The sequence below is a fragment of the Pseudomonas syringae genome (assembly GCF_021605415.1).
In the GTDB taxonomy this organism is placed as follows: domain Bacteria; phylum Pseudomonadota; class Gammaproteobacteria; order Pseudomonadales; family Pseudomonadaceae; genus Aquipseudomonas; species Aquipseudomonas syringae_S.
This window is the reverse complement of record NZ_WKEQ01000002.1, coordinates 1-57,671: the sequence shown is the minus strand read 5'-3', so window position 1 is coordinate 57,671 and position 57,671 is coordinate 1. Positions and strand designations below refer to the sequence as shown.

The following is a 57,671-nucleotide window of genomic DNA, read 5'->3' as shown; positions in this document are numbered from 1 at the left end:
CTTCGCTGTACGGCGCGCCGGTCAGTTCGAGGGCCAGAGCACCGCGCAGAGACCAGGAAGAAAGCAGTTTGTCGCCAATGATCAGGTGCAAGGACATGGTGTGTGGCGCCTTTTCGTCAGTGGTAACCCAAGGGATGTCAGTGTCTGAGCCGACATCTTCGCCAGCAGGCTGGCTGGCTCCTACAAGGTTTTCTGTCATGCACGATATCGTGTTCGCTGAAAATCCACTGTAGGAGCCGGCCTGCTGGCGATGGCGGCGACTCGGTCCCGGACTTAAATCAAGTACGGTACTCGGCGTTGATTTTTACGTACTCATGCGACAGATCCGTGGTCCAGATGGTTTCGCTGCAATCGCCGCGACCCAGCTCGATACGGATGGTGATCTCTTCCTGCTGCATGACCGCCGAGCCCTGGGCTTCGGTGTAGGTCGCGGCGCGGGCGCCACGGCTGGCGATGCAGACTTCGCCAAGGAACACGTCGATCTTGCTCACGTCCAGATCCGGCACGCCGGCACGGCCAACGGCTGCAAGGATGCGGCCCCAGTTCGGGTCGGACGCAAACAGCGCGGTCTTGATCAGCGGCGAGTGCGCCACGGTGTAACCGACGTCCAGGCATTCCTGGTGATTGACGCCACCATTGACTTCAACGGTGACGAATTTGGTCGCGCCTTCGCCGTCACGCACGATGGCCTGGGCCACGTCCATGCACACTTCAAACACCGCTTGTTTGAGCTTGGCGAACAGTTCGCCCTCAGCCTGGGTGATTTCCGGCAAGGCAGCCTTGCCGGTGGCGATCAGCATGCAGCAGTCGTTGGTCGAAGTGTCGCCATCGATGGTGATGCGGTTGAACGACTTGTTGGCGCCGTCCAGTATCAAATTGTGCAGCACGTCGCGGGAGACTTTGGCGTCTGTGGCGATGTAGCCAAGCATGGTTGCCATGTTCGGACGGATCATGCCCGCGCCTTTGCTGATGCCGGTGACGGTGATGGTCACGCCGTCATGCTGGAACTGGCGGCTGGCGCCCTTTGGCAAGGTGTCGGTGGTCATGATGCCGGTGGCGGCGGCTTCCCAGTTGTTTTCCGAGAGGTCGTCCAGCGCCGCTTGCAGCGCGCCTTCGATTTTCTCGACCGGCAGCGGTTCGCCGATCACGCCAGTGGAATACGGCAGCACGAGGCTGGCGTCGACGCCGGTCAGTTCGGCCAGTTTGGCGCAGGTGCGCTCGGCAGCCGCGAGGCCTGGCTCGCCGGTGCCGGCGTTGGCATTGCCGGTGTTGGTCAGCAGATAACGCACCGGGCCTTGCACGCGTTTCCTGGCCAGGATAACCGGCGCCGCGCAAAACGCGTTCAACGTGAACACGCCAGCGACGGTCGAACCTTCGGCGCAACGCATCACAACGACATCTTTACGCCCCGGGCGCTTGATGCCGGCCGAGGCGATACCGAGTTCAAAACCGGCAACCGGGTGCAACGTTGGCAAAGGACCAAGACCAACAGCCATGAATGCGCTCCTTATTTAATGAGGTCAGCACCGTCCACGCGGGCACGGTGGTTTAAATGGCAAAACGCCGCGACGGCATGAGCCGGTCGCGGCGCGGGTATTTCAGCAATTGAAGCGGGTTTTACTGGATCTGCCCGTGGCAATGCTTGAATTTCTTGCCCGAACCGCAGTAGCACAGTTCGTTGCGGCCCAGCTTCTGCTCGTTGCGAACCGGCGCGGCGGCGAGGGCCACATCAACCTCTTCACCGATCTGCTCAGGCTGCGCTTCGAGGCCAGGCGCCTCGGCGTGTTCGAACTGCATGCGAGCGGCCAGTGCTTCGGCTTCCTGACGCAGGCGCTGTTCTTCGGCTTCCGGATCTTCGCGGCGAACCTGAACGTGCGACAACACACGAATCGAATCGCGCTTGATCGAATCGAGCAACTCGGAAAACAGGGTGAACGACTCGCGCTTGTATTCCTGCTTCGGGTTCTTCTGTGCATAACCGCGAAGGTGAATGCCGTGACGCAGGTGATCCATGGTCGACAAGTGGTCTTTCCACAGGTCGTCCAGCACGCGCAGAACGATTTGCTTCTCAAAGGAGCGCAGTGCTTCGGCACCGGCCTGGTCTTCTTTATCGTTGTACGCGGCCATCAGCTCGGTCATGAGCTTTTCACGCAGGGTTTCTTCGTACAGGTGATCGTCTTCGTCCAGCCACTGCTGGATCGGCAACGCCACACCGAAGTCGCTCTGCAACGCCGCTTCCAGACCGGCGACATCCCACTGCTCAGGCAACGACTGCGGCGGAATGTGTGCGCTGACGGTGGCGTTGAGCACGTCCTGACGGAAGTCGGCGATGGTTTCACCGATGTTGTCGGCGGCCAGCAACGTGTTACGCATGTGATAGATCACTTTACGCTGTTCGTTGTTGACGTCATCGAACTCGAGCAGTTGCTTGCGAATGTCGAAGTTGCGGCCTTCAACCTTGCGCTGCGCTTTCTCGATGGCATTGGTCACCATGCGGTGCTCGATCGCTTCACCGGACTGCATGCCCAAAGCCTTCATGAAATTCTTCACGCGGTCGGACGCGAAGATGCGCATCAGGCTGTCTTCCAGCGACAGGTAGAAGCGGCTCGAACCGGCATCGCCCTGACGGCCGGCACGGCCACGCAACTGATTGTCGATACGGCGCGATTCATGACGCTCGGACGCGATCACCTGCAAGCCGCCGGACTCCAGCACTTGCTGGTGACGCTTCTGCCAGTCGGCCTTGATCTGCGCGATCTGCTCAGGAGTCGGGTTTTCCAGCGAAGCGACTTCCACTTCCCAGTTACCGCCCAACAGAATGTCGGTACCGCGACCGGCCATGTTGGTGGCAATGGTCAGCGCGCCCGGACGACCGGCCTGCGCAATGATTTCGGCTTCTTTTTCGTGGAACTTGGCGTTGAGCACCTTGTGCTCGATGCCTTCCTTGTTCAGCAGGTCCGACACGTGCTCGGACGTCTCGATGGTCGCGGTACCCACGAGCACAGGACGACCGGCGGCGATCGACTCCTTGATGTCGTTGATGATCGCGGCGTATTTCTCCTCGGCGGTGAGGAACACCAGATCGTTGTAGTCTTTACGCGCCAGCGGCTTGTTCGGCGGAATGACCATGACCTGCAGGCCGTAGATCTGGTGGAATTCGAACGCTTCGGTGTCGGCGGTACCGGTCATGCCGGACAGCTTGTTGTACAGACGGAAGTAGTTTTGGAACGTGGTCGAGGCCAGGGTCTGGCTCTCGGCCTGAATGTTCAGGTTTTCCTTGGCTTCGATGGCCTGGTGCAGGCCTTCGGACAAACGACGGCCAGGCATGGTACGACCGGTGTGTTCGTCGACCAGGACAACCTGCCCGTCCTGCACGATGTATTCAACGTTGCGATGGAACAACTTGTGCGCACGCAGACCGGCGTAAACGTGGGTCAGCAGGCCCAGGTTATGCGCCGAGTACAGGCTCTCGCCTTCGGCCAGCAAGCCGACGCCGGTGAGCATTTCTTCGATGAACTGGTGGCCGGCTTCGTTGAGTTCGACCTGACGGGTCTTCTCGTCAACAGTGTAGTGGCCAGCCTTGGTGACTTCGCCTTCGACTTCTTCAACGTGCAGTTCCAGCTGAGGGATCAGTTTGTTGATCTCCATGTACAGCTTGGAACTGTCCTCGGCCTGACCGGAAATGATCAGCGGGGTACGGGCTTCGTCGATAAGGATGGAGTCGACTTCGTCGATCACGGCAAAGTTGAGTTCGCGCTGGAATTTTTCTTCCATGCTGAACGCCATGTTGTCGCGCAGGTAGTCGAAACCGAATTCGTTGTTGGTGCCGTAGGTGATGTCAGCGGCGTAGGCGGCGCGCTTCTCTTCCGGCGGCTGGAACGGCGTCACGACGCCGACGGTCAGGCCGAGGAATTCATAGAGCGGACGCATCCAGTTGGCGTCCCGGCGGGCCAGGTAATCGTTCACGGTCACAACGTGCACGCCCTTGCCGGACAACGCGTTGAGGTAAACGCCCAGCGTTGCCACCAGGGTCTTGCCTTCACCGGTACGCATTTCGGCAATCATGCCTTCATGCAAGGTCATGCCGCCGATCAGCTGAACATCGAAGTGGCGCATGCCCATGACGCGCTTGCCGGCTTCGCGAGCGACCGCAAAGGCTTCGGGCAGCAGCTTGTCGAGGGATTCCCCTTTGGCGATGCGCTCCTTGAACTCATTGGTCTTGGCGCGCAACTGATCGTCCGAAAGGGCCACCATTTGCTCTTCGAAGGCATTGACGAACTGCACCGTCTTGAGCATGCGCTTGACTTCACGCTCGTTCTTGCTTCCAAAAAGTTTCTTTAACAAAGGCGCAAACATATCGGCAGGATCTTCCACACTAAAGGGATGGAGGGCGGCCCCGTGAGTCGCCCGTGCAGCCCTCATGGCCGCATGCGAACGAGCATTCTACCCGGAAACGGTGGTGAGGAAAGTGGGGATATTCCACGATGCTGGCACTGCGCTTTGACGGGGCTTACTTTAAATAGGGGCGTTTTGTTCAACTTCAAGCGATCAGGGGCAGAAGTTAGTCGTTGATTTAATGGGCAAAGCGGGGACAAAAGCAATGGGCCGGTGCGATGGGCGCTTTCTGCTACCATGGCGCCTCTGTAACTTCAGGTGTTCGATCATGGCATTCCGCCCTCTCACGGCCAGAGCACCCGCCGTCCTGCTTCGCGAAGCCAAACCGCTGAAAGCCATACTCGGCCACGCCCAACGACTCGGCCATTTGCAGCGCCTGCTCGAAAGCCAACTGCAACCCGCCGCCCGCGCGCATTGCCACGTGGCGTCATGGCGAGAAGGCAGTCTGTTGCTGATCGTCACCGACGGCCATTGGGCCACGCGCCTGCGTTATCAGCAGAAACGCCTGCAACGGCAATTGCAGATGTTCGACGAGTTCGCCAGCCTGACGCGGATTCTGTTCAAGGTGCAGCCGCCGACCGTCCAGCAGGGCGCGGCCGGACATACGATGGATTTATCGACGGATGCGGCGGCGACGATTCAGTCAACGGCCGATGGCATCAGTGATCCGGGATTGCGCGCGGCACTGGAGCGACTGGCGGCGCACGCCAAAGCCAAAACCTGACGCAAATCCAATATGGGAGCGAGCCTGCTCGCGTAAGCAATGTACTAGCCAACAACGATGTTGATTGCCAGGACGCCTTGGCGAGCAGGCTCGCTCCTACATTCGGATCAGCGGCGTTTGCTGCCGCCGAGCAGGGAGCCCATCAGGCCGCGCACCAATTCTCGGCCTAGCCGATTCGCCGCTTGGCGCATCGCCGATTTCAATGCCTGCCCTGCCGCCGTGCCGAGAAACTCGCCTGCCTTGTCCGCAAGACTCGGTTCTTCATCCGCAGGCTTGTCCGGCGCGGCTTCCGGGGCCAGCCCCTTGCGACCCATCAATATTTCATAGGCCGACTCACGGTCGATCGGTTTGTCGTACCGCCCCTTGAATGGCGACCCGGCAATCAGCATCGTCCGCTCAGTTTCAGTCAACGGCCCGATCCGCGATTGCGGCGGCGCCACCAGCACGCGTTGCACCATTTCCGGCGTGCCTTTTTCCGCCAATGTGCCAACCAGCGCCTCACCGATGCCCAGTTCGGTCAATACCGACAGGGTGTCGAAAGAAGGATTCGGGCGAAAACCCTCAGCCACGGCACGCAGCGATTTCTGCTCTTTGGCGGTAAAGGCACGCAAGCCGTGCTGCACGCGCAAACCCAACTGGGCCAGCACGTCGTCAGGCAAATCCCCCGGCGACTGGGTGACGAAATACACGCCGACGCCTTTGGAGCGAATCAGCCGCACCACTTGTTCGAGCCGATCCTGCAAAGCTTTCGGCGTACCGGCGAACAACAAGTGCGCCTCGTCGAAGAACAGCGCCAGCAGCGGTTTGTCGGCATCGCCACGCTCCGGCAGTTGCTCGAACAGCTCGGCCAACAACCACAGCAGGAACGTCGCGTAGACCTTCGGCGCCTCGTGCACCAGACGGCTGGCGTCCAGCAGGTGGATGCGGCCGCGTCCGTCGGCGGCCGGTTGCAGGATGTCTTCCAGTTGCAGCGCCGGTTCGCCGAACAAGGCTTCGGCGCCCTGCTGCTCCAGCGTCGCCAGCCGACGCAACAGCGCCTGACTGGAACCGGTGGTCATCAGCGCCGCGTCATCCCCCAGCAACTGCGGATTGTCCTTGAGATGATTGAGCAGCGCCTTGAGGTCTTTCAGATCCAGCAGCAGCAAACCTTCGCGATCCGCCACTTTGAACGCTGCATACAGCGCCGACTGCTGGCTGTCGGTCAGTTCGAGCAGGCTGCCGATCAGCAGCGGACCCATTTCACTCAAGGTGGTGCGCAGCGGATGACCGGTCTCGCCGTGGATGTCCCACAACGTCACCGGATAAGCCTGAGGCTTGTGGTTCAGCCACGGCATGCCGGCGATGCGCTCGGCGACTTTGCCCTGTGGGTTACCGGCGGCGCCGAGGCCGCAAAGATCGCCCTTGATATCAGCGGCGAACACCGCGACACCCGCGTCACTGAACGCTTCAGCCAGACGCTGCAAAGTGACAGTTTTACCGGTGCCGGTGGCGCCAGCGACTAGCCCGTGGCGGTTCGCCAGACGCATGGCCTGGCCGATCGGTTGTCCAGAAAGATCGGCGCCGATCAAAAGTTGCGAAGAGTCAGGCATTTGGTCACCCATGGTTAATCTTTGATCCGGTTTGGCGCAGAGGACAGGTGTACGACCAGGACTGACAATCGGGTCGGACATTTCCTAAGCAGAGACGGAAATACCAGCTTAGCCATCATCGTCCACTTCGCCTGCCCTATATAAAAGCACGCCCGGGCCATTAGGACCCTAGCGGAACCGAGTTTAAAGTTATAAAGATCAAAGTTCGCAGCCTGCGGCAGTTCCTACAAGATAAATGTCAGGCTGCGATCTTTTGTTGCACCCTCTACGCACAACTCAGACCGAACATCCATTGCGTATAAAGGTCAACCAAGGGAGTACGACCAAGCGGAGGGATGAGCATCGTGCACATCGCTGACATCACCATGTTCTACGCCCCGGCCAGCGGTGGCGTGCGCACTTATCTTGACGCCAAGCATCGTCGCCTCGGCCTCAGGCCAGGCATTGATCACAGCCTGCTGATTCCCGGGGCCAAGTTCGGCGTACACGATGGCATTTACACCGTTCCTGCCCCCGCCCTGCCCTTCGGCAAGGGTTATCGATTCCCTGTCCGTCTCGCACCTTGGCGAAATGTCCTGCAGGATTTGCAGCCCGATCTGATAGAAGTCGGCGATCCCTACCTTACTGCGTGGGCTGCACTGGATGCGCGGCGGCAACTGGATGTGCCGGTGATCGGTTTTTATCATTCGGATTTGCCGTTACTGGCGAGCAACCGCATGGGCCAGTGGGTTACGCCAAATGTCGAGGCATACGTGCGCAAACTCTACGGAAACTTCGACAGAGTGCTGGCGCCGAGCAAAGTGATGGCCGACAAACTCAGCGGCTTAGGGGTGCGCAATGTTTTCGTACAGCCTTTAGGCGTGGATCTGCAAACTTTTCACCCCAGTGCCCGGGATCCAAACCTGCGCGCGCAGCTGGGTATTGCCGAAGATACTCGCCTGCTGATCTTCGCCGGACGCGGTTCCAAGGAAAAAAACCTGCCGGTGTTGCTCAACTGCATGAAGCGTCTCGGCCCGCGTTATCACCTGCTGCTGGTCGGTTCATCAATGCCCGCCACGGTGCCGGACAATGTCAGCGTGTTCGACGAATTCTGCCCCGCCGCCCAAGTGGCGAGACTGATGGCCAGCGCTGATGCCCTGCTGCATGCCGGCGACCAGGAAACCTTCGGCCTGGTTATTCTTGAAGCGATGGCCTGCGGGATTCCGGTGGTCGCCGTGGCAGCCGGGGCGTTTAACGAAATCGTCAACGAGGATTGCGGCTTGCTGTGCCCACCCAACAATGCCCATGCCATGGCCAACGCCGTGCGCGAGTTGTTCAGCCGTGGCAGTTCGAACCTGGGTCGGCAAGCCCGCCAGTACGTCGAGCGCCGCTATGCGTGGGACACGGTGGTCAACAGCCTGCTCGGCCATTATCGCGCGGTGCTCGGCAACACCATCCCGAAGGTGGCGCATGCCTGAGCCTCTGACAGAACGCGCGTTGCTGCTGGTGCTGCACGACGTGGCCCCTTCGACCTGGACCGATTACCAGCCGTTTGTCGAGGCCGTCGACGCCTTGGGCAACGTGCCGATGACCTGGCTGGTAGTGCCGGACTTTCACCGTCATGACGCGCTGCAATCCAGCCCGGAATTTCGCCGATTGCTTAGCGCTCGTGTCGCCCGTGGCGATGAATTGGCGCTGCACGGTTTTTTCCACGATGATCAGGAACCGTCTCCTACACACCCGCAGGACTGGTTCATGCGCAGGATCTACACCCACGAGGGCGAGTTCTATCAATTATCCCGGCCAGAAGCGCTGACTCGGTTGCAGGCGGGCATACAAGTGTTCCGTCGCCATGACTGGCCGCTGCACGGTTTCGTCGCGCCTGCCTGGCTGATGAGCGAAGGCACGCGTCAGGCTCTGACGGAACTGCCGTTCACTTACACCAGTGATCCCCAACATCTTTATCGGCTGCCGGATTTCGCCCCCGTTGAAGCGCCCGGTCTGGTCTGGAGTGCCCGCAGTGCCTGGCGTCGAGGCTTGTCGAAAATGCTCAGCGATCAACGCGAGCGGCGCTGGCGTGAGGCGTCGGTGATCCGCCTGGGCCTGCACCCCGTGGACATGCGCCACAAATTCTCTCGCGACTACTGGATGCAAACCCTGCAACGCCTGCTCGGTGAAGGACGCGTAGCGATGACCAAGGCCGACTGGCTGGCCCGGCAAACCGCACGCCTGGAACACGCAGCATGAGTCGCGGCATTATCCTGTTGATCGGTCTGATCGCAGCGGTACTGATTCCGGCGGTGCTCGGCGGCAGCGAAACCTGGCAGCGCTTGCAAGCCTTTCCCCTGCAATGGTTGATGGTCATGTTTGGCATGATTCTGTTGTGCTGGGTCATCAATACCTGGCGCCTGCGCCTGCTATTGGGCGATCAGCGCGAGCGCGTCACGCGCATCAAGAGTCTTGGCGTGGTGATGGCCGCCGAGTTCGCGTATTGCGCCACACCCGGTGGCAGTGGCGGGCCTCTGACGATTATGGCGCTGCTGGCTCGCAGCGGCGTGCGCCCGGCCCGGGGCAGCGCAGTGTTTGCAATGGATCAACTGAGTGACTTGCTGTTTTTTCTCTGCGCCTTGAGCGGGATTCTGATTTACGCGTTATTCCAGCACCTGAGTGATCGCCTGGAATGGCTGTTGATGGTCAGCGCCGTGTCGCTGTTCGGCGGTTTGTTCAGTTGTGTATTACTGGCGCGATATCACCGCGCCTTGATTCGCCTGAGCGGCCGCTTGTTGGCGCAAATGAATGTCAAAGGCGCCACGCGCCGTCGCTGGGCGCGCAAACTTTTGCATTTTCTGGCGGCATTCACCGATACGTTGAAATTGCCATGGCAGACGTTGAGCAAGGTGTTCGCACTGACCTGCGTGCACTGGCTGCTGCGCTACAGCGTGCTGTATCTGGCGCTGCGCGGTCTGGGTGCGGATTTGCAGTGGGCCTGGTGCTTTTTGATTCAAATGCTGTCACTCGGCGCCGGACAGTTCAGCCTGTTGCCGGGCGGCGCGGGGGCGGCGGAACTGACATCCGCTGCGCTGTTGGCGCCGATGGTGGGGAAGTCCACGGCGGCGGCGGCGATTCTGATCTGGCGGGTGGTGACGTATTACTTTTATCTGCTGGTGGGTGGGCCGGTGTTTCTATTGATGCTGGGGCGACCGCTGTTGAAGAAATTAATGAGTGCGCGGCAGGTTTGAAAATCTGAAGATCGCAGCCTTCGGCCTCTCCTACAGGGGATCGGTGTCTTCGTCGGGGTCGGGCTTCAGCTGTTCCCACAATTCTGCCGCGCCGGGGAATTCGGTGCCGTCCTCCGGGCCCATGTCGTCCGGGTCATAACGGCTCAGGCAGCCCTCCCCCAAGGTGGCGGGCGCTTTGGAGGTGGCTTTATCCAGCGGATCGGTCATAGCGAAATTCCTCGGTGCAGAAACGGCGAAGGGCCTGAAGCGATTGAACGCCCAGGCCCTTCGAATTTCAATTGCCGGGTTCGATCAGAACACGACCGTCTTGTTGCCGTGCACGAGCACGCGATCTTCCAGGTGATAACGCAGACCACGCGCCAGCACCATTTTCTCGACGTCACGGCCGAAACGCACCATGTCTTCGATGCTGTCGCTGTGGCTGACGCGCACCACGTCCTGTTCGATGATCGGGCCGGCGTCCAGTTCTTCGGTCACGTAGTGGCAGGTCGCGCCAATCAGCTTCACGCCGCGCAACGACGCCTGGTGATACGGCTTGGCCCCGACAAACGACGGCAGGAAGCTGTGGTGAATGTTGATGACTTTGTGGGCGTATTCGCGGCACAGCGCCGGTGGCAGGATCTGCATGTAGCGGGCCAGCACCACGACTTCGGCGTCATGCTGTTTGACCAGACGCGACACTTCGGCGAAGGCCGGTTCCTTGTCCTGCGGATTGACCGGGACATGGTAATAAGGAATGCCGTGCCACTCGACCATGCTGCGCAGATCGTCGTGGTTGGAGATCACGCAGGAGATTTCGCAGTCCAGCTCATCGCTGTGCCAGCGGTGCAGCAAGTCGGCCAGGCAGTGGGATTCGCGGCTGGCCATCAGTACAACGCGTTTTTTCTGCGCGGTGTCGGTGATGCGCCAGTCCATCGAAAACTCTTCGGCAATCGGCGCAAAGGCTTCACGCAACGCTTCAATACCGAAAGGCAGCGAGTCGGCACGGATCTCGTGACGCATGAAGAACCAGTCACTCTGATTGTCAGAGTGGTGGCTCGCTTCGGTGATCCAGCCGTTATGGGACGCCAGAAAGTTACTGACTTTGGCAACGATGCCTACGCGGTCCGGGCAAGAAATCACCAGCCGATAAGTGCGCATGTGGGGGAAACTCCAGAACTTCGCAAAGGCCGCCATTCTAGCGACTGCGCGGAAAAACTGCAGTATTGATGACAGCTGCGCATCCCGTCGCCACCGCATGCGCCAACAGAACGAGGCGCAATGACGACCAATGGCGCAGTGATGGCACACTTTTCAGGGCGTTTGTAAATATCGCTGGTGACTGCATCACATTATTAAAACGAATATTCAATTCCTGGATTTTCCCTGTAACTAATTTAAATAAAAACTCCGGTTAAATGTTTACTTGATGAAACACCCTGACTATTATTGCGCCACTGTCCCCTGCCATTCCGCTTTCACTCATAAGGTAGTTCCCATGTCCTTGATCAACGAATATCGCGCCACCGAAGAAGCAATCAAAGAGCTGCAAGCCCGTTTGAAGAACCTGTCCGAAGACGACAAACTGCAAGCAGAGCTGGAATTTGAAGGCAAATTGCGCACCCTGATGGGCGAATACTCCAAGTCGCTGCGTGACATCATCGCGCTGCTGGATCCAGAGTCCAAGTCCAAGGCTCCACGCGGTGGCGCAGTAAAAACTACCGGCACCAAGCGTGCACGCAAAGTTAAACAATACAAAAACCCGCACAACGGCGAAGTCATCGAAACCAAAGGTGGCAACCACAAAACGCTGAAAGAGTGGAAAGCCAAGTGGGGCGGTGACGTGGTTGAAGGCTGGGCTACCCTGCTGGGCTAAGCCGCAACCGACGTCGCAGGCTTGTTTGCGAAAAAAACGCCAGCCCTGTGCTGGCGTTTTTTTATACCCGGATTAAAGCCCTGTTCAGTATCAAAGAGTCAAACGTTTGCGTAATGCCTCGACATAACTTCGCCATTCACTCAACACTTTCTGTTGCAGGGGCGTCGCATTAAACGACCACTCGGCGGCGGCTTCGGCAAAAGAGGCCAGCGTATTAGGAGCGCCCCACTGAGGATCGGACAAGCGCTGCCGACAAAAGGTTGTCCAACGTTCTAGCTCTTCAAAATTCAACGTCTCGGGAAAGTTACGTGCTCGGTATCGAAACAATAACTCGGGTAAACGTTCATCATCGAACGGCCAATGACCGTGCGCCAACTCTGCCGGATCAGAGGTTCTGACTTGTTCGCACAGACGCCGATCCCGATCACCGATAAATCCGTCATACAACTGCTGTTCCGGGTCTTCATTCGGCGTGAAATTTTCACTGGCATAAATGTCCGACAATTTATCCACCCACACTTGCTGTGCGTCACTTAGTCGCAATGCACGGGCCTGATAAAGCGCCATGTCCAGCCCCAGCCGTTGCTGATCTTCGGCGCGCAAGACCGACAACGGCGCCACCACCGGGCATCGATTGATGTGAATGACCTTCAACGGTACCGGCAACTCGCCGTCCAGCAGATCGTCCCGGCGCGTATATAAACGCTTGCGCAGGGTTTCGGCGTCCAGGTCGAGCAGGCCTTGAGGGTCGAGGTGCAGGTCACAGACGATCAACGCGTTGCGATTGCGCGGATGCCAGGCCAGTGGCAACACCACGCCGACATAATGCCGGACCGCCGAGAAACGCCCGGAGATGTGCACCACCGGCTGCAACAGACGAATCTGATCCATGACTTTTTGCTTGCTGCGCAACTGGAACAGCCAGTCGTAGAGCTTGGGCTGCTTCTCGCGGATCAGCCGGGCCAGGGCGATGGTCGCGCGCACATCCGACAACGCTTCGTGGGCATGACCATGGTCAAGGCCGTTGGCGGCGGTCAGGCGTTCCAGTTTGAGCGTCACCCGCCCTTCATCATCGGTTGGCCAGACCAGCCCGTCAGGGCGCAGCGCGTAGGCGGCGCGCACCACGTCGATCAGATCCCAGCGACTGTTGCCGCCCTGCCATTCCCGGGCGTAAGGGTCGAAAAAATTCCGGTACAGGCTGTAGCGGGTCATCTCATCGTCGAAACGCAGGGTGTTGTAACCCGCGCCACAGGTGCCCGGCGCGGCGAGCTGGGCGTGAATGCGCGTCATGAAATCCGCTTCGCTCAAGCCCTGCTCGGCGAGCCTGCCCGGCGTGATACCGGTGATCACGCACGCGGCCGGGTGCGGCAGGATGTCTTCGCTGGGCTGGCAGTAGAGGTTGACCGGTTCGTCTATTTCATTGAGCGCATGATCGGTGCGGATTCCCGCCACCTGCAACGGCCGGTCGTTGCGCGGATTGATGCCGGTGGTCTCGTAGTCGTACCAGAAGATTGAAGTCACGGGCGATTCCTGAACAGAAGATCGGCGAAGTCTAGGCGGTCGAGCGTGCCGACGGCCAGCGGTCGATCATTGAAGCACCTCGGGCAACACTCTGTGCAATACATAGTTATGTCGTTTTCCATTAAGAGGCTGTTAGCATCGGGCGACGTCAAATCCCGATCAGGCCACATCAGGTAGCCCATGCTCGAGAACACAGCACCGCAACGGAACGCACCGCTGATTGCGCCACTGGACACCCGGCATCGGATCGAAACGCCGGAAGGCATCGACCTGCCGCTACGGCCGGCAGGGTTGATGGTGCGCGCGTTGGCGTTCGCCATTGATCTGGGTATGCGCGGGGTTATTCTCGGTGTGTTGTTTCTCGTGCTGGCGCTGCTGGGCGAATTGGGGATGGGGCTGGGCTCGCTGCTGCTGTTCGTGGTGAGCTGGTGGTACATGGTGCTGTTCGAAGTGCTGCGTCAGGGCCGCTCGCCGGGCAAACAGTACATGGGCCTGCGGGTGGCGCATGACGATGGCACGCCGGTCGGCTGGTCGGCTTCGCTGGTGCGCAACCTGCTGCGTTTCGTCGATCTGCTGCCGTTCGGATATTTCCTCGGCGCGGTCAGCTGCCTGCAACACCCGACCTTCAAACGCCTCGGCGATATCGCCGCCGGCACGCTGGTGGTCTACAACGAACAACCATTGAAGCGACCGCAACTGCCGCAAGCCGAACCCCGCCGCTCACCTGTTCCACTGACCCTGAATGAACAACGCGCACTGCTCGCCTTCGCTGAGCGTCAGGGCGAATTGTCGCCGCCCCGGGTGGCGGAACTGGCCGCCCTGCTGGCTCAGCCATTACAGATTTCTGCCCCGAATGCTGTCAACGAACTCAACGGCATCGCTCGCGGCTTGCTGGGCCCGGCATGAAGCAGAGTCTTTTTGAAAGTCGGCACAAGGCCGAATGGGAACGCTTCGGGCTGGCGCTCGAACGTTTGGAGCGGGGCAAAGAAACCTCGCAAGTCGCCGATTTCCCCCAGGCCTACCGACGCCTTTGCCAGCATCTGGCCCTGGCGCAGGAGCGCGGCTACAGCAGTTATCTGATCGACACGCTGCAACAACAAGCCCTGCGCGGCCATCAGCAGTTGTACCGCCATCGCAGTCGGTTGGGTGCCAACCTGCTGAGTTTCGTCCTCGCCGATTTCCCCCGGCTGGTGAGGGCCGAGTGGCGTTTCGTGCTGGCGGCTGGCGTGCTTTTTTTCGGCAGTCTCGTCGGCTTCGGCCTGCTGGTGTATCTGTTTCCGGAGTTGATCTACAACCTGATCCCCGCCGACCAGGTGCGCGAGTTGCAAGGCATGTACGACCCGGTCGCCGGTCATCTCGGCCGCTCCGCCGAACGCGCGGCCAGTGAAGACTGGGTCATGTTCGGTTACTACGTCATGCACAACATCGGTATCGCCTTTCAAACGTTCGCCAGCGGATTGCTGTTCGGATTGGGCAGTGCGTTCTTTCTTTTTTACAACGGGCTGATGATCGGCGCCGTGGCGGGCCATCTGACCGAGATCGGCTTCGGCGAGACCTTCTGGTCATTCGTGATCGCCCACGGCGCCTTCGAACTGACCGCCATCGCCCTGGCGGGTGCGGCGGGGCTGAAAATGGGTTGGGCGTTGATTGCGCCGGGGCGTTTCACTCGCACTCAGGCGTTGAAAGACGCCGCGCACCAAAGCGTCCTGTTGATCTGCGGCGTGATCCTGTTTTTGCTGATCGCGGCATTTACAGAAGCCTATTGGTCATCGAAAACCACGGTCGCGCCATCGACCAAATACCTGATCGGCACCACGCTGTGGATCGGCGTGATCGCCTACCTGACGTTCGCCGGAAGGAATCGCCATGCGCCTGAGTGACGCGACCGTGGTGATTCGTCCTCGTCCGACCTGGGAAGCCATGGATCTGGGCGTACTGCTCAGCCAGCGGCACCGACGCCTGTTGATGACCAGTTGGGCCATCGTCACCCTCCCGGTATTTGCAATGCTCAGCGCGTTGCTGTGGAGTTCTCCTTCCATCGCCTTGCTGTTGTTCTGGTGGTTGAAACCGGCCTTCGAGCGCTTGCCGCTGTACATCCTCTCCAGCGCATTGTTCGGTGAAACACCGACCCTGCTTCAGGCGTTGCGCCAGTGGCCACGCTTGCTCAAGCCGCAACTGCTCGCCAGTCTGACCTGGCGCCGTTTCAGCCTCAGTCGCAGTTTTCTCTTGCCGGTCATCCAGCTTGAAGGTCTGGGCGCAGAGGCCCGTCAGCAACGGTTACAGGTGTTGCTGCAACGCGACGCCGGTGCGGCGCAATGGCTGACGGTGATCGGTGCGCATCTGGAATCAGCGTTGTGGATCGGCTTGATGGTGCTGTTCTATTTGTTCCTGCCGCAGCACGTCGAAACCGACTGGAACTGGCAGACGCTGATTTTCGCCTCCGGCCACGACTGGCTCTGGCTCGAACACTTGACCAACGCTTTTTACGTGCTCGTGCTGGTGGTCTGGGAGCCGGTTTATGTGGCCTGCGGTTTCAGCCTTTATCTGAATCGCCGTACCGTGCTGGAAGCCTGGGACATCGAGCTGGTGTTTCGCCGCTTGCGCCAACGTCTTGCCGCGAGTGCGCCGTTATTGTTGCTGATCGCTTGCCTGCTGATCCCTGCCCCGCCGGTCTGGGCCGAAGAGCCAATCGATGCGCCCGATGGGCCACGCCTGTTGAATCAGCCGCTCAACAGTCAGGACGCGCGCAACAGCATCAAGACGCTCATCGAACAAGCACCGTTCAGGAACAAGGAAACCGTCACCCGCTACCGGTTTGGCAACGAGCCCGATCCCGCCAATTCCACCGACAACAAAAACGGTACGCCGCAGTGGCTCAAGACATTGCTCGGCTGGTTGAACAGGCATCGATTCGACGGGTTGGCCGGGCTGCTCGAAGTGTTGCTCTGGGGTGCGCTGATCGGCGCCACTGGCTGGCTGATCTGGCGCTACCGCGAGTGGTTGCGAGCCTTCGGTAGCCGTCGCCCGAGTCTGGCGCGCAACGTTAAAAGGTCTGTGCCGCAGCAAGCCGTTGGCCTGGATCTTGGCCTGCAAACCTTGCCTGAAGATGTCGCCGGCACCGCCGAAGTACTCTGGCAAACCCAGCCTCGCGCCGCGCTGAGTCTGCTTTATCGTGGACTTCTCAGTCACTTGCTCCACGACCACAACCTGACCCTGAAACCCGCCGACACCGAAAGCCAGGTGCTGGCTCGGATCGAGTTGCTGCAGCGCCCGGATCTGCTCGCCTTCAGCCGCCTACTGACCGGACACTGGCAGAACATGGCCTATGGGCATCGCGCACCGGCGGCACACTTGAAACAGGAATTATGCGATGGCTGGCGGGCTCTATTCGGTCCCGGAGCGAGCCATTGAGTCGGCGCACGGGATGGGTGATAGCGGCGCTGATAATGGCGTTGTTGGGGGCGCTGATCGCGTTCCTTTACCTGAAAGCCAAGCCCTATCAAGAGACCATCGATCACGGTCCATCCCCGGCCGCCCAGGCCAATCCGTATCTGGCGGCGGAGATGTTCCTGCGCGGTCGGGGCATCGATGTCGGCCACGCCGAAACCCTGGCCGCGCTGCCCGACATCGATCCTCGTGGACATGGCCTGCTACTCTTCGGCGACCGTTCGAGAATGTCCCCACGCCAGGTCGATCAGGTGCTGAACTGGACGCGAGCCGGCGGGCGGCTGATCTTCGTCGCCGAATCCATCTGGGATGAAAAGACCGGACAGAGCAACGACCTGCTCCTCGACCGCGTGGGGCTGCATCAATCACTGAGCAAGGATCTCAACCCACCGCCCGATGATCAGCCCAAAGATCCTTATCCGTCGCTGACCAAGTTGTATCTGGAAGACGAAGACGCGCCCGCCTATGCCGGTTTCGATACGGCGTTTCATCTCGAAGACCCGAACAACCTCGCCCAAGCCTGGGCCAACAGCGCCAAGGCCACGCACATGATGCAGCTGAACCATGGGCTCGGTTCGATCACCGTGGTCACCGATGCCGACCTGTGGAAAACCCCGGCCATCGCCCGATACGACAACGCCTGGCTGCTCTGGTATCTGAGCGCCGACACCGCCGTCACGCTGATTTTCAACACTGAGCACGATGGTCTGCTGACGCTGCTCTGGCGTTTTTTCCCACAGGCAATCATCGCGCTGCTCGCCTTGATCGGCCTGTGGCTGTGGCATGTTGCCATGCGGCATGGTCCGGTTCACGCACCCGTCCCGGCCGGTAGGCGCCGGTTACAGGAACACCTGCTAGCGAGCGCTGACTTCCAGTTGCGGCACAACGGTCAGCACACGTTGTTGCAAGGCTTGCAGCAAGACGTTCTGCGCCGCGCACGCCACCGTCATCCAGGCTTCGAACGCTTGAACGTTGCCGAACAATGGCTGGTGCTCGCGCGCTTGACCCGACAACCCACGCGCGCCATCAGCCAGGCCTTGAGTCCGCCATCGAAAAAACGTGTGTCCGATACTGAATTCAGCCGCCAGGTTGCCCACCTGCAAACCTTGAGGAATTCCCTATGAGTGAACCCACCGAGCCCGGCAGTGCGAGTCACGCCGCGCAACAACGGCAACGCGCCAGTCAACTCGCCCAAGCCGTACGTGGCGAATTGCAAAAGGCGCTGATCGGCCAGAATGACGTCATCGACGATGTACTCGCCGCCCTGATTGCCGGCGGCCATGTGTTGCTCGAAGGCGTGCCGGGACTGGGTAAGACCTTGTTGGTGCGGGCTCTGGCCCGCTGCTTTGGTGGCGAGTTCGCGCGCATTCAGTTCACCCCGGACCTGATGCCCAGCGACGTCACCGGCCACGCGGTCTATGACCTGAAAACCGAGCAGTTCAAGTTGCGCAAAGGCCCGTTGTTCACCCACCTCCTGCTCGCCGACGAGATCAATCGCGCACCGGCGAAAACCCAGGCAGCGCTGCTCGAAGCCATGCAGGAACGCCAGGTCACACTTGAGGGCCGGGCCTTGCCCATTGCGCAACCGTTCATGGTGCTGGCGACGCAGAACCCGATCGAACACGAAGGCACTTACCCGCTGCCCGAAGCCGAGCTCGACCGTTTCATGCTCAAGGTGCGCATGGATTACCCCGACGCGGATCAGGAGTTGAACATGGTCCGTCAGGTCAGCCGTTCGACCCGCGCCGACATGCTCGACGTGCAGCCCTTGCGTACCGTGTTACAAGCCAAGGACGTTCAAGCGCTGCAACGCATCGCCAGCGATTTGCCAATGGACGATCAAGTGCTCGATTACGCCGTGCGTCTGGCCCGCAGCACCCGCACCTGGCCCGGGCTGATCCTCGGCGCAGGGCCGCGCGCATCGATTGCGCTGGCACGTTGCGCCCGCGCCCGCGCCCTGCTGCGTGGCGGTGAATTCGTTTTGCCGGACGACATCAAGGGCTGCGCGCTGGCGGTGCTGCGCCATCGCGTGCGCATTGCGCCGGAGCTGGATATTGAAGGCCTGCAAGTGGATCAGGTGCTCCAGCAATTGCTCGATCAAGTCCCGGCGCCGCGGCTGTGAAACCTTCGCGCCTGTTACTGATCTGGCTGGCCACGTTGCTGGCTGTCGGCATTGTGCTAGGCGCATTGCAGGCGCTCGACCTTGCGGTGCCAGCAAGCCTGCTGGCAATCAACTGGGGTTTGCTGCTCGCCCTGCTGATACTGGCGACTGTCGATGGCATCCGCCTCTGCCGCCTGCCTTCCCCGCGCGTGCAGCGAAAAATGCCCGGTAGCTTGGCGCTCGGGCGATGGCGCGAGGTTCGGCTGCAAGTCACGCATGATTTCGAGCAAACCCTGACCGTGCAGATTTTCGACCATGTGCCCCACGGGCTCGATCTGGAAAACCTGCCGCTGTCTGTCGAGCTGCAATCGGGCCGCGCCAGCCAAGTGGGCTATCGATTGCGCCCACTCAAGCGCGGCCATTTCAACTTCGAACGTTGCGAAATCAATCTGCCGAGCCCGCTCGGCCTGTGGTCAGGCAAGCGCCTGTTGAGCGTTCCCGGCAGCGTTCGTGTCTATCCGGACTTCGCCCGACTCTATGGTGGGCAACTGCTGGGTGTGGACAACTGGCTCAACCAGCTCGGCGTGCGCCAGCGGCAACGACGCGGACAAGGCCTGGAATTTCATCAACTGCGCGAATTCCGCGAGGGCGACAGCCTGCGCCAGATCGACTGGAAAGCCACCGCACGCCAGCGCACGCCGATTGCTCGCGAATACCAGGACGAGCGCGATCAGCAGATCATTTTCATGCTCGACTGTGGCCGGCAAATGCGTAGCCAGGACGGGGAACTGTCGCACTTCGACCATGCGTTGAATGCGTGTCTGCTGCTCAGTTATGTGGCGCTGCGTCAGGGCGACGCCGTCGGGCTGAGCACGTTTGCCTGTGAACAGCCGCGCTATGTGGCGCCGGTTAAAGGCTCGGGGCAGCTGAATGTGTTGCTCAACGCGGTTTATGATCTCGAAAGCAGTCGACGTACTGCGGACTATCAAACAGCAGTCAGCCGATTACTGGCCAGACAAAAGCGTCGGGCGTTAGTCGTTCTGATCACCAACATACGCGACGAGGACGATGAATTGCTGATGGCCGTAGAACGTCTGAGTTGTCAGCATCGAGTATTAGTCATCATTCTGCACGAAGAGGTGCTTGACGAGCTTCGCCAATTTCCAGTGCAAACGGCACACGAAGCGCTGACTTACTGTGGGACGATAAATTACCTGAACACTCAGTCCGAAATTCTTGAACGGCTGAGCGCTCAGGGTATTTCGCTATTTCAAACTCGATCCGCCGCGTTAGGTGCAAAGTTAGTGACGTCGTATCTCGCGGAAAAAAAAATCCGGAACGTGGTAAGCGATTAGCTCAGACGATACTTCCGTCGTAACGATTTTTTATTGATAAATCTTTGGTCGAACCTGTCTGCGTAGTGACTGCTTCACCCGCTATATTTGTAACCATACCGGATGACGCGCCATTAATGAGTACCTTGACACCCGGTGTTAGTTTCTTTGTATGTACCGACGTTGCTTGAATATATTTAAAATAAAATGTTGAACCTGGCTGATGAGAATGCGGCCCGGTTTGCCATCTTTTCGCAGCGACGAGATTATGCCCCAACGAGAGGGATAATACATCGGTGGTTTCTTCCGCATTAACTACCTTAAGATGCAAGGAAAAAATTCCGTCAGCTACAGTATCGGCGCAATTCATTTCCCAACTTATCCAGTCGGTTGTCAATAAACGGGAACCTGCCAGAGCTGGCGTCATTACCACCCCGAGGTTTTCGGCTGGTTCTCCCGTCCAGACCAGAAAAATCTCTTTGTTTCGCGGGTAGTCGGATGGTTTGCGCCTCATTTTCAGCTTATGGATTGCTCCGTGACATGGATAAGCGGTGGCAACTGAATCGAAAGCGACGGGCATATCGTCGAACAAAACTTCGATGTCCAAGGGAGTATCAATTACACCGCCTGGAACCGGGGGAGATTCTGGCAAACCCATTTTCCGGAGCGAAAAATGCAGTAAAAAAGGACCGATATCTGCCAGTTCCGTGGAAATAGTCCAGATCAACGAGGTGGTGCCTGCTGCCATCGCACACCCCTGATTAATTGGAGGGTCGAATACCAGGCCTTTAATACTGCCCAGGTATTCAAGTTCGACGAGCGCATCAGGATTACCGATCAACCAACTGTATTCATAATACAGCTCCAACTTACAATTTTTACCCACCGGAATATTCAGCTGAAGATCGTCCCATCTGACCCATACACCGTCTACAAAAGGGATGAATTCTTGATACCAAGTGTTTGAATCCAGTACCTTGTTGTCCATGTTTTTCTCCTAGATGTTGTAGAACGAACGACAACTAAAAGTCAAAGAAAACGCTCTGTAGCAAAATTTTCGAACGAAGCACCGACTCTATTCAAAATGTTCTCTCCTGTTTCATAAGCAGTATTTGCTCATCAACCGTCCCTATCGCTTGCAGTCGGGCGTACCTCCAGCGCAATGGTTTTTCCGACCCAACCGACATAGCCGCCCGTCACAACAGCATCGACAAGCGTTGGCGAGCGACCTGGCATATAAAACGAAATCTCGGCCACTCCGTCGGCATTTGTGAAGGTCGGTGGAATAACGCGATCCGGAACATCCCAACGAACTTCCACGTTTTCCAAAGGCTCGCCTGTCATGGCCGAGACAACGATGGCGAACGCGGTCACTTTTTCTCCGATCGCCCAACTCGGTTGTGGACTCGTAAGATCCTGGATATCCCGAGGATGATTGAGGGCATACGAAATGGAGACGGACGCCGCATATCCGCCTTCCCCGACTGTCGCAACCAGTTGCGCCGCACCCGGGGTTGTCGGCGTGAAACGAACCCGCGCGACGCCATAAAAATCCGTTATTGACGTCACGTCGCCAAGGTCAGGACTGCGCCAGGTCACCCGCCACCCGGACATCGGTTTGCCGGTAATGGATGAAGTTACCGAGACCTGCTGTTCGAGCACCTGGCCCCAATCCAGCGTTTGATGAGCCGTGTCACCCACAAGAATTTTCAATACCTGATCGCCTACGCCCAATGACATCGCATTGGCCGGTGACAGACTCGCCAGCCGCTCGGCGCCCAGGCGCAAGGCGAACCCGCCATCCTTGATGTCCCCACCCTCGAATTCATACTCCAAAAATGACCCGAGAAATGGCCTCGGCATTCCCAATGCAGTACTCGGCGAGAAGCGCAAACCCAGTTCGGCGGGCCCGGTTCCCGTCAGCCCCAGCGTCAACTCACGCCCGACCAAGGGGCTGTCCTTTTCCGCGGAAAACTCAATTCTGTGTTGGCCCTTGCGACGCGGAAAATAGGTTTTTTCGCCCCACGGCTGTTCCAACATCCCATCAAAGCTGACCAGCAATCCTGCCCATGGATCACTGGCCAGCACGGTGACCGGCATCGTCCGTTTGTGGACAAAATCGTCATAACGGCTGGCAATCTCGGCGCTGACATCCTGCGTACCCGCGAGATTCGGTTCGAAGGCGAAACCGGCCCAGCCATTGGCATCGGTCGGCACTTCAACGGAGCCTTTTTGCGTAAGCCATGTCACCGGCACATGTTCCACCGCGTGTGCGGTGTAATGGGAAAACACCTGTAGCCACAGCCACGCCGGGGCTTGCCCGATAACCGGGTCGACGGACGCTTCACGGCTTGCCTCGATCCTGATCCTGTTATGAGCCAGATTCATTGGGTTGGCGACAGTGTCTTTTTGCAGTTGCGGCAGTTCCAGTGCCAGGCTGAACAAGCCAGGTGCGGCACTGGCACTGAAATCGAGGAGCCAGCGAGCGCCGCCATCTTCGATTGTTTGCAGCTGATCCAGCGCGGGTTCGACGCCGGCATTCAATTCATCCGCTGGCGTTCCCGACCAACCAAGCTTCGCTGAGAGCCCTACCAGCGGGCTCAGTGCGTTGGGTACAAAGACGTGGCGGTGATGCGCCCCCAGGCATGGATACATTTGCGCCCCGGGGGGCGCCCACACCTGATCCAGATAAACAGTGAACTCGTCATCCAGATCAGGGGCCACGAGACGGCCGAACAATTCACGATCGGTAGACAGTTTCGGGGTACTTAACTTCAGATCGAACAAACTGCTGACGCTGTTTATCTCAGAGCTGATCGGCCATTCCACACCCTCTGCGGGAAGCGCGATGGCAACGCCGATGTCCTTGACGGTCAGACCGATGGCGGGATCAGCGCCTCGCCAGTCGAGGGTCAGCGGCTCACCGATCAGCGTGTCGGAAATCGGCAGCACTTTCAGACGGTGCGAACCACCCCGCCAACACAGCAAGCCGACCGCAACGTGATCGACCGCTTCACCGTCGAGAAGGATTTGGACTTCTGTCTTCCATGGGCTCGTAGCCAGTGCCTCGACGTCGAAAGCATGCTCGATCGGCACCGCATCTTCATGTGCCCTGATGCCGGCGGTGACAATCATGTTTCCGGCACTGGTCGGCGAGTACAGCAGACTGGCCCAGCCGCCTGCTCCGGTGACGGTAGAGACGACGTGCTCCGGCGTCTGCCAGTCAACCAGCGCATTGCTCACCGGTTCGCCCGGGCCGCTGCTCGTCACGTGCAACACTTGCACCCGTAGCAGCACGCTTTCCTGCTCATCCACCACGGGAAACTTGTTGGCCTCGCGCACTTCGCCGATTTCAACAAGATTGCGCGCCAGTGACATGGGTTTCTTCGGCGAGGGCAGCAACAGTTTCGAACAGACCAGCGACAGTTCGAAACGACCGTCCAGACGATCCTCGTTGATCAGCGTCCAGACAGTGTTCACCTGGTCGATCAGCACCGGATCGCCAAGCGCCGGGGTGATAAAGACGCCAAGCTGCTCGGGCGAATCGCCGTTCCAGTGCAATGAAAACGCGCTGCCCAGCAATGGACTGTCGACCGGCAGTTTCACATCGACCGGGTAGCTCGTGCCCCGGTTGGGATAACCGGTTTTTTCCTCCCAGCGTGCCTCGATGCCACCGCTGACCGCCATAAGCTCTTTCCATGGATCGGTTGCCAGCACCCGCAGCACGGTGGTTTCGGTATACACACCGCTTTCGTAGTAGGCGCTGTCAACCGAGGCCTGGACGTCGAACGTACCGGCAATGTCAGGTGTGTAATCAAAATAAGCCCAGCCATCGGCGCCGGTGATCGCAGAAACCTCAACGGCCTGTCCCGCAACAGACCAGCGAACCGTGCGCCCTTCTACCGGTTTGCCGGTGTAATACGAGGCGACCAACACGCCAAGCCGCACACTTTGTCCGTATTCGAGCACCGGGTAGTAAGCCGCCTCCTGCCATTCTCTGAAAATCAGACAGTGATGGCCCAGCGACACTTCAATCGGGTAAGGATCGGCCGTGTATTCATTCACGAGGTTCATCGTAAACAGATAGGGCTCTTCATCGCCGAGATACGGACAGTCGAGCGACCATGGGGCATTCAGCGGATGGTCTTGATCCCATTCAGGAGTGGCAACAATCCCTGACAGCTCATCGCTGAGGGTCAATGCCGCTTGAGTGCCCGTCCACGCACTGTCGGGATCGAGTTCGAAGCGAAGCTGATGAGAAAACGATCCTGAAGCGCCGAGGCAAAGATAGAGCGGCTCATCCTTGCGCGCAGGCTGCGAGTCGAGCTTCCATCCCTGCAATGCGACCGGTGCCAGATTCAGTGAGATTCTGATATGCGTAATGCGGATCGCGCTTAAAAAATCCCCCGGGTCATTGATGGGGCTCTTCACCTCGATTTTGATGCTTTGCTGATCGGTGAAAGCCAGAAGCAGCGGGCATTCGTATTTGATCGGTTTATAGACCCGTGGCAAACCCCGTTCGATTCGCGCCTGATCTTCTTCAAGGTCCCGTTCTGCTCCCGGCATCAACTCTATCGTCAGCTGTTCCGATTCATTACCAACGACGCTTATGGTCATTGTGCCGGGCAGGGTGTGTTGCGTTTCGCACAAAAAGCTCAAGCTGTAGCTCGCCTGCGCACCGGGATTTTTGGGGACTTTGAACTCCTGACTGACGGACGACCGGTTGCCGGCTTTCAAGAAGGAAGTCAGCACAGACTCGTATTCTTCTGTTGCAACACCCAGCCAACTGGCGTTGATGGGCCCCTTTTCCCAGAAATCCATCGCTTGCCGGAAATCACCGTTCAGCACCAGGCTCTTGTTGCCTTGGATGATGGGATTATTCATGGCTGCCGACTCCTTTCGCCCGAGTGTGCAGAGCTTCGGCTTCGAACCGGTTTACCAGATCTTCCACGGATCGAACGAAGACGGGCTCCCCCGCTTTGGCGGTGTATCGAATGCGCACGATGATGTCGGTCAGTGAAGCGAGCAGGGAACTTTGCGGTTCCTTTTTCGGCCACGGGCAATGCAGTTGCCAGCGTGAAACCGCGCCAGTGTTTTCGAAGGGGTTGAGCAAGCCTTCGTCAGGCTTCATCGCCGACAGTCCGTTGTCAGCCATGCCCAGCGACAAGGCAATTTGTTGGCTGCTGCGCAAGTTGATCTGCACATCCGCCGGCGCCAGATTACCCTCGGGCTTATGCAAATAAAGCACGGACGCCGGCGATGCCTTCGTTGCCGTCATGCTGCTGATTTGCACCAGCGTCGCCCGCACATCCTGATAAGGTCCGACCAGTACCGGTAGATCCACCTCGACAGAGTTTATCTGCCGACAGTAATGCCCGGGATGGTCACGATCGTATGCAAGTTGCGTGAGACTGAACTCCAGCGTGCCCTTGTCCAGCAATTGCGCCAGGGCTGCTGGCCAGTTCGTATAGCCGGGTTGCGGTTCCAGGGTGTCGGCAAACAGCTGGCGCAGGGAAACGGTTTTGACCAGCTCCAGTCGACGTTCATGACGTTGCAGATATTCACGCTCCAGCCGCAGCAGATAACCGCGCAGATGCTCGCCCGCCGTGAGGCCATATCGGTTGTCCAGCCAGACTTGCGGCATCGGGATCTGCGCTTCGTAATCGCCGGTTTCGGCACTCAGCGAGGCCTGGGCGCTGAGGCACAGACTGACCACCGCGTCGTACGCCTGGTAGTGCAACGCTTTGAACTGGCCAAGCAACCAGCCGAACAATTCGGCATTGCCCGAACGTTTCTTGAGAAAGTTGTAAACCGTCAGCGCCTGATTATTGGCCGTGACAGTTTGCGTCAGGCTCGTGCGTGCCGCCGCCACGGCGAGGTTTTGCGCCTTGATTTGTTCATCGATGGCCCGCACTTCAGCCAGCGCTTGATCACGCTGCAACTGCCAGTCGTCACGGCGCCGGCGGTAACCTTCGGTGGTGGCTTGTTTATCGGCGTCGATTTGCATGACCGAGGCCGCTACGCTCAATCCGAAGCACACCGCATCAGTGATTTTATCTATCCGGAAACCGCCCGCAGCCATACCGAAGATGTTTGGCAAGGCGGCCAGCACAGCACCGGCAGGTTTGATACTGGATGACGAAAGCGACAGGATTCTGGACAGGTGCAAGCTCTCCATGACCTCGTATTCAACTGCCGAAATATGCTCGACAAAACGCTGGTCATAGGCCGTCGCCCGTTCCTGCGCAAGCGCGCGGCTCTGCATCAGGGCGGCGACATTCGCTTGCAGTTGCTCAATGGTTTGCTCTTGAACACTCTTTGCATAGGCGCCCAGCTCGACCAGATGGTTTTGCTGCAATTCTTCCTGTTCGGCGCGATCGCGTTGCTCCAGCAGACGCAGCACCTGGCTGCCGTGCTCCTGCAGAATTTGCACCGCGCGCAACGCGACTTCGTACGTCACGCGCCAACGGAAAGCCCCCACGACCAGACGCCCGCCCATGGGCCTCGGCCCGCCAATGCCGCCCGATGCCAGATCACGCAACAACTGGTTGGGGTCTGTCGGCGGACTGAACAGCGGTATGTCCAGCGGTTTGCCATCCAGTGTGAGGTTATTGCGCAGGTTGTGCAGACGCTGGTTCGGCAAATCGTACAGCGCAAGCAACTGTTCATTGATCGGGCAGACAAAAGGCTCGTTCGCCAGTAACCCGAACTCGGGCGCCACCTCGGCGGTGGAGGGAAAATCGCTCAGGCTGAATTCAAGACTCGTTTCAAATGCTTCGAGGGCCGGCCGTGAGCGGCTTTTCTCCAACAGGTCTTTAATGGTTGTGGTTTGCCAACGGTTGGCGGTTCTTATCAGTGGGGCCGGCCCCATCAGGAACTCCGCCTGGACATAACACAGTTTCGCCGCACTTATACCTTCACGCGTCAGCTGGCGGTAATGCCAGTCACCCCACGCCACCAGATTCCTCACGTATTCGGTGAATATGAGAATCCTGAAGTGACGAGGGGTGCCATAGCCGATCGCGTCTGGATCAACGACGCTTTTAGTTTCATAGCCGATGTCACCGGCCTCATCCAGCGGCCGACAGCGCCAGTACGCCGGTTTGGCATTTGGCGTTTCGTCTGACTCGGCGACCATGGGCGCTTGCGGGTCAAACAGATAGTGCAGCCATTTTTGTGCTTCGAGGAATCGATCCTCGGCGTTCAACCGAGCAAATACCAGGTGCGGCACATGAAAGAACAGCTCCCAGAAAATCAAACCGTTGGCACTGTTGAATCCACCGTTGCGCTCACTGATTGTGAAACCTTCCGGCGGCGGCTCTGCCACGAACTGATTGTCCCAATCGAGCACCGCATCGACGGAAATGTTTGAACGCTGAACCAGTTCCGGACCGAATAGCGAGTTCAAACGGACGAACTTCAGTGCCAGCTCTTGCTGATTGATGTCGAGAAACTGGGCCGCATCTTCGGTGTTCTTGTGCAGCCGAGGCGCAGCCCACGCCGCGAGATCGTTGATCGTGAGCTTCAAGCTCAGACACCCGTTCGCGCCTTCCGAAGTGTCGCCGAACAACAGTATCGTAGGATCAGGCCATGACCCTTTCGCACGCGTGAATGTCAGCGACTGCGTATTCCAGCCACCTTTTAACGCAAAGCTCTCTTTGATCGCCGGGTCTGTACCAGAAGCGTGCTGCAATTTCAGTTCCAGCTCCACATCGTCCCCGACCAGCCCCGTCGGCCTGCAAAATCCCTGCACGACAAGCTTATCTTCGTCTCCTTGGCGATATGCCTGTAAACGCACATTAAGGTAGGGCGTCAGCTGACCCGCTGGCGCGTCGGTGCGAACAACCTTCAAGTCCATTCCGAGGGGATGCTGGACAGTGTTCACACTGTCAAAACGCGAAAGCCGATCGTTAAGCCAAACGCCCTCATCGCTAACCAATGGTCGAAACAGCACATCCCACGCCACGAATACTTTAAGTGTATGGGGATCCGACTGTTCGTTTGTCGCCAGAATCCCCAGCTTGCCCTTGGGGGAGAAGTAATCCGTCCACACAGTGGCGAGCAGTCGAAGGCCAGCGGACTTGTCGGTGGTGTGGGTTGACGTGTGGGCGTTCAACGGTGCCGACCACGTGCCGTTTTGCGACTTGAACGCGACTTGAATGATCAACTGATGCGGTGAAAATCTACCATCGTCCAGATCTACTTTGTCGCGCCACTCGGCCCACACCAGGCATAACCGGCCGCTCCAGAACACCGGGCGCATGTCCAGAACCCTGCCGGTGGGAATATCGACCGGCTGCCATTCGCTCCAGGCTGCCGGATTGATGGCGTCGGATTTCGTATTCAAATCTACTTCGGCCTTACGCCAGAAGTACTGATAAGGCGGCACTCGCTGGCGACCCACAAAGTAGTAGTCGGCATACAGCGGCGAAGCACCATCCATGTAGCCACTGACCACGTCCAGGTTGCAGGTCTGCTCGAATGTTTTCAGGTAGTCCTGCAGGGCGGCCTGCACGGAGTCGATGCTCAAACGCGCCTGGTTCAGATTGTTTTCAAGGGTTTTGAACAGACTGGTCTTGCGTAGCCGTGTAAAGGGGTTGGTGTAGTTTTCCGAATAATTTTCGATCATTTTCACTGCGACCCAATCGGGCCGGTTGTTGTAAAGCTCCCACATGGCCAGATGCGATTTGTCGAACTGAATGTCTGCGTATCCCGGCTCCAGCTTGCGATACGCCGCATGAATGAATTGCTGGGCGCAGCTCGTCGCTTCGGCGACCCAGGAGCTTTGAACCGCATAGGTGTCCAACGGATCCATGCGCAACAACTCAAACAGATCCGCAGGGGTTCTGAGAAAGTCGTACTTCGGCAGGTCGCCTTTACCGACCTGGCCGATGCAATATTCGACTAGGGCTTCTCGACGTTTTTCAAGCAAGCCGGCCATCGTGTTCAGTGTCATGATCCGTTCTCCTGCGGGGCGAAAGCGAGCACACGTGAAGCATCAGCGAAGCCGGTCATGGCACGTCCGGTGCGGGTGCAAACGTGATGGGCTCAAACTCCGACTTGGTGTTGCTGGCGGAGATGATGATTTCGATCTTGAACCGCCCACCGCTGGGACTGGACACAAACACCCGCGTCACCCCCTCCTGGTTTGTAAGGCCCTGAGCGGGACGGATGATCAAGGTGGGCGACTCGATATCGCTGTCCAGCGCCTCGAAAGTCCAGTCGACCAGGCTGTTGATACCCAGGTTCTGGTAACGATCCATTAGCGTGGCGTAGAGCTCGATTTCTCCGCCGAATGCGACGACGCCCAGTGGCACTGGCGACATGAGCGGAGGTGGAAACTGCAAAGTGTCTTTATCGGCGATCACCTGGATGGTCGGCGCATACTCGGGCTCTAACAGATCCAGCCAGAACATCGGCGTGTCGGTACCCATGACTTTGCCGGGAATGAACGTCGCCTTGGCCTGCCCACTGGAGTCCGTCGCGACAGTCGCGAGAGTGCCGAGCACAGCCCTCCAGTAGACGTTGACGCCGGTCAACGGTTTGCCGGCGATGTCCTTGAGCGTCACGGTAAACGTGAGAGGTGCGTCCTGCTGGTTGGCAACCACCTCGGTTTGGTCGACCTCGCAGGTCATGCTGACGATCTGCTTCAGATCTTCGGCAACCTTGAGCACCGGCGCAGCGGTTTCGGTAAGGCTGGGCAATGCGTGTTCAGCCGCATCCTTATAACTGTCCTTATCGACTACTTCGGGCAACCTCCCCATCAGAAAGATTGTCAGCGCGTCCATGCCGGTGTGCGCCGACAGCACACGGATACGCATGAGCAAATCCAGTTCGATGAGACTGCGCAGAATTTTGTACTGCGGCGCAATGCGGTCGACGCATTCGCGCACCTCTTGTACGCTCCAGTCGAAAAATTCCGCCAGGCGGATCGCCGCCGCTTCTTGAGCGATGCGTGCTGGATTTGGCGTGAGCGGATCAGGCAAGGCATCGACCTCGCGCAAATAGGCAAGCAGTTTGCTGGCCGGTTGCTCACTGAGCTCGAAGGCCCGGGCGAGCACGGTCAAGTAATAGAGAGTCCTGACTGTGAATGCGTGCTTATCATCCTGATTCAGCCAGGCTTTGTGGCCGTAATTCAGATAGTCCTGCAACAGCTCGGCGGACAGTTCAAATCGGGTCACGATTGCACTGCGCCGGCGCAGATCCGCCAGCAGCACGAGCAGGGGATCGGCAGGCGCCCAACGAGCCTTCGTGACACCTTCAAGCCCTGACTCCGAACGCTCGGAAACCTGGCGCAAAAGCTGGTAGACCGTCGCATTGGCCCAGGCCAGAACCAACAGCGCCTGCTCGGCGTTGATACCCGCATACACCGCCAGGGTCTCCTTGACCAAGGACACCTGGGCTTCTTGGGCCTGCATCAATACGGTAAACATTTGCTCGACGATCAGCGCTCGGGTGGCGCTATCGATTTCGCCGAGCCCATCCCTGACGGCCTGATTGAGGATCGTTCGGACGAACGTCGGATAATCGCCTTGAACGTCCGCAGCGCCGATCACCAGACCATCGGGATCGACCAGCACCGTCAACAAATCGAGCCAACTGGCACCCGGCAGCACCGGTACGCCTGCCATCAGCAAAGCCGTGTTGGTGAACAGTGAACCGGGTAACAGATTGAGCACCTGCTCGAACAAGCGGGTCTCGGTTTCGCCGGGAACCGTGGGCGCCTGGGGCGGCGCTACCTGCTGCAGTATCCATAACATTGGCAGTTTGCGATCGGTACACCAGCCGGCGCACGAATGCATCGCGTAAATCAGATTCAGCGCATCCGGTACGCCGGCGTCCGACCCGATTCCCGGGATACCGGCCAGACCGTCAACCCATCCCTTGCCCCCGAGCAAGCTGAGCATCAATACGCCCTCGACCGGCGTGATGCCCAGCAGAGTCGGCAGTTTCACCAGGCGGTAGAAAGCGGACAGCGTCGGCGCGTCCCGCAACAGGTTATCCGCTTTGCCCTGCGCGCCGGCAATCGTAACGGCCAGATACGCGTAAGTCTTGAGGTCGATGGCCAGGCCACTGCAGATTTGCGTCACGGTCAGATCGGGCTGACCTTGTGCGGGCAATATCGGGAAAGGCTCGTTATCCAGCACCAATGGCTGACGATAATCGCCCTGGCCATTGAAGATCTGATCGAACTGCGAAAGTGTTTCGCCGCGACCGTATAAAGAGACTTCATCGATAAACGCCGCGAAATCCTGCGCCGTGCAGTCATAGCGCTCACGCAACGATTGAAACAGTCCCAAGGCATGGATGACGTTTTCGCTGATCAGCCACTTATTTTCCTCAGGCGTTTCTCGACAATCGGCACGGATGGCCGCCGCGAGTAACGCATCGACTTGATCGGAAGGCAGATCGAGCCACTGATCCAGACGCAGTTTGCGGTTGAGCCGGTCGAACTGTCGTAGCCCTTCTAACTCGATCGGATCAATGTCCAGCTTGTGGAGGAATTGGAATCCGTCGTCCGAACCGACAATTTCAATGCCGGGAAACGCATTGGCATTGATATAGACCGAACCCGAGTAACCGCTTTCTGCCACGCCATCAAGCTTCGCCCCATCCAATGAATAACTGACGTTGGGCGATCGTGTCGGCGCGAATGCACGCACTGATAACAACGCTTCCAGCCCCGGCGTATCGAGTTTGGTTCGCTGGCCAAAGAAGGCCACTTGATTGAGGTTTTGCCATGTCACCTGTGCCGCGCCGAAATTGACGACATAAAATTCGTCTCGATCATCAATCTCCGGGGCCGCCTCTGTCAGCAGTGTCCGCTGATAGGGCCCCAGCCGCGTGGCATGCGTCAACGCCCGACCGGCATCATCATCCCAGGCCTGATCCTGCAGAAAGTAGGGGAAATTGATATCCACCATGTGCGCAAAGTTGCCCACCGACATTCCATGGTGGCGGGCAACGGCATCCACTGTCACCCAGTGCTGGTAGTACGGCAGTCCATTGGGATAGCGCGCGTCGATCAATGATTGTTCAAGCTGCACGTCCGGTTCTTGTTTTTCGATAAACGTTTCGAGCACTTTGACAATGATGTCCACGGCTGACACTGACTGATGAACCGCGTTGAAGTCGACCGCCAATGCCGCCAGATCCTGGCGACGCTGCTTGAAGCGGTATTTCTCTTCAGCGCTGCCCACGGCCTCGATACGATCCTCGATCCAGCGCAGCAATTCGATCAGGTAGGCCACGGGCGAGGTAATCGATTCCAGCGCATCCGGTGGGCACATGGATTCGAATTTGGGCGAAAACAAGCCCTCGAAACTAGGGCCGCTGATCAGCGCGGTGAAACCGCTGCGAGCCCGAAAAACCTGCGGTGAGTCACCGTACAAGGTGTGTTCGATGAACTGACGCCGCAGGTAGACCGCCATGCTGTTGGCTCTGCGCAAAAACTGCCGGGCGTCGTCAGGACTGAGATTGTAGTCACGCGCCAGCCCGTGAACGCCCTTCTCCACCAGCGGCAAGATCGAGCCACCGTCCTTGAGGTAAGTGGCAAGGTTGGCGTATTGCGCGAGCTGCTCTTCACTGAACACCTGGCTCAATAGCTGCGAAGCCGGACGGGCATCAGCCATGATCTATTTCCTTGAGACGATAACAATCCTGAACGGCCGGAATGACGTCGCAGGCCGCGCATTTAGCTTCAATTGATTGGGCGCCCGGGCGGGTCGGTCGTCTACTGTCAGATCTGACAGGTCAGCCCACCGCCCGTCGGTTATTCGCTTACGAGGCTATGTGGCGGGCGGCTCGATTTCGAAGCGCTCGCTGTCGACCCAGTCAGACTGCGTCGCGCCGTCCGCGCCATCGCTCAACGTTTGCCTGAACCGGCACCATTGGCCCCCCGGCGGCAGCGCTTGTTGTGCTTCGCACTGCCATCCTGCGGCGGTGACGGCAATATTCGGCACCCAGACCTGCTCCGGGTTGAACCAGCTCACGAGTTGCCCGACGCCGGGTCGGCCCTGGCCGCTGAATATCACCGGATGGCTGACCCATTGTCCTGGCGCGGGCAGATCGATGGATGGCTGATAAGTACCCAACCGTAACGCTCGCTCGGCGGCGTCCGATGTGAAGCCACTGTAGGAAGCGAACGCCTGCAATGTGTCATCGCCGCCGGGATGATCGATCTCAAGCGTGACCGACCAGGTGCGATCCTCCAGCACCGGGCTGCTTTGCCGTAACGGGTTCGTGGCACTGCCCAGTGCCACCGTCACGCTGTCACCCGGCACGCCAAAACCAGACACCACCACGCGACGGCCAACGTGCTCGCCCGCCACCGGCGTTTCTATCACTGGCGCGGCCGGTACGACGTCATAGGTGCGCAAAGGGCTGTCTTTGGACGTGATGTTGGCGAAACGTTGCTGGCATCGAATGACCTTCCTACCAACTGGCAAAATCACCATCGCCGACCAAATGCCCTGATCGTTGACCAACACTTGGTTCAGCAAAGGTTCACTCTCGCCCTGCAACCAAACCGTGACCAACGCCCCTTCAACGCCCTTGCCGGACAGCGTCGAGATTCGCGGCAGATGGCCGCTCTCAATCGGCACCGTGATTTGCGGTGGCAGGACAGTCACATCGAATTTGACGATGTTACTGGCCTCGGAATCCCGGCTGTTGAATGACTGGATGGCCTTGATTTCGGTGGTGCGCAGTTCCAGACCGGCCAGGTCGATCGACCAGATACCGTCTGCGTCAAGGATTTTGGGATTACCCAGTGGAAGCATGAATTGCGCGTCCCATATTTGCATGCTCGCGCCCTTGTATCCTTTGCCGCCGATAACCGTCAGGTCGCGCCATTCATCATCGTTTACACCAGGGTAGGTAATGGTGGGGGCCGGCAACCGGGCTTCGAACGATTTTGATGCAACAGGCGATACCTGGCCGCCGAATTTTTGGATGGCGGTGGCCGTGTACACCGTGGCTGGAACGAACGGCGTGGTGCGCTCGAACTCCCAATTCCCTTCTCGGACATCAATCAAGTGCGCGGCGGCGCTGTCGCTGAAGGTCAGCGTGACCTGCGCTCCAGTCCAGCCTGTGCCTTTGACTCGCACATGCAAATCTTTGCCGGTGACATCGATGATTTCGGTAATTTCAGGCGCCAGCAGTGCAATGGAGACATCCAGCGTGACCCGCTCGGAGCTTAAGCCATCCTTTTTTTGCAGCACATGAATCTTGCGCGCGGGGCTGGTCGGGCCCCAGATGTCTTTGGCGGGGATTGTCCAGGTTGTTGTCGTGAGCAGAAGCGGTTGAGCGACGTCGACGCCGTTCTCGTCCTGAATGAAAACCGTTGCCCCAACGACTCCTCGCCCTGAAAAGACGGGTTTGTAGGCTTCGGTGCGGTAATCGACATCCGTCGGCAGTTCAAGCGGGTCGATGGTGACTTCGAGTACGCATGGCAGGGAGCGGTGACCGTCGACTTCCTGCACCACGTGGATGACACGATTAGTGACCGGTGCCCAGGCGATATCGGCCGTGACCGACCAGATACCGTTGAATACCGTGGTGTTGCTTACGCCAACCGGGTCGCCCTTGTCGTCTGCGATGATGATTGTCGCATTGCTGATGCCTGTGCCGGTGAAGGTAGGGATGCGTTCATTGACGACGTAGGTCGCAGTAGGTTCGGCAACGATAAGGTTGACCAGTTCGTCAGAATAATTTGACTCAATCCAGCCGCCGGCGCCGTCGGGCAACTTTTGTGCGATCTCCAACAGATAGACACCATAAGGCCATCTCGGCACCGTCATTTCATAAGTGCCTTCTTTCACGACAACGAGAGGCAGTGGTGCCGGTGGTGTATCGCCTGGCCATTGCTTGAAAACGATCAGGATCGTTGCACCCTCGTAGCCTTCTCCATGAAATGTGAGGCTTTCCAGGGTCCATTCAGCGTTGAAACTCTTCACATAGGGTGGGCGAATCTTGAACGCCCTCGGGGCGCTTCTGCCAAAGGCTTCGCCGTCTTTGACGTTTCTTGCCACCAGCGAAACAATTCCAGGCTTTTGGATTTTGACCGGAGCCGTCCAGCTTGATTGTGTCAACAACTGCGAACTGCCTACTATTTCTTCGCTGAGATCGATCAACACCTCAACCACACCCTCAACGAGACCGTGTATGCCTCCCAAGGTAAACGTGTCGTTCTGAAACGAGTTGTCGTCCGGGGATGTAATAGTCGGTATCAATGCGGTATATGCGAAGGTGCAGGGGGCGCTGGGATTTGGTGTACCGGTAGGGATGGCCTGACTGGCGGTAACGATCAGTTCGCCGACCGAGGGCGAAATATGGGTCGACCACTCCCCGAACTCGCCTGCCGTTACTGTGCCCAAAATGCCTTGCCTGGTATCTTTGATGGTCACTACCGATCCCGTCAGCGCGACACCTCTGATAGGGATTGGAACGGTTGAAAATACAGCGCCGTTCGCGGGCGCTTGTATTTCCGGGATTTGCTCAAAGGGCTGGACATATAACTGTCTCGTTACACTGCTCGCCCCCTGACGCGCGAGGAGCGTAACCGGTGTGAGTTTGTCGACGCTGAGCACCTCCGTCACAGACCATTGACCGCTTGCGTAAGGCGGATAATGCACCCCTCTTATTTGCACGCTCAGCTCTGTTGCCGAATCACAGTTTCCGGACGCCGTGACGCGTGGACCGACAACAGCATTTTGAGTCGGGAGATTGATCACCAAGGGGGCCAGGGGTGTTTCGTCGTCAGTGCTTTGCGTGCTCATGCTGCCTATCTCCTGACCATTGCCGCGACTTGGGCTCAGGGGATTTTGTAGAACAGATGAGGTTGGCCGCCTACCTGTCAGAGTTGACAGTCCCGATCAACGGTTGTCTGTAAGACACTTGCCGCAAACCACCGCGCCTTGCGCCTTTGCCTACACATCCGCCAGAATCGGCCGGCTTGTGCACCTGGGTCATGCCCCGTAACGTGAGCCCTGTCGCTGATCTCAGCGATCGGGTTTAGTCGCTCGGGTATGTCACCAATTTGCATTGCGCTCTATCAGTCAGGTACTTCCAATTCCTGCACTTGATGGTGGCTGTGCGCAGGGCGCTTCGGCGCGCCGGGTTTGGTGATTGGACCGGTCGACTAACCTGCGTACAGCTGCCACCCCTTCGTTTAGTCGCGAAGAGGTGAAAGCACTAATGAAAGGGCTAATCACCATGTTCAAACCTACACCGAACCCTCCGGAAACCGACGACGTTTCCCCCTACGAATCCCTCGATTCGAAGAAGCTCAGCGAGGCTGCCGAAAAGGCGCTCGACCACTACCTCAAACCCGACACCCGCAAACCCGTCAACTCGGTGGATCGCGCCATGCAAATGTTCACCATCGCACCCGACGCCAACCCTGAAGCCATCGCCATTCAGACCTACGAAACCTTTTCGTCGGTCAGCATTCTGCTGCTCGACCTGGCCGACAGCCTGGACGACAAACCACGGCATCTGGCGATGGCGGCGTATCAGTTGAGTGAGTTGGGGTTGTTGCTGGTCGAACGTACGCTCGATAGCGAACGGGCAATTGCGGTCGCCTAAGCGGTAAAAACGCAGCCTCGCGCAATCCCACTGCAGGATCTGCCGCAGGCTGCGATCTTTTGCTTTTGAAAGGGTCAGGCCGACGCTGGCAACGGCAGAAAGCTGAAGTACTGGCGCAGCGCTTCGACCAATTGCCCATATTCCGGCGGCGCCCGTTGCAGGCTGAATCCGGCGTCGTAATGCAGCGGCGTTGCATCTTCGTGGCACCAGAGGCAACACGCCGACAGGTCGATGATCTGCTGGCACCCGTCATCCGTGGGGATTTTCAGCCGCAAGTCGAAATCCGCCCCGATCATCATCGGCAAATGACTGATGAGCATCAGTCCGTCGCCGGAGACATTGCCCAGAAAACCGATGGGCCTGTCGGTAACACTGTTGAACACCCTGAGGAAATACGGCAGCTGTTGCCGTTGAATACGGCGGTCAGTAAACATGCGCAGTTCGCCATGCAAGGCTCCGCAGGGAGCCGCACCTTAGCTTCGGAACAGCCCTGTCTGGCAGGCCTGCTCTCCCCGCTTCCGGTGTGACGGTCGCAACACTGCCGTCACCTGACTGCTGACCAGTCGCGGGTGTTGCCCGTCCAGAACTCTGGCTCTAAACCGGGTTTCTGGACTATAGCTCAGCCTATACAGTCGGTCAGGTTTTGTATGACAACCGGCATCAGAAACGCGTCGGACGTACAACGGCGGCCGCGCTGCGGGTCGGGTAATGGCCCAGGCTCTGCAATGTTTCCAGACGGGCGCGGGCGCGGTAAGCGTATTCGCTGTCGGGATACGAGGCGATGATGAACTGATACGTCTGCACTGCATCGATGTACAGCTTTTGCCGTTCCAGGCACTGCCCGCGCATCATCGACACTTCCGGCCACACGTACGGGCGGGCACGGCTGGAGCGCTCGACCTTCGACAGTTCGAGCATTACCTGGTCGCAATTGCCCCGGTCGTAGGCGCTGTAGGCATTATTCAAATGATGGTTCATCGACCAACGGGTGCAGCCCGTGACGGCGAGGACGCTGAGGGCAAGGGCGGCAATGGGCAACAATCGCATGGGGGTTCTCCTGTCTTGTGCTCTGTATCGACCCTGCACGGGAAATCTTCAGGCACGCGTCAACTAAAGTTGCCTCGTTCGATAAAGAAAGAAACTCGCCCAAAAAGTAGTGCAATCGAACAATGACTACACCTCAAGAGCATAGTAGCCTTCGCTAGCGCTTGAACTCAGGAGTCTTTGCATGTCCGTCCGTCGTACCAAAATCGTCGCTACCCTTGGCCCGGCCAGTAACTCGCCGGAAGTTCTCGAACAGCTGATTCTGGCTGGCCTGGACGTTGCCCGTCTGAACTTCTCCCACGGCACCCCCGACGAGCACAAGGCTCGCGCGAAACTGGTGCGGGACCTCGCGGCCAAGCACGGCCGCTTCGTCGCCCTGCTCGGCGACCTGCAAGGCCCGAAAATCCGTATCGCCAAATTCGCCAACAAAAAGATCGAGTTGAAGATCGGTGACAAATTCACCTTCTCCACCAGCCATCCGTTGACCGAAGGCAACCAGCAAGTGGTCGGCATCGACTACCCGGACCTGGTCAAGGACTGCGGCGTGGGCGACGAGCTGCTGCTCGACGACGGCCGTGTAGTCATGCGCGTCGACACCGCCAGCGCCACCGAACTGCATTGCACCGTGACCATCGGCGGCCCGCTGTCCGACCACAAAGGCATCAACCGTCGTGGTGGTGGCCTGACCGCGCCGGCCCTGACTGAAAAAGACAAGGCCGACATCAAGCTCGCCGCCGAAATGGAAGTCGACTACCTCGCCGTGTCCTTCCCGCGCGACGCCGCCGACATGGAATACGCCCGTCAACTGCGCGACGAGGCCGGCGGCACTGCCTGGCTGGTGGCGAAGATCGAACGCGCCGAAGCCGTGGCCGACGACGAAACCCTCGACGGTCTGATCAAGGCTTCCGATGCCGTGATGGTTGCCCGTGGCGACCTCGGCGTGGAAATCGGCGACGCCGAGCTGGTGGGCATCCAGAAGAAAATCATTCTGCACGCACGCCGCCACAACAAAGCAGTGATCGTCGCGACCCAGATGATGGAGTCGATGATCCAGAACCCGATGCCGACCCGTGCCGAAGTGTCCGACGTGGCCAACGCCGTGCTCGACTACACCGACGCCGTGATGCTGTCCGCCGAATCCGCTGCCGGTCTGTATCCGCTGGAAGCCGTGCAAGCGATGGCGCGTATCTGCGTCGGCGCTGAAAAACACCCGACCGGCAAGACTTCCAGCCACCGCATCGGCAAGGAATTCACCCGCTGCGACGAGAGCATTGCGCTGGCGACCATGTACACCGCCAACCACTTTCCGGGCGTCAAAGCGATCATCGCCCTGACAGAAAGCGGCTACACCCCGCTGATCATGTCGCGCATCCGTTCCTCGGTGCCGATCTACGCGTTCACTCCGCACCGCGAAGCCCAGGCCCGCGCGGCAATGTTCCGTGGCGTGTACACCATCCCGTTCGACCCGGCTTCGCTGGAACCGCACGAAGTCAGCCAGAAAGCGATCGACGAACTGACCAAACGCGGTGTCGTGGAAAAAGGCGACTGGGTCATCCTGACCAAGGGCGACAGCTACCACACCACTGGTGGCACCAACGGCATGAAAATTTTGCACGTAGGTGATCCGCAGGTTTAAACCGCCGTTCTGCTGCAAACAAAAGCCCCGCCATGTGAATGGCGGGGCTTTTTTTGTCTGGATCGTGGGCGACGGCGATGACCGGAAGCTTCACGTTGCAGGCACCGTGAACAGTGACGCAGGCGTTCATTATCTTCTGGGCCGCCTGCGCTCAGATGGCAGTTTAGATAGTGATTTTGCTGAAACCGGAATAGTGACAGGCCAATTTCCCGAGCACCCCAATTCACGTGGCCATTCACTTGCCGTTCAGGAGGATGGAAAAATTCTGCTGTTTGGAGAAGTCTTTCTCATCTTTCTGACGATGAGTGCCGCTGTACGTTACAACGCTGATGGACCACTGGGCTACTCGCCAATCATCCATTCTTCTGCTGCTTATAACGGCAGGGCTTTACTATTTCTCCAACAATTGCGTTGCACGGCTTACCAATAAAAGCGTATTGGAGCGGAAGTTCGGTTGTGACACACGATGGCCAAGGTTCACCATAAGCCACCCGGCTTTTGGTACTCCTATCCAATCGAAGCGCGAGCCAAATTCCAGCAGGTCGTCAGGTCATTGCTTATAGCGGCCAACTTCTTTATTGCCACTCACTCTAAAGAACTGTCACTTATGACAGTATATGCTCTGCTTTGATTACTTATTAAATGGGACGTCGTCGACATTGGCTATCTCGCCTTACGGGTGCAGAGCACGTTTATTGCGTTCGACGAAAGACTTCATTTACAAGGAGAAATCAAATGAGCGTACAACAATCAGCCACAAAGCCGCCGGGACACCTCGATCCGTTGTTTGGCGTCAACGGCCGGGCAGTCCTGGAAAAACCTAATCCCGACGACATTATGTTCCGACCGGCCAGCCTCGCCGTCGATTCCGCCGGCCGCTATTGCGTTGCCGGTGAAGTATTGCGCATAGACCGTCATTACGACGTTTTCTGCGCACGCTTCACTCCGAACGGCCATATTGATACGACTTTCGGTACGAATGGCTATATGACTATCCGATTCACCAAAGACACGATGCCATTGGATACCATCATGGCTCAAGTGTCTGTTCTCGACGACGGCAAACTATTTTTGACCGGGGATTCTTTTGGCGTTGAAGACAAATTCAAGGCTCTGGCACGCTTGCATCCGAACGGAGAGCTGGATACATCGTTCGGCAGCCGAGGCACAGCAATCGTGTCCACACTGATTTCTGGTGCCCGGGCCGAGACAGTATTTGAACACGTTCATTCTTTAGCGAATGATCAATCAGGCAAATCAGGCACGGTGTTACCGGACGGGAAAATCCTGCTGCATGACCAGTCGACTGTTGCCGACTTCAATACTCAGAGTTGCGTTGTCAGACTCTTGGCCCCAGGAGATCTCGACACCTCATTCAATCAAACAGGCAAAGTGCTGATCAACCATCCCGACTTTAAGTCCACCCGGGTAATCGACGTTTTGCATACCCAACAAGGCATGTATGCAATTGCGGGAACTGTCGAGGACGAGATAACTTCCTATGTTTTCCTGAGCCAATTGCTCCCAACGGGCGCCTTGGATACTTCGTTTGGCAAGGACGGTTATACGATCATTGACTTGGGCAGTGCCGCCTCCCTTTATCAAATGGTTCAGCAGACTAACCGGCGTCTTTTGGTAGTGGGTAGTACTAATTCAAATGGCGTACTGATCAGTCGAGAGCCGGATGGTAGCGAAAATATCCAGTTCAATCGCGGCAAGCCGTTGCTGACGCAGCTCAATGCAAGCCCCACCCAATGGCGCAGCGCCTTCATTCGGCCCGATGGGAAAATAATCGTGTATGGACTCATCGAGCGCCTCGGCATCGCCAGTCACGTAGTCGCACTGTTTACTGATGAGGGCGTACTGGATACGACGTTTGGATCAAATAATGGATGGTCAATGTTTACTGAACGATGGAACGTCTGGACGTCTGCAGTCTTCATTCCAGACAAGGTCGCATTTTTAGACCAGTGGGTTTATCCCTGCGTAACACGCGGGTTGCTCACCTGATAGTGCGATGCAAAGCTCCGTTAGAGGACCGGCGGGGCTTTGGGTTTGCTGGATAAATAAGCAGATGCATCGGTCTGCCCCTTGATAAACCCCGTCAACGCCGCCACCGCTTCCGGCGAGCGTAACCGCCGGGTAAACAGCGCGCCCTCCTCCTCGATGACTTTGCGGATCAATTCGCGATCCGGCGCTTTCATCAATTGCTTGCTGATGCGCACTGCGTCCACCGGCAACTCATCGAACCGCAACGCGACTTCTCGCGCCGTGGCCAACGCCGCTTCCCCGCTGCACAACGCCTCGGTCGCGATGCCCCACTCGGCAGCCTGCTCGCCACTGAAGTCTTCGCCCAGCAGCAACAACTGCGCCGCTCTGGCATGCCCGAGCAAACGCGGCAGGATCAGGCTGGAAGCGAACTCCGGACACAGTCCAAGGTTGACGAACGGCATGCGCAATCGAGCATCGCGGCTTACGTAAACCAGATCGCAATGCAGCAGCATCGTCGCGCCGATGCCCACCGCCGCCCCTGCCACGGCGGCGATGACCGGTTTGCGGCATTCGAGGAGGTTAAGCATGAAATGAAATACTGGACTGTCCAGGTCGCTCGGCGGTTGCTGGATGAAGTCGGCGATGTCGTTGCCGGCAGTAAAACATTCGGCGCTGCCGGTGATCAGTACGGCGTTGATCTCGGGGTCGGCATCGGCCTGTTCCAGGGCGTCGGCGAGGCGGCTGTACATGGCGCGGGTCAGCGCGTTTTTCTTGTCCGGGCGGTTGAGCCGCAGGGTAAGCAAACCGCGTTCGCGTTCCAGCAGGATGGCATCAGTCATGGCGTGTCTCGCGTCTGAAAGAATCAGCGTTCAACCACGGCTCAGAAAAGCGTCGGCCAGCAGTTGGTTGCGCGGCAGTCCGGCCAGGTAAAGACGTTTGGCGAAGGCGTCGACACTGGCCGTCGAGCCGCAGACTAAGACCAGGGTCTGCCGCGAAACAAGGCGCAGTTGCGCCAAAGCGGCGGCTGAGTCGGCCGCCGTCCACAGCTCGACACTGAGGTTTTCACGGTGCGCGGCCAGTGCTTGCAAGGGTTTGGCCAGATAATGCCCGGCCTCGTCATGGGCCAGGTGAATGACGCGCATGGCGCCTCGGTGATCGTGGCGCAACGCTTCACGCAGCACGCCGAACAATGGCCCGAGACCGGTGCCGGCCGCCAGCAGCCACAGGGGGCGATCGTGCCAGTCGGGGTCGTAATGCAGCGCGCCGCCGCGCAGTTCGCCGAGGCGCAGGGTATCGCCGATCTGCAAGCGTCGCGCCGCATCGCTGAACTCGCCGGGCTGACGGCAATCGAGGTGGAATTCGAGAAAGCGGTCTTCTTCGGGCAAGCTGGCCAGCGAGTACGGCCGCGCGATGTGATCGATCCACAACACCAGGTGCTGGCCGGCGCCGTAACGCAAAGGGCGTTGCGGCGTCAGGCGCAGACGCAGAACGCTGTCACTCAACCAGTCGAGCGCGCAGACCTCTGCCGGACGACCGTCGGTGACCGGATCGAACGTGTGCACCTGCAAATCTTCAATCACCTGACACTGGCAGGCCAGACGCCAACCCTGCTGACGCTGCTCGGCGCTCAAGGCGTCCGGACGGCTGTCGGCGGGCAAGCCTTGCACGCATTGCACCAGGCACGCGTGGCAACTGCCGGCGCGGCAACTGTAGGGCACCGCCACGCCTTGGCTGTTCAAGGCATCGAGCAGGTTGCTGCCCGCCGCTACGGGCCAGCGCTGTTCACCGACCCGCAACTCAGGCATCGACGTTCTCCCACGCCGCCGCGCAGCGATTGCGGCCGTCGCGTTTGGCTCGATACAACGCCTGGTCGGCGCGCTGCAAGGCATCGTCCAGATCGTCGCCCAGTTCAAGCAGTGTCATGCCCGCCGACAGGCTGAGGCTGCCGACCTTAAGGCCGACCAACTCTACATCAGTGAAGGCGATGCGCAGGCGTTCGCAGCAGGCGGTCAGCCGTTCGGCGTCGCAATCGGGCAGCAGCACGACGAACTCTTCGCCGCCATAGCGGGCCAGCACATCGCCCTCGCGCAGACAGGCTCCGGCGACGGCGGCAAATGCCTGCAATACCTGATCGCCAGCGGCGTGGCCGTGCAGATCATTGATGCGTTTGAAATGATCGAGATCGATCAGCGCCAGGCCGTGGGCGACGCCGGGGCCCATCGCTTCCAGTTCACTGGAGGCCATGCGCAAAAAGTGTCGGCGGTTGAACAATCCGGTCAACTCGTCAGTGGCCACAAGGTCTTCGAGCTGGCGCATCATGCCGCGCAATGTGTCCTGATGCGCTTGCAAGGCAAAACGTCGCTGACGCATGCGCTGGCGCGAGAGCTGGACGAAACGCGCATACATCACCAGCCATGCCAGCACCATGAACAGGATGCACACCTGCAACGCGGCGAGCGCCGGATCGGCCAGGCGCAGGTGGTAAAGATCCCACAAAGTGATCGTGCAAAAGCTGAAGAACACGAGCATCGCGCAGCGAATAAACACTCGGCGAGAGAGATGAAACAGACCGAACAACAGGATCAGCACATAGAAGACCAGGAACGCGCCTCGGGCTTCATCCAGATGGGCGATCAGCCAGGTTTGCCAGGCGATCCCGAGCAGCACCTGCACTTCGGTGAGGCTCGGGTCGGAAAATCGCAGGTTGTAGCCAGAAACAAACACCGCAAACAGTACGGCCTGACTGATGACGACCAGGCTGCTGCCGATGACAACGGTGCTGATGGAGTCGGCGTAATGCCCGGTAAAAAACGCCAGCCACAGCAGCAGCAAAGCCAGTCCATAGGTACCGGCCGCCAGGGCAAAACGTATGAGCAAAGTGCGTTGAATGGCGTTATGGGTCAATCGTTGACTCACCGTGCGATAAGAGGCTGACCGAGTGTCCTACTCTACAGACCGGCTGCCACTTTAGTGGCGCGGCCGACAAATGACCATCGATTTTGGGGCCGGGAAAATGGCGTCAAAGGCATGGCTTGTTACCACCCTGCATGCGCCACTCTGGGTCCCACGGTATCAACGATGTCCGGGATTCAACAAAGACCCGCTGCGAATTGAACGAGTTCCAATAATGAGTTCAAAAGAACGGCGTTAACGCCGTCAGATAAGTGTGACTTTTCCGTTAATCAGTTTGATTCTGTCACAGGCAAATGTGGATTCAAGTATTCCGAACTGGAAGCCGGGCCCACCGATCGGCACATCCGCATCGCTAAAACCTTCGACACTTGGAAGCAAACCCGCTTCCTGCTCTCCCGCAGTGGTGGTGAAGAGCAAAGGTCTCGTGGTGTCATACACCGGCGGCAAGGTAATGATGATGCCTTCCCGCGAGCCATTAAACTCACCCTCTCCGAGGCCGTAGAGTAAGTGCCTTCCTGGAAACGGAATCAGGCCGATGTCCGTGACCCTGAAGTCCTTTCCTTTGAACGTGAAGGAAATGCTCCCTGCCCTCACATTGTTTTTATTGCCTAATGAATCAAGCACATCTTTCATTAACGGGTGCATGTTTTTATCCCTCTCGAATGAAGTCGAAACCGACGAGAGTCAGCCTAAGCAGAAAACACAATGCTCACCACTGTCATATATGACAGGTGTAAAAGACCCGTTGGAAGTTAATTTTGAATATAAGGTTACTTATCAAACTGTTCCACGGCACCGGCGATGCCGCGTGCCATCAGCCATAGATTTCCAGCTGCGCAATTGTGTGCGATATGCGACCAACGAATGACTGCCTGCGAGTGTGCCCGCCTCCGAGGCGCGGTATACTGCCGCGCCTTTTTAGCGTCGCGCCAGCAGCCCCGGCGTGCCTGAGGTCAGCTTCGAGCCTCAAGCTGCAAGCGAAAAGCTCAAGCAGTCCGCGTACTGCTTCAACTTGCCGCTCATAGCTTCAAGCTCAAAGCTGCCCATCAAAAATGTTCCCGTCTTTTAGAGGAGCGCGACTCATGACCGTGATCAAGCAAGACGACCTGATTCAGAGCGTTGCCGACGCCCTGCAGTTCATTTCCTACTACCATCCCGTGGATTTCATCCAGGCGATGCACGAAGCCTACCTGCGCGAAGAATCGCCAGCGGCCCGTGACTCGATGGCGCAGATCCTGATCAACTCGCGCATGTGCGCCACCGGCCACCGCCCGATCTGCCAGGACACCGGCATCGTCACTGTTTTCGTTCGCGTCGGTATGGACGTGCGCTGGGATGGCGCGACCATGGGCCTGGACGACATGATCAACGAAGGCGTGCGTCGCGCTTACAACCTGCCGGAAAACGTTCTGCGTGCCTCGATCCTCGCCGACCCGGCGGGCGCTCGTAAAAACACCAAGGACAATACCCCGGCGGTTATCCACTACTCCATCGTCCCGGGTAACACCGTGGAAGTGGACGTGGCGGCCAAGGGCGGCGGTTCCGAGAACAAGTCGAAAATGGCCATGCTCAACCCGTCCGACTCGATCGTCGACTGGGTGCTGAAGACCGTTCCGACCATGGGCGCCGGCTGGTGCCCACCGGGCATGCTCGGTATTGGCATCGGCGGCACCGCCGAGAAAGCCGCGGTCATGGCCAAGGAAGTGTTGATGGAATCCATCGACATTCACGAGCTCAAGGCCCGTGGCCCGCAGAATCGCATTGAAGAAATGCGTCTGGAGCTGTTCGAGAAGGTCAACCAGTTGGGCATCGGCGCCCAGGGTCTCGGCGGCCTGACCACCGTGCTCGACGTGAAGATCATGGATTACCCGACCCACGCCGCTTCGTTGCCGGTGTGCATGATCCCGAACTGCGCCGCCACCCGTCACGCGCACTTCGTATTGGATGGCTCCGGCCCGGCGACCCTGGAAGCGCCGCCACTGGACGCCTACCCGGAAATCGTCTGGGAAGCCGGCCCGTCGGCCCGCCGCGTCAACCTCGACACCTTGACGCCGGAAGACGTGCAGAGCTGGAAGCCGGGCGAGACTGTCCTGCTCAATGGCAAGATGCTTACCGGTCGCGACGCCGCGCACAAGCGCATGGTCGAGATGCTGAACAAGGGTGAAACCCTGCCGGTAGACCTCAAGGGCCGCTTCATCTACTACGTCGGCCCGGTTGATCCGGTCGGTGACGAAGTGGTTGGCCCGGCAGGTCCTACCACGGCGACACGGATGGACAAGTTCACCCGTCAGATCCTCGAGCAGACCGGCCTGTTGGGCATGATCGGCAAGTCCGAACGCGGCCCGACCGCCATCGAAGCGATCAAGGACAACAAAGCCGTCTACCTGATGGCCGTCGGCGGTGCCGCTTACCTGGTCGCCCAAGCGATCAAGAAGTCCAGGGTTTTGGCCTTCGCCGAGCTGGGCATGGAAGCGATCTACGAGTTCGAGGTCAAAGACATGCCGGTCACCGTTGCGGTGGACAGCAAGGGTGAGTCGGTACACATCACCGGTCCCGCGATCTGGCAACAGAAGATCAGCGAAAGCCTGGCGGTAGAAGTTCAGTAAGCGCTTCGCAGCAGCCGAACGGCCGGTTCATCGAAGGATGACCGGCCGTTTTTTTGGGCCGTTATAAATGGCCGTTTTTTAAACTCCTTTTGATCTTGAATACCCGGCTGTACCTGTCAGATCTGACAGGTCACGGCGTTCTGTTGTTTTGATAGCGTTATTCCACCCACGCCCCCACGTGCGCAGCGGATAACACCATGGCCGACCAAGACCTGAGCATCACCACGCCGTCCATTGCCAAAAGCGCTTCGATCGCCACGATCGGCAAGAGCTGGGGCGCCGTGGGGCCGACCGGTGCGGCGGGGCTCGATTTGCCGATACCGGCATCACCGGGGCGAGGCTGGGATCCGCAACTGTTGCTGAGTTACAGCAGCCAATCGGGCAACGGCGAATTCGGAGTTGGCTGGCACATGACGGCGAGTCGAATCAGCCGCCGCCTCAACAAAGGCGTGCCGCGCTACACCGATAAGGATGAGATCATCGGCCCCGATGGCGAGGTCTGGATAGCGGATCACCACGACGACGGCACCCCCGTTTCGCGCTACGAATCGACCTACAACGGCCAGCCGGTCGGCCCGCATGAAGTGGTGATCTACCGCGACCGGATCAAAAAAGACGTGGCGCAGGAACGCTGGCAACCGGTCGGCACGTCCAAAGAGCCAACAGCTCCGGCGTTCTGGTTGATGCATGGCAGCGATGGCTCATTGCATGCCTATGGCATGACGCCGGATGCGCGCATCGCGGATCCCGATGACCCGGATCGTGTCAGCGCCTGGCTGCTGTGCGAAAGCCTCAACAGCCACGGCGAACATATTTGTTTCGACTACCGCAACGATGCGCTCGAACCCGATCCATCAAGCGATTACCGCGCCCAGCGCTACCTGCGCACTGTGCTCTACGGCAATGTCACGGCCAGTCAGCATCTCTATGCGTGGACGCAAAAAAACCCGGTTTCTCGCGGCTGGCATTTTCATCTGGTATTCGATTACGGCGAGCGAACGACAGCGCTTACGGAAAAACCTGAATACGTTATCGACGCTACGCAATTGCCCGTTATTCGAGCGGATCCTTTTCAGACGTTTGGCCAAGGTTATGAGATCGGCTCACGCCTGCTCTGCCGGCAGGTCTTGATGTTCCATCACTTTGCTGCCGAACTGGGCCCTGATCCGGTGCTGGTGCGACGTCTTTTGCTGGAATACACCGACGCCGCGACCCAATGGACGTTCAGCCAGCTCACTGCCGCACACTATCAGGCCTGGGACGCCAGCGGCGGCGTGGAAAACACCCCGCCGCTGGAGTTCGATTACTCGCGCTTCCGGATCAACACAACACCGGCCCGGCTTCTTGAACCGGACAACATGCCCGGCGTGGAAGATCACCGAGGCTATCAATGCGTCGATTTGTTCGGCGAAGGGCTACCCGGTTTTCTCTGGCGCCATGACCAGAGCGTGTTCTACCGCGAACCGCAGCGCGGCGCATCCGGCCCGGAATCTATCGAGTACGGTCCATGGACGGCGCTGGAGCGGATTCCCGCAGCCAGGAACAACGCCCCGGCGATCCAGTGGCTTACCGACCTGACCGGCAACGGACGCCTTGACTGGGTCATCGCCCGCCCAGGGCTGAGCGGTTTTTACACCCTCAACGCCGATCGCAGCTGGAAAGCATTCGCGCCGTTCACTGCATTTCCTCTTGAGTTACTCCATACGCTTGCACAGCTGGGCGATTTTGTCGGCGATGGCCTCAGTTCAATCGGACTCATCGGCCCCACCAGCGTGCGCATCTATCCCAATCAACGCGAGGACGGGTTCGCGCCGGCCGAGCAAGTGCTGCATGAGCCGCAGGATGACCGCCTTCCGCTGTTCAGCGCCACGCCCACTGAGCTGGTGTTTCTCGGCAATCTGCTGGCCAGCGACATGCCCGAGCTGTGCCGCATCCGCCACAACGAAATCATGTGTTGGGCGAACCTGGGCCACGGCACGTTCGACAAGGGACGGCGCCTCAATGGCCCGCAGTTCAGCTACGAGGAATTCGACGCTTCGCGGATACGGATTGCCGACTTGAACGGCTCGGGCGCGCCAGCGTTGATCTATTTGCGCGCGCAGGGGTTCGATATTTACCTGAACCGTGGCGGCCACGGACTGGAAGAACACCCGGTCAGCGTTCCATGGCCCGCCGGCGTGCGCTACGACCGTCTGTGCCAGGTCACGCTGGCGGACTTGCAAGGCCTGGGTTGCGCGAGCCTGATCCTGACCGTGCCGCACATGACGCCGCAGCACTGGCGCTATGATTTTGTCGACGCCAAGCCCTACTTGCTCACCTCCAGCAACAACAACATGGGCAGCAGCACGGCCGTGGTCTATCGCAGTTCGGCGCAAGAATGGCTGGATGAAAAACAGCAACGGCTCGCCCAGGATCCGAACGTCATGCCGGCCTGCCATTTGCCATTCCCCGTTCAGGTCGTCAAACGTCAGCAACAGCTGGATGAGGTGACCGGCAATTGCCTGACGCAATGCTTTGATTACCGCGAGGGCGCTTATGACAGTCAGGAGCGAGAATTCCGCGGATTCGGGCAACTGCAACAACGCGACAGCGAGTCCGCCGCCAGCGATGATGACGTGTCGTTCACGGCGCCGACACGTTTGCGCACCTGGTTCCATAACGGTCACGCGATGAATCGATCGCGCCAGGATTATTTCGCCCTGGACACCCAAGCCATCGCGCTCAAGCCCACGCTATTCAGTCGCTACCACACCGACGATGACTGCGAAGAAATCCTTCCGCCTCCCGACGCCGCCACCGAATATCAGATTGCCCGCTCACTCGTCGGCCGGGTCGCCAGAACCGAGACGTATGCCGCCGATGATGACCCGGCCACGGCGCTGCCTTACGCCGTTGAGGAGTACCGGTATCTGGTGCGCGAAGTCCGGCCCGCAGACCGTTATGGCGCGGCGGTACTGATGCCGTTGACCGTGGAAAAAATCAGCTACGGGTACGACCGTTTCATCGACGACCCGATGTGCGCACATGACTTGACCTTGTGCTGGAACGGCGCCGGCATGCCCACGCGCGCCCAGACGATCAACTATGCGCGGCGCCTGACCGCACAAAACCCGCCGCAATTTACAGACCCCGACGAGCAACAATGGTGGCTCGATGCACACGACGAAGCGCAACAACTGTATTACCTGAAGGAGTCGCGTGCACGCTTCATCGATCTGACCACGGATTTGCAGCACTGGCGCACAGGGCTGGCGTTTCAAATCCGCGCCAATGCCATGGTGCTGCCCAAGGGAACGCTCCCCCAAGGGCTTTCACCCGAGCAAATCTGCTACGAGCAAATCACCCTGCACCAGGATTCGGCGCACTGGAAAGCGCAGAGCGTATTGACGGGCCAATCGGTGCAGCGCTACCTCAAGACCTCCGACGGCAGTGTGTTGCCCGATGGCCAGGCTGATTTCGAAGCACTGGCCGGACCGCTGGAGGTGGCGCAACTGGACAAGACCGCGCTCGATGCCTACGCCATCCTGCCGCCGCCGTTCGACATCCGGGTCGAACTGGCGAACATCGGTTACACGCCGATGCCCTTGTTGTTTGAAGACGCGCCGTACGCCGAGACCGATGAAAACTTGTGGTCGTCCCGCTACGGTTACGCGCAGTACGAGGATCTCGGCGGTTTTTACAAAGTGCGCAACGTTCGGCAAACCCTCAGCCACGGTCAAACGAAAGCCGAGCACGATGACTATCATCTGACGATCAAAAGCATCGAGCTGCCCGACGGTTGCACGACCCGGATCGAGTATGACTACCACGCCCAGCAGCCGATGCGCATCGTCGATGCCAACGAGAACATCGAAGAGGCGGTCTACGAGCCTTCCGGGCAACCTTTGGCGAGCAGCTTTCATGGCACTGAAAACGGTCTTCCGGCCGGTTTCGCAGCGCTGGATCAATTCGTTCGCCCTCTCGATCCGCGTCCGGACGCGGCCATCGCCGATCCGGTTGCAGCGGTACAGCACGCCGCCAACACGTCGCGCAAGGATCTGTTCAGCTGGATGGGACAGTTGCCGCTGGCCATCAATCCTGAACAACGCGAAGCATGGATCGACGCGGGTCTGGTACTGCGCGGCGGGTACATTCGCCACCGCGCCCGAGGCCTGCAACAAAGCACCGCGCTGAGCCGGGACGAGCAGGCATTGTGCGAGCTGATCGCCACGGTGCATCGCGAACCGGTGCACACCGTCATTCTTAGCGCCGACCGCTATCCCGACGACCCGGTCGCCGCACAAATCCAGATCGCCAAAGTCTGTGTCGACGGTTTTGGCCGCACCCTGCAAACCCAGCAATTGGTCGAACCCGGCATGGCCTATGCGGTGGCGGCGGACGGGTCTCTGATCGTCGAGAACGGGCAATTCGTCGAGGTGTTCGCCGACCCTCGATGGCGCATCAGTGAACGGGTGGAATACAACAACAAGGGATTGGCCGTGCGCCAGTTCCGCCCGTTCTTCGCCAACACTCATCATTACGTCAATGACGCATCGCTTCGCGATCTGGGCTACTTCGATCAGCTGTTTCATGACGTGCTTGGGCGGCCGATCAAACTGATCAACGCCAAAGGCTATTTCTCCCGCGAGACGTATCACCCCTGGTATCAGATCAGCGAAGACTTCAACGACACTGACGAACCATCATCGCCACCGCCCAAGCGGACGCAACGCTGATGAACACCAGCGTCGACCGTCGCACGCCGTCGATCACCGCGACTGACAGCCGGGGTCTGTCGACTCGCCAGATTGCCTATTTGCGCACTGCGGCCGACGACACGCCAACCACCCTGATGAGCCGTCAGCAGCACGATGTGGCTGGACGCCTGATTGCCCAGTGGGATGCTCGGTTGCTCGCTCCCGTCATTGCCAGTGTTTATGGATTGGCCAGCGAGCCACTGAAAACCGAAAGCGTCGATGCCGGCTGGCGCTTGAATCTGCCGGGTTTGGCCGGTGAAACCCTGCAACGCTGGGACGCGCGCGGCGGTCACTGGCGCACGGTGTACGACGATCAGTTACGCGTTGTCGCCCTGGAAGAAACCAGCCTGCCGGATACCGAAACGTTTCTGTATGCCGATGCATCGAATTCGCCCACCCATAATCAGCGCGGGCAGTTGCTGACACAGCTTGATCCTTCCGGCACTCAGCATTTCGACAGCTACGGTTTAGCCGGCCAGCCGTTGCGTGAAACCCGCCTCTTTCACGACGGCCGATCCTTCATCAGCCAGCGCGTTGTCAGCCCTCTCGAAGCCGTGCTGGAACAGACCGATGCCGGCGGTCACCGGCAACAATCGCGTTATGACCTCGCCGGGCAGCTCAAACACACGCAATTGCAGCTCGACGGGCAGAATGCCTGGCAACCGGTGCTGGTCGATGCGCAGTACAACGCCGCCGGGCAGATTGTCGAGCAGTGGGTCGGCAACGGCGTGGTCAGTCGCTGGCGTTACGACCCTGCCGACGGGCGCTTGCACCGGCAATTCGCGCAGGTTGCTCAACAGCCGATGCTGCAGGACTTCGAATACGTCTACGACCCGGTCGGCAACATCACGCGCATTCTCGATCATGTGTTCACGCCGTTCTTTTTCGCCAATCAGCGCATCGACGGCCACCGGGAATTCAGCTACGACTCGTTGTACCGGTTGCACAGCGCCAGCGGCTACGACGACGCCCCGCCCTCCGGCACGCCCGTTGTTCCGCAGCCGAGCGACCCCAACGACCGGCGCAATTACCGGCAAACGTTCACCTACGATCACGGCAACAACCTGATCCGGCGCATTCACCAGCGTGACGGCGCCAGCCACACGCTGCAGATGGCCATCGACCCGGCGAGCAATCGCGGCGTGCGCTGGGCCGAAGGCGATCCGCCGCCGGATTTCGCCAGCCTGTTCGACCGCAACGGCAACCTGCTGGCCGTGCAACCTGGCCAGCCCATGCTGTGGAACGCCCGCGATCAGTTGGCCTCGGTAACGCTGGTCCAACGCGACAACGACCCCGATGACACCGAGCACTACCGTTACAGCCAGGGCGTGCGGGTCTACAAACGTCATGATTTTTTCAATGCTGCGAACAGCCATTTCCACGAAGTGCGCTACTTGCCCAACCTGGAAATCCGCAGCCGGGACAACGGCGAAGAACTTCACGTCATCAGTGTCACTGCCGGCACCGGCACGCTGCGTTGCCTGCATTGGGCGGCGGTTCCGCCTTCGGGCATCGATCAGGATCAACTGCGTTACACACTGGAAGATCATCTGGGCTCAAGCGTGATGGAACTCGATGACCTGGCGCACATGATCAGCCATGAAGGCTATCTGCCAAGTGGCGCGCCGGCGTGGATGAGCGGGCGCTCTCAGATTGAAGTGGCATACAAATTCGTCCGCTATTCAGGCAAGGAAATGGACGTCAGCGGCCTGTATTACTACGGCGCACGTTATTACGCGCCGTGGCTTTCGCGTTGGGTAAGTGCGGATCCGGCGGGGGTTGCCGATGGGTTCAATCTCTATGGTTTTACCGCCAACAACCCGCTGCGTTTTGTCGACGCCAGCGGCACATCCAAAGCGGAATGGGGCGTCATGGCGTATTCGGCATTCATCTCCGAACTGGGGACAGAAGCGGCAACGCTGCTGGAGCAACTGGATAACATCATCAACCAGACCATCGGTTATGAAATGATGAAAAACCTCACCGGCGAATCCCTCAATGCCGTCATCGGCTTCGCCGGTGGCTACGGCGGGTCGGAGGTTTTCGGCAGTCTGTTTCCCGGCGTCAACAGCATTCCTTACGTGGGTGGCATTGTCGGAGGAAACGCCGGAGGCGATCTGGCGGCGGACGCTTCATCGTTCGCGGCACCCACTCCCCGCCTCATTCGCCCGTTGATTCCGCAGACATCGTCGATGTCCGTCGCGGCGATTGACAGCAAACTGGGCCTGGCACCGGATCAGGCTATGGACTACAGCATCTCGGTCGAAGGTTTTTCGGATTTTTTCCTCAACCGGATCGTCGGCTCGGTGGTTCCTGCGGTAGGCGCTTTCCTTGCACTGGGGTCGCGCGTCCAGGAAGCAGAAGACATCAAAAACCGACTCACCCCGGTCAAGATCGACAAAATCCGTACCTTGCTCAACGACTGGGAAAGTACAACAAAGAAACGCTGGTCTCTTGCCAAGGCCGGATTTGAATCACTGGGCAGCACTGTTGTTTATCCGGCCAACGTACTGCCGAATGTCAACGGCATGACGCCTAAAGAAATGCTCGCGCCGATTTTCCAGGCTGCGTTACAGCAGCGAACCAACGTTATTCTCGATTACATCAGCCGGGCAAAAACGGGCCTGGATCACTATGAGGCCATGGGCACCACGGACAACCAGTTTCTCCTCAAACAAGCCAAAGCTCATATCAAGGCTGCCAGGCAATGAACGTATTTCGCAGAGGTTGCAAGTGATGTGCTCGACACATGCGCGCACGCCGACCCTGCTCGCTCAGGATCCTCGGCGTCTCAACGTGAGACAGATTGCCTATTTGCGAAAAGCCCCCGGCGGCGCGACTGAAAGCCTCATCACGCATCAGACGCATAACGTGGCGGGGCAACTGGCCGCACGATGGGATTCACGTCTGTTCGACCTGGCGCCCAGCCCCAACCTCGCCACCCTTTACACATTGATGGGGGACCCCTTGCGGATCGACAGCGCAGACGCCGGCTGGCGCCTGCACCTGCCGGGCGTGGCCGGGCAAGCCCTTCAGCGCTGGGACGCACGCAGCCACCATTGGCATATGAACTATGACGATCAATTGCGCCTGACCGGCATTGAAGAATCCACGCAACAGGATCGTGAACGCCTGATTTTCGCCAATGCACTGGCCAACCCCGACCACAATGTGCGCGGCCGTTTGATTGAGCACGGTGATCCTTCCGGCACCGTGCGCCTCGGCAGTTACGATTTGCTCGGGCAGACGCTGGATGAAACGCGAACCCTTGCTGGCGATGAGTTCTCCACCGGCAGACGTTACAACCCTTTGGGCGCCCTGCTCAGCCAGACCGATGCCGGCGGCCATCAACAGCAGATGCGCTACACGGTTGCCGGCCAGCTCAAGCAGGTTTTCCTGCAACTCGAAAACCAGAGTCAACAACCGATTCTGCAAGATGCTCAGTACAACGCCGCCGCGCAGATCGCAACGCAGATCACCGGTAACGGCGTGATCAGCACTTGGGAGTATGACCCGGCCGATCATCGCCTGATCGCTCAGAAAAGTGGAAAGCCCGGGCAGGCTCTGTATCAACACCTGAGCTATGAGCATGACCCGATGGGGAACGTGCTGCGTATCGACGATCACACGCTGGCGACGGTGTATTTCGCCAATCAACAAGTCCGGGCCACGCGCGAATTCAGTTACGACTCGTTGTACCGGCTGATCCGCGCGAATGGCTTTGAAGCACAGATCCCGAACCTTGAACCGGGGCTGCCGGTTCTGATCAGCCCGATCGATTCGGGCCGGCGTTTCAATTACACCGAACTCTATGATTATGATGCCGGCAACAACCTGACCGAACTGCGCCACGTTCGCCAAGGCAATACCTACACCCGATCCATGCGCATCGACGCCGTCAGCAACCGGGGCGTGCGCTGGCAGGAAGGTGATCCCGAGCCGATATTCGATGAGCGCTTCGACGCTCACGGCAACGCCCGCGATCTGTATACGGGCAGCCAGCCGCTGCTGTGGAATGTGCGCGATCAACTGGCCAGAGTGACGTTACTCAAACACAGTAACGGCTTGCCGGATGACGAAGAAAGCTACCTCTATAGTCGGGGCGAACGGGTTTACAAACGCCTTTTGTGCCATACCCCGTCGTCTACCCGACGTCACGAAGTGCGCTACTTGCCAGGGCTGGAGATTCACACCCGCAGCGACGGCCAGACCTTGCACGTCATCAGCCTGGCACTGGGCCTGGGCAACGTCCGGTGCCTGCACTGGGTAACCGGACAACCGGCCGAGATCGAGCCCGATCAGTTGCGCTATCACGGCGACGATCACCTGGGCACGTGCGCCCTGGAGCTGGATCGCGAAGGGGCGCTGATGAGCCTTGAGTTTTCCTACCCGTTTGGCGGCTGTGCCTGGCGAGCCGCGCGCAATGTGATCGAGGCGCCTTACAAAACCCTGCGTTACTCGGGCAAGGAAATGGACGCCAGTGGCTTGTGCTATTTCGGCGCGCGCTATCTCGCGCCCTGGTTACAGCGCTGGATCAGCGCCGATCCGGCGGGCGACGTCGATGGTCTTAATCTGTATGCGATGGTGGGCAACAATCCGTTGCGCTACGTTGATGTCGCAGGTACTTCATTGGAGGAAAGCGCCGCCCGCCAGGCCATCACCGACTACTCGAATTTTCTGACGCAGGTGAACAGTGAACTGGCAAAAATCAACCACCAGCTCTACAACATCACGCGCACCCGCGACATTTACAAAAGCGCCGGCAAAAGACTCATTTTGACCGTCACCACGTTCGCTGTTGCCATACAGGCCGGTGCGGTCGGCGCCACGATCAGTGGCGGCATAGGTGCGGTCACCGGCCCCGCAGCGCCGGTGGTTGCAACCGTCGGGGCAATCATCGCTGCGGAGACAGCGACGAAGATCATGGAAAAAGTCGGTGAAGAAACCACTTGGGGTCATCCGATCATGCCCTCACCGGACGCACTGTCGGTCAAGAGCCTTAAAGCCAAAGCAGCGGCGGGGCCTTTCGGCGTGGGCACCATCGTCGATAGCTTCACCTCGGGATCGTCTGAAAGCGTGGTCAAAACCGTCGTCGAAACCACGGCCAGAGCTGCCGGCAAACACCTCAAAGTCCCTTACCTGAAACAGGCCTTGAACATCGCGCGGCAGATGGCGCATCTGACCGAAGCTCTCAATGGTTCAGTGGGCCAGGGCGACATGGATCGCATCAGTACGCGGCTCAATGAACTGGAAACCTTTTTCGATCAGCAAGAACCGCTGATGCAAACCCACTTCGCCACGCTGGAGAACGCCACGCACCTTGCCCCACCGGTCGACCTGGCGGCCATTCGGGAGCAAGTGGGGGTCATGCGCGGCTCGCTGAAACAGGCGAGAAACCTGACCGGACGCGTCTGGCAGTTCCTTGAGGAGAAAAAACATGCGGCCTGAACGTGCGTTGACGAACGCGCCGGACGGATAAGTATGGATTCCTCCGTCCATCGCCACACGCCTGGCGTGAAGAGCCACGACCCGCGCCGCCTGCAAATACGGCAGGTGGCCTATTTGCGAACCCTCGATAGCGATCCCGCGACGGCACTGGTCACGCGTCAGCAGCATGACGTCGCCGGGCGTTTGATTGCGCAACGTGATCCACGCCTGCCCCTGCCCAACCTCCTCACCGTGTATGCACTGGCCAGCGAGCCACTGAAAACCGAAAGCGTCGATGCCGGCTGGCGCTTGAATCTACCGGGTTTGGCCGGTGAAACCCTGCAACGCTGGGACGCGCGCGGCGGTCACTGGCGCACGGTGTACGACGATCAGTTACGCGTCGTCGCCCTGGAAGAAAACAGCCTGCCGGATACCGAAACGTTTCTGTATGCCGATGCATCGAATTCGCCCACCCATAATCAGCGCGGGCAGTTGCTGACACAGCTTGATCCTTCCGGCACTCAGCATTTCGACAGCTACGGTTTA

The 57,671-nt window shown here is 58.9% G+C and carries 37 protein-coding genes and 1 pseudogene (1 of these 38 running past the window's edge); 20 read left to right on the top strand and 18 right to left on the bottom strand.

Annotated features, from left to right (window positions below):
• From GIW69_RS01860 to secA, 3 genes are all read right to left on the bottom strand, one after another.
• Nucleotides 1-97 carry the 5' end (the start) of a glutathione S-transferase family protein gene (locus tag GIW69_RS01860; RefSeq protein WP_236480447.1) on the bottom strand. Its footprint begins 536 nt before the window's first position, so the window shows 97 of its 633 coding nt (coding positions 1-97); the start codon lies at nt 95-97; the stop codon falls past the left edge of the window.
• 181 nt (nt 98-278) lie between these two features.
• On the bottom strand, nt 279-1,496 hold the full coding sequence (argJ, locus tag GIW69_RS01855; protein ID WP_236480446.1) for a bifunctional glutamate N-acetyltransferase/amino-acid acetyltransferase ArgJ: 1,218 nt from the start codon (nt 1,494-1,496) through the stop codon (nt 279-281).
• 121 nt (nt 1,497-1,617) lie between these two features.
• Nucleotides 1,618-4,356 (bottom strand): preprotein translocase subunit SecA, encoded by a 2,739-nt coding sequence (gene secA / locus GIW69_RS01850; protein ID WP_236480445.1) that lies wholly within the window; start codon nt 4,354-4,356, stop codon nt 1,618-1,620.
• Between the two features lie 307 nt (nt 4,357-4,663).
• Between secA and GIW69_RS01845 the strand changes: the two genes are divergently transcribed.
• A complete protein-coding gene (locus GIW69_RS01845; protein WP_236480444.1) occupies nt 4,664-5,119 on the top strand; it encodes a DciA family protein in 456 nt (151 codons plus the stop codon).
• A 107-nt stretch (nt 5,120-5,226) separates the two neighbouring features.
• Here the strand turns inward: GIW69_RS01845 and GIW69_RS01840 are convergent, their stop codons facing one another.
• On the bottom strand, nt 5,227-6,708 hold the full coding sequence (locus GIW69_RS01840; protein ID WP_236480594.1) for a helicase HerA-like domain-containing protein: 1,482 nt from the start codon (nt 6,706-6,708) through the stop codon (nt 5,227-5,229).
• Between the two features lie 335 nt (nt 6,709-7,043).
• Between GIW69_RS01840 and gpgS the strand changes: the two genes are divergently transcribed.
• The 3 genes from gpgS to gpgF are packed head-to-tail and all read left to right on the top strand — an operon-like array spanning nt 7,044 to nt 9,926.
• Entirely contained in the window at nt 7,044-8,165 is a 1,122-nt protein-coding gene (gene gpgS / locus GIW69_RS01835; protein WP_236480443.1) for an N-acetylglucosaminyl phosphatidylglycerol synthase, read from the top strand.
• Entirely contained in the window at nt 8,158-8,934 is a 777-nt protein-coding gene (gpgD, locus tag GIW69_RS01830; protein WP_236480442.1) for an N-acetylglucosaminyl phosphatidylglycerol deacetylase, read from the top strand. The genes gpgS and gpgD overlap by 8 nt, the downstream gene beginning before the upstream one ends.
• On the top strand, nt 8,931-9,926 hold the full coding sequence (gene gpgF, locus GIW69_RS01825; RefSeq protein WP_236480441.1) for a glucosaminyl phosphatidylglycerol flippase: 996 nt from the start codon (nt 8,931-8,933) through the stop codon (nt 9,924-9,926). Before gpgD ends, gpgF begins: the two co-directional genes overlap by 4 nt.
• A gap of 30 nt (nt 9,927-9,956) precedes the next feature.
• On the opposite strand, the gene GIW69_RS01820 is transcribed toward gpgF, so the two are convergent.
• Together GIW69_RS01820 and purU are read right to left on the bottom strand one after the other, a co-directional pair.
• Nucleotides 9,957-10,133 (bottom strand): hypothetical protein, encoded by a 177-nt coding sequence (locus GIW69_RS01820; RefSeq protein ID WP_236480440.1) that lies wholly within the window; start codon nt 10,131-10,133, stop codon nt 9,957-9,959.
• Between the two features lie 84 nt (nt 10,134-10,217).
• Nucleotides 10,218-11,066 (bottom strand): formyltetrahydrofolate deformylase, encoded by an 849-nt coding sequence (gene purU / locus GIW69_RS01815; RefSeq protein WP_236480439.1) that lies wholly within the window; start codon nt 11,064-11,066, stop codon nt 10,218-10,220.
• Between the two features lie 337 nt (nt 11,067-11,403).
• On the opposite strand from purU, the gene mvaT reads away from it, so the two are divergent.
• The gene (gene mvaT, locus GIW69_RS01810; protein WP_236480438.1) at nt 11,404-11,781 is read left to right on the top strand and encodes a histone-like nucleoid-structuring protein MvaT; all 378 of its coding nucleotides are present in this window, start codon (nt 11,404-11,406) and stop codon (nt 11,779-11,781) included.
• A 90-nt stretch (nt 11,782-11,871) separates the two neighbouring features.
• Here the strand turns inward: mvaT and sbcB are convergent, their stop codons facing one another.
• Nucleotides 11,872-13,302, bottom strand: a complete 1,431-nt coding sequence (sbcB, locus tag GIW69_RS01805; RefSeq protein ID WP_236480437.1) for an exodeoxyribonuclease I — start codon at nt 13,300-13,302, stop codon at nt 11,872-11,874.
• Between the two features lie 180 nt (nt 13,303-13,482).
• Here sbcB and GIW69_RS01800 point away from each other — a divergent pair, with 180 nt between their 5' ends.
• Genes GIW69_RS01800 through GIW69_RS01775 form a run of 6 tightly spaced genes read left to right on the top strand, consistent with a single transcriptional unit; the run spans nt 13,483 to nt 20,205 of the window.
• Nucleotides 13,483-14,208 (top strand): RDD family protein, encoded by a 726-nt coding sequence (locus GIW69_RS01800; RefSeq protein ID WP_236480436.1) that lies wholly within the window; start codon nt 13,483-13,485, stop codon nt 14,206-14,208.
• Nucleotides 14,205-15,182: a stage II sporulation protein M gene (locus tag GIW69_RS01795; protein WP_236480435.1), complete on the top strand. Its 978-nt coding sequence runs from the start codon at nt 14,205-14,207 to the stop codon at nt 15,180-15,182. The genes GIW69_RS01800 and GIW69_RS01795 overlap by 4 nt, the downstream gene beginning before the upstream one ends.
• Complete coding sequence (locus tag GIW69_RS01790; protein WP_236480434.1) at nt 15,169-16,713, top strand: DUF4129 domain-containing protein; 1,545 nt, start codon at nt 15,169-15,171, stop codon at nt 16,711-16,713. The genes GIW69_RS01795 and GIW69_RS01790 overlap by 14 nt, the downstream gene beginning before the upstream one ends.
• Before the next feature lie 35 nt (nt 16,714-16,748).
• On the top strand, nt 16,749-17,873 hold the full coding sequence (locus tag GIW69_RS01785) for a DUF4350 domain-containing protein (protein ID WP_496570886.1): 1,125 nt from the start codon (nt 16,749-16,751) through the stop codon (nt 17,871-17,873).
• A complete protein-coding gene (locus GIW69_RS01780; protein WP_236480432.1) occupies nt 17,870-18,871 on the top strand; it encodes an AAA family ATPase in 1,002 nt (333 codons plus the stop codon). The genes GIW69_RS01785 and GIW69_RS01780 overlap by 4 nt, the downstream gene beginning before the upstream one ends.
• The gene (locus GIW69_RS01775) at nt 18,868-20,205 is read left to right on the top strand and encodes a DUF58 domain-containing protein (RefSeq protein WP_236480431.1); all 1,338 of its coding nucleotides are present in this window, start codon (nt 18,868-18,870) and stop codon (nt 20,203-20,205) included. The genes GIW69_RS01780 and GIW69_RS01775 overlap by 4 nt, the downstream gene beginning before the upstream one ends.
• Nucleotide 20,206: 1 nt before the next feature.
• On the opposite strand, the gene GIW69_RS01770 is transcribed toward GIW69_RS01775, so the two are convergent.
• From GIW69_RS01770 to GIW69_RS01750, 5 genes are all read right to left on the bottom strand, one after another.
• Nucleotides 20,207-21,172, bottom strand: a complete 966-nt coding sequence (locus tag GIW69_RS01770; protein WP_236480430.1) for a hypothetical protein — start codon at nt 21,170-21,172, stop codon at nt 20,207-20,209.
• A gap of 131 nt (nt 21,173-21,303) precedes the next feature.
• A complete protein-coding gene (locus GIW69_RS01765) occupies nt 21,304-25,068 on the bottom strand; it encodes an Ig-like domain-containing protein (protein ID WP_236480429.1) in 3,765 nt (1,254 codons plus the stop codon).
• A complete protein-coding gene (locus tag GIW69_RS01760; RefSeq protein WP_236480428.1) occupies nt 25,061-29,140 on the bottom strand; it encodes a Tc toxin subunit A-related protein in 4,080 nt (1,359 codons plus the stop codon). The genes GIW69_RS01765 and GIW69_RS01760 overlap by 8 nt, the downstream gene beginning before the upstream one ends.
• Nucleotides 29,141-29,195: 55 nt before the next feature.
• A complete protein-coding gene (locus GIW69_RS01755; RefSeq protein WP_236480427.1) occupies nt 29,196-32,816 on the bottom strand; it encodes a Tc toxin subunit A in 3,621 nt (1,206 codons plus the stop codon).
• Between the two features lie 156 nt (nt 32,817-32,972).
• On the bottom strand, nt 32,973-35,963 hold the full coding sequence (locus tag GIW69_RS01750; RefSeq protein WP_236480426.1) for a hypothetical protein: 2,991 nt from the start codon (nt 35,961-35,963) through the stop codon (nt 32,973-32,975).
• 436 nt (nt 35,964-36,399) lie between these two features.
• Here GIW69_RS01750 and GIW69_RS01745 point away from each other — a divergent pair, with 436 nt between their 5' ends.
• On the top strand, nt 36,400-36,771 hold the full coding sequence (locus GIW69_RS01745) for a DUF6124 family protein (protein ID WP_236480425.1): 372 nt from the start codon (nt 36,400-36,402) through the stop codon (nt 36,769-36,771).
• Nucleotides 36,772-36,845: 74 nt separating this feature from the next.
• Here GIW69_RS01745 and GIW69_RS01740 read toward each other — a convergent pair whose 3' ends face one another.
• Together GIW69_RS01740 and GIW69_RS01735 are read right to left on the bottom strand one after the other, a co-directional pair.
• Nucleotides 36,846-37,205 (bottom strand): PilZ domain-containing protein, encoded by a 360-nt coding sequence (locus GIW69_RS01740; RefSeq protein ID WP_236480424.1) that lies wholly within the window; start codon nt 37,203-37,205, stop codon nt 36,846-36,848.
• A 226-nt stretch (nt 37,206-37,431) separates the two neighbouring features.
• A complete protein-coding gene (locus GIW69_RS01735; protein ID WP_236480423.1) occupies nt 37,432-37,818 on the bottom strand; it encodes a tetratricopeptide repeat protein in 387 nt (128 codons plus the stop codon).
• A 181-nt stretch (nt 37,819-37,999) separates the two neighbouring features.
• Here GIW69_RS01735 and pyk point away from each other — a divergent pair, with 181 nt between their 5' ends.
• From pyk to GIW69_RS01720, 3 genes are all read left to right on the top strand, one after another.
• Nucleotides 38,000-39,451, top strand: coding sequence for a pyruvate kinase (pyk, locus tag GIW69_RS01730; RefSeq protein WP_236480422.1), 1,452 nt, complete (start codon nt 38,000-38,002; stop codon nt 39,449-39,451).
• A complete protein-coding gene (locus GIW69_RS01725; RefSeq protein WP_236480421.1) occupies nt 39,435-39,881 on the top strand; it encodes an NHL repeat-containing protein in 447 nt (148 codons plus the stop codon). The genes pyk and GIW69_RS01725 overlap by 17 nt, the downstream gene beginning before the upstream one ends.
• Before the next feature lie 305 nt (nt 39,882-40,186).
• Complete coding sequence (locus GIW69_RS01720; protein WP_236480420.1) at nt 40,187-41,461, top strand: NHL repeat-containing protein; 1,275 nt, start codon at nt 40,187-40,189, stop codon at nt 41,459-41,461.
• A 20-nt stretch (nt 41,462-41,481) separates the two neighbouring features.
• Here GIW69_RS01720 and GIW69_RS01715 read toward each other — a convergent pair whose 3' ends face one another.
• The 4 genes from GIW69_RS01715 to GIW69_RS01700 form a co-directional block, all read right to left on the bottom strand.
• On the bottom strand, nt 41,482-42,282 hold the full coding sequence (locus GIW69_RS01715; protein WP_236480419.1) for an enoyl-CoA hydratase-related protein: 801 nt from the start codon (nt 42,280-42,282) through the stop codon (nt 41,482-41,484).
• 30 nt (nt 42,283-42,312) lie between these two features.
• The gene (locus GIW69_RS01710; protein ID WP_236480418.1) at nt 42,313-43,248 is read right to left on the bottom strand and encodes an iron-sulfur-binding ferredoxin reductase; all 936 of its coding nucleotides are present in this window, start codon (nt 43,246-43,248) and stop codon (nt 42,313-42,315) included.
• On the bottom strand, nt 43,241-44,347 hold the full coding sequence (locus GIW69_RS01705) for a GGDEF domain-containing protein (protein WP_236480417.1): 1,107 nt from the start codon (nt 44,345-44,347) through the stop codon (nt 43,241-43,243). Before GIW69_RS01705 ends, GIW69_RS01710 begins: the two co-directional genes overlap by 8 nt.
• Nucleotides 44,348-44,599: 252 nt before the next feature.
• On the bottom strand, nt 44,600-45,001 hold the full coding sequence (locus GIW69_RS01700; RefSeq protein ID WP_236480416.1) for a hypothetical protein: 402 nt from the start codon (nt 44,999-45,001) through the stop codon (nt 44,600-44,602).
• A gap of 437 nt (nt 45,002-45,438) precedes the next feature.
• On the opposite strand from GIW69_RS01700, the gene GIW69_RS01695 reads away from it, so the two are divergent.
• From GIW69_RS01695 to GIW69_RS01675, 5 genes and pseudogenes are all read left to right on the top strand, one after another.
• Nucleotides 45,439-46,962: a fumarate hydratase gene (locus tag GIW69_RS01695; protein ID WP_236480415.1), complete on the top strand. Its 1,524-nt coding sequence runs from the start codon at nt 45,439-45,441 to the stop codon at nt 46,960-46,962.
• A 197-nt stretch (nt 46,963-47,159) separates the two neighbouring features.
• Nucleotides 47,160-51,677: a SpvB/TcaC N-terminal domain-containing protein gene (locus GIW69_RS01690; protein ID WP_236480414.1), complete on the top strand. Its 4,518-nt coding sequence runs from the start codon at nt 47,160-47,162 to the stop codon at nt 51,675-51,677.
• Entirely contained in the window at nt 51,677-54,409 is a 2,733-nt protein-coding gene (locus GIW69_RS01685) for an RHS repeat-associated core domain-containing protein (RefSeq protein ID WP_236480413.1), read from the top strand. Before GIW69_RS01690 ends, GIW69_RS01685 begins: the two co-directional genes overlap by 1 nt.
• Nucleotides 54,410-54,434: 25 nt before the next feature.
• Complete coding sequence (locus tag GIW69_RS01680) at nt 54,435-57,146, top strand: RHS repeat-associated core domain-containing protein (RefSeq protein WP_236480412.1); 2,712 nt, start codon at nt 54,435-54,437, stop codon at nt 57,144-57,146.
• Between the two features lie 33 nt (nt 57,147-57,179).
• A pseudogene (locus GIW69_RS01675) lies at nt 57,180-57,671 on the top strand (toxin); the annotation flags it as partial.

Bases quoted from the DNA above. Each gene is read 5' to 3' on its own strand.
- argJ (WP_236480446.1), bottom strand. From the start codon at position 1,496: ATGGCTGTTGGTCTTGGTCCTTTGCCAACGTTGCACCCGGTTGCCGGT.
- secA (WP_236480445.1), bottom strand. From the start codon at position 4,356: ATGTTTGCGCCTTTGTTAAAGAAACTTTTTGGAAGCAAGAACGAGCGT.
- GIW69_RS01845 (WP_236480444.1), top strand. From the start codon at position 4,664: ATGGCATTCCGCCCTCTCACGGCCAGAGCACCCGCCGTCCTGCTTCGC.
- GIW69_RS01840 (WP_236480594.1), bottom strand. From the start codon at position 6,708: ATGCCTGACTCTTCGCAACTTTTGATCGGCGCCGATCTTTCTGGACAA.
- gpgS (WP_236480443.1), top strand. From the start codon at position 7,044: ATGAGCATCGTGCACATCGCTGACATCACCATGTTCTACGCCCCGGCC.
- gpgD (WP_236480442.1), top strand. From the start codon at position 8,158: ATGCCTGAGCCTCTGACAGAACGCGCGTTGCTGCTGGTGCTGCACGAC.
- gpgF (WP_236480441.1), top strand. From the start codon at position 8,931: ATGAGTCGCGGCATTATCCTGTTGATCGGTCTGATCGCAGCGGTACTG.
- GIW69_RS01820 (WP_236480440.1), bottom strand. From the start codon at position 10,133: ATGACCGATCCGCTGGATAAAGCCACCTCCAAAGCGCCCGCCACCTTG.
- purU (WP_236480439.1), bottom strand. From the start codon at position 11,066: ATGCGCACTTATCGGCTGGTGATTTCTTGCCCGGACCGCGTAGGCATC.
- mvaT (WP_236480438.1), top strand. From the start codon at position 11,404: ATGTCCTTGATCAACGAATATCGCGCCACCGAAGAAGCAATCAAAGAG.
- GIW69_RS01800 (WP_236480436.1), top strand. From the start codon at position 13,483: ATGCTCGAGAACACAGCACCGCAACGGAACGCACCGCTGATTGCGCCA.
- GIW69_RS01795 (WP_236480435.1), top strand. From the start codon at position 14,205: ATGAAGCAGAGTCTTTTTGAAAGTCGGCACAAGGCCGAATGGGAACGC.
- GIW69_RS01790 (WP_236480434.1), top strand. From the start codon at position 15,169: ATGCGCCTGAGTGACGCGACCGTGGTGATTCGTCCTCGTCCGACCTGG.
- GIW69_RS01785 (WP_496570886.1), top strand. From the start codon at position 16,749: ATGGCGTTGTTGGGGGCGCTGATCGCGTTCCTTTACCTGAAAGCCAAG.
- GIW69_RS01780 (WP_236480432.1), top strand. From the start codon at position 17,870: ATGAGTGAACCCACCGAGCCCGGCAGTGCGAGTCACGCCGCGCAACAA.
- GIW69_RS01770 (WP_236480430.1), bottom strand. From the start codon at position 21,172: ATGGACAACAAGGTACTGGATTCAAACACTTGGTATCAAGAATTCATC.
- GIW69_RS01765 (WP_236480429.1), bottom strand. From the start codon at position 25,068: ATGAATAATCCCATCATCCAAGGCAACAAGAGCCTGGTGCTGAACGGT.
- GIW69_RS01760 (WP_236480428.1), bottom strand. From the start codon at position 29,140: ATGACACTGAACACGATGGCCGGCTTGCTTGAAAAACGTCGAGAAGCC.
- GIW69_RS01755 (WP_236480427.1), bottom strand. From the start codon at position 32,816: ATGGCTGATGCCCGTCCGGCTTCGCAGCTATTGAGCCAGGTGTTCAGT.
- GIW69_RS01750 (WP_236480426.1), bottom strand. From the start codon at position 35,963: ATGAGCACGCAAAGCACTGACGACGAAACACCCCTGGCCCCCTTGGTG.
- GIW69_RS01745 (WP_236480425.1), top strand. From the start codon at position 36,400: ATGTTCAAACCTACACCGAACCCTCCGGAAACCGACGACGTTTCCCCC.
- GIW69_RS01740 (WP_236480424.1), bottom strand. From the start codon at position 37,205: ATGTTTACTGACCGCCGTATTCAACGGCAACAGCTGCCGTATTTCCTC.
- GIW69_RS01735 (WP_236480423.1), bottom strand. From the start codon at position 37,818: ATGCGATTGTTGCCCATTGCCGCCCTTGCCCTCAGCGTCCTCGCCGTC.
- pyk (WP_236480422.1), top strand. From the start codon at position 38,000: ATGTCCGTCCGTCGTACCAAAATCGTCGCTACCCTTGGCCCGGCCAGT.
- GIW69_RS01720 (WP_236480420.1), top strand. From the start codon at position 40,187: ATGAGCGTACAACAATCAGCCACAAAGCCGCCGGGACACCTCGATCCG.
- GIW69_RS01715 (WP_236480419.1), bottom strand. From the start codon at position 42,282: ATGACTGATGCCATCCTGCTGGAACGCGAACGCGGTTTGCTTACCCTG.
- GIW69_RS01710 (WP_236480418.1), bottom strand. From the start codon at position 43,248: ATGCCTGAGTTGCGGGTCGGTGAACAGCGCTGGCCCGTAGCGGCGGGC.
- GIW69_RS01700 (WP_236480416.1), bottom strand. From the start codon at position 45,001: ATGCACCCGTTAATGAAAGATGTGCTTGATTCATTAGGCAATAAAAAC.
- GIW69_RS01695 (WP_236480415.1), top strand. From the start codon at position 45,439: ATGACCGTGATCAAGCAAGACGACCTGATTCAGAGCGTTGCCGACGCC.
- GIW69_RS01690 (WP_236480414.1), top strand. From the start codon at position 47,160: ATGGCCGACCAAGACCTGAGCATCACCACGCCGTCCATTGCCAAAAGC.
- GIW69_RS01685 (WP_236480413.1), top strand. From the start codon at position 51,677: ATGAACACCAGCGTCGACCGTCGCACGCCGTCGATCACCGCGACTGAC.
- GIW69_RS01680 (WP_236480412.1), top strand. From the start codon at position 54,435: ATGTGCTCGACACATGCGCGCACGCCGACCCTGCTCGCTCAGGATCCT.